A 50,737-nucleotide genomic window follows, 5' to 3' on the forward strand; every position below is an offset into this window, starting at 1 on the left:
GGGCCGCCCGCGGCAATCGAAGCGGTTCTCGTCGACGATCACGTCGGGGACGCCGTCGCCGTCGAGATCGACGCGCTCGACGGCCGTCATCGGATCGGTCGGCGTGCCCCGCGCCGCGGTGCAGGCCTCGACCATGGCCAGCGCCTGCCGACGGGCGATGTCGGGCAGATCGTTGAAGGAGGCGGCGGCCGGCGCCGGCACCGCGAGGGCGGCGAGGAGGAGGGCCCAGAGAGCGGCCGAGAGGGCGAGAGCGGGCGCGCGCATGATCGCGAGGGTGAGCGCGAAATCTCTAGGAAGCGTGAACGCGGATTGGTTCCATCCCGCGCGCGCTGCTCGTGCGACGACCCACCGCAGATCGTTGCAGCCGGAGCGTGCAGAATGACGTAAAGGTCCTCGGAGAACCACGCTTGCGTGCCGTCGCGGCTGCCAAAAGGATTTGACACGGCCAAGCCGGCACCTGTAAATTGCTATTTGGCAGCGCGCGACGTGTTAAGGTTAATCAAAGCTTTACGCGATTCCTTGCATTCGAGCGGTTTTCATCGCCCCCTCCTCTATGGTTAGTTGCCATCGACGGACGGCGAGGCACCCCTCGGGGCTATCGACGAGATGAGGCGATCGATGACGATGCACGCGGTGCTCGGCGAGACCGAGTCGACCGACCGACCGAGCGCGCGCGGATTCCACGAAGGTCCGGCGATCGCGGCGCGGCACTGGCGCCGGCCGCTCGCGGAGGACTCCCCCTCCGCCCCCCGGCGCCTGGGCTCTCCCATGGAGGCGCTCGACGCGCTCCAGAAGGCGCAGGCCGCGATGCGCGCGTCCCAGGCGCTGGCCGCGCGCGTGGCGAGCGAGCGGTTCGAGGAGATCGAGGTCCGGCTCGAGCCGGAGATCGAGACCTATTGGTGCGGCATGCGCCCGACGGGGCGCCCGTCCTACACGCCCGCGCTCCTGCGCGGCCTCCAGGACATGCAGCGCTCGCTCGTGCGCCTGTTCGAGGAGACCCCGACCGAGGCCGGCCCGCCCTTCCGCTATTTCGTCGTGCGCTCCTTGCAGGAGGGCGTGTTCAACCTCGGCGGCGATCTGAGCCTGTTCTCGCGTCACATCCGCGAGGGCGACCGGGATTCGCTCGCGCGCTACGCCACCGCCTGCATCGACGTCGTCTACGCGAACTACGTCGATTACGGCCTGCCGATCGTGACGATCGGCCTCGTCCAGGGCGACGCGCTCGGCGGCGGCTTCGAGGCGGCTCTGTCCTGCGACGTGCTGGTGGCCGAGCGCGGGGCGAAGTTCGGCTTCCCCGAGGTTCTCTTCAACCTCTTCCCCGGCATGGGCGCCTACAGCTTCCTCACCCGTCGCCTCACCGGCCTCGCCGCCCAGGAGATGATCGCGAGCGGGCGGATCTACGACGCCGAGGAGCTCGCCGGCATGGGCCTCGTCGACATCCTCGCCGAGCCGGGCGAGGGCGAGGAGGCGGTCCGCGCCTACATCGCCCGCAACCGCCGCCGCCACAACGCCCATGCGGCGATGTTCGCCGCGCGGCGCCGGGCGCAGCCGACTCCCTACGAGGAGCTCGCCGCCATCGTCGACCTGTGGGTCGACGCCGCGATGCAGCTCGAGCCGGGGGACCTGCGCAAGATGGAGCGCCTCGTCAGCGCCCAGGACAAGCGCCGCCTTCAGCTCGCGGCCGAATAGCCCGGCGCGTCGGGCTCCGTCGCAGCCTCGGCCGACAAGGCCGCGAGCGCCGCGCGCACGCGGGCGAACTCGGCCTCGATCCGAGCGAGCCGGTCGGGGCCGATCGCGCGCAGCGTGTCCGCGTCGATCTCGCGCAGCTCGAGACAGACCTCGTAGAGCGCGCTCGCCCCGATATTGGCGGCGCTCGAGCGCAGCGCGTGGCACAGGTCTCGGAACGCCTCGACGTTCACGTCGCGGGTCGCGCAAGCGAGTTCGTCGAGCACGGTGTCCGCGTCGGCGAGGAAGGCGCCGGTCACCTGATCGCGGAAGGACGTCCCGCCGAGCCGCTCGAGCCCCGCGAGCGTCGCGGCCGAGAGCGCCTCCGTCACGACGCGCTCGGCAATCGGCTCTACGTCCGGCGCCCGTTCGTCGCGGTTCTCCTCCGCCGCGCGGGCGAGGTCGTCGGGGCCGGGCACGTGCAGGAAGGCGTCGCCGCGCGTCTGCGCGATCGTCGCGATGACCGAGAACAAGGCGCTCGGCTCGATCGGCTTCGTCACGCAGCCCGCCATGCCGGCCTCTTCGCACAGGCGCCGCGTCTCGGGCGTGGCGTCGGCGGTGAGGGCGACGATCGGGACGCGCGCGTGCGCTTCCGGCATCTGCGCGCGGTAGAGCTTGGCGGCGAGGAGCCCGCTCATCACGGGCATGTTGAGGTCCATCAGGACGAGGTCGAAGCTGCCCTCCGTCATCGCCGCGAGCGCCGCCTTGCCGTCGGCGACGATGGTGGCGTGGTGGCCGCCGCGCTCGAGGATCTTGGCGATGACCTTCTGGTTCGTCGTGTTGTCCTCGGCGACGAGGATCCGCAAGTGCCGCAGGGCGGGCGCGTCGGCGCGGGTCGCGGCGGCCGGCTCCGGCGTCCGTCCGCTCGCGTGCTCGGCGATGCGCAGCGCCGAGCGCAGGCGCGCGACGTCCAGCGGTCGCGCGATCGCTGTCGCGAAGCTGCGCCGCAGGCTCGGATCGAGCGGCGTGTCGGCATTCGCACGCACGAGGATCGCGGCGAGCGGCGCTGCGGCGCAGGCGGAGATCGCCGCGCGCACGGCGTCCGGAGCGCCCGCGACCGCGTCCTCGTCGAGAAGGAGGATGCCGGGCGCCTCGCCGGAGCGGGCGACGGCGCAGGCGTCCTCGAGCCGCTGCACGCGGACCGGCTCGCAGCCGAGCGCGCCGAGCGCCGCCGCGAGTTCCCGCCCGCCCGCCTCGCTCGACAGGACGAGGGCGCGGCTCGCGAGCGCCGGCGTCTCCTCCGCGGCCGCTCGCCCCTCGTCGACGCTCAAGCGGAAACCGAAGCGGAAGACGGAGCCCGCGCCGGGCGCGCTCTCGACCTCGATCGTGCCGCCGTTGAGCTCGACGAAGCCGCGCGCGATCGCGAGGCCGAGCCCCGTGCCGCCGTAGCGGTTGATGATGCTGCCGTCGGCCTGGGTGAAGCTCTCGAAGATCCGGTCGCGGTTCTCCGGGGCGATCCCGATGCCCGTGTCCTCGACGGCGACGCGCAGGAGGAGCGAGCCGTCGTCCGCGCGCTCGCCGGACGCGAAGATGCCCACGAAGCCGGCATCGGTGAACTTCACGGCATTGCCGATGAGGTTGAGGAGCACCTCGTGCAGGTGGCGGCGATTGCCGAGCACCGCGTGCGGCAGGCTCGCATCGACGTGCAGCGAGACCACGAGCCCCTTCTCGCGCGCCTGGGCGTGGACGAGCGCCGTCGTCTCGCGCAGGAGGGCGTGCAGGTCGAAGGCCACCTGCGTCGAGGGCATCCGGCCCGCCTCGAGCCGGGAATAGTCCAGGATGGTGTTGATGTGGTCGAGAAGCACGCGCCCGGCGGTGTTGATGGTGCGCGCCATCTCGCGCTGCTCGGCATCGAGCCGCGTGTCTTCGAGGAAGGCGCTCATGCCGATGATGGCGTTGAGCGGCGTGCGCAGCTCGTGGCTGACGCTCGCGAGGAACATGCTCTTCTGCCGGCTCGCCTTCTCGGCCTCGAGCTTCGCCTGCTCGAGCTTCGAGATCAGCGAGGCGGCGTAGGCCGGCAGGATCACGAGACCGATGAGGAGCCCCGCCGAGACGAGCGGGTGTTCGTTCCAATAGCCCCCGAACAGGCAGACCGTGCCGAAACCGACGACCGCGAGCGCCATCGCCGCGAACAGGTAGCGCACGCCGAAACGGAAGCCGTTGCCGAAGACGACCCAGAGATAGATCGGGTAGAGGACCGCCGTCGTCTCCCCGCCGACATAGAGCCCGTAGGAGAGCGCGCCGAGATCGAGCACCATCGCGAGCACGCGCCGCGGCGGCGAGGCGCCGGGGGTGGCGAGGAGATGGGCGAAGAAGCCGATGCCCGCGAGGCAGTAGAGCGTCACCACGAGGAGCGGCTGCACGACGCCCGCCACGTCGAGCGCGTAGCAGGCGAGGAGATAGAGGAAGATGATGAGCCCGATGGCGAGGCGGTTGATCGCCATCTCGTGCTCGCGATCGGGCCGGGCCGCGAGGCGCTCGCGCAGCGAGCGGCGGGCGGCGCGCTCCTGAGCCGCGCTCATGCCGAGAGGGCCATGGTCGCGTTGGCGCGAACGAGCGCCACGAATTCCGCCGCCGGCAGAGCCGGGCTGAACAGGAAGCCCTGCGCCTCCTCGCAGCCCTCCGCCCGCAGGAGCGCCACCTGGTCGCGGCTGTCGACGCCCTCGGCGATCACCTCGATGCCGAGCGAATGGCCGAGATTGACGATCGCCCGCACGATCGCGGCGTCGTGCGGATTGCTCTTCATGTTGCGCACGAAGCCCTGATCGATCTTGAGCCGGTCGACGGGGAACTTCTTTACGTAGGCGAGCGAGGAATAGCCCGTGCCGAAATCGTCGATCGCGAAGGAGACCCCGAGCCGGCGCAGATCCGAGAGCTCTTCCGCCACCGATTCGGCGTTCTGCATCAGGATCGATTCGGTGATCTCGAGTTCGAGCAGCTCCGGCTCGAGCGTCGATTGCGTGAGGATGTCGATCACGAGCGCGCGCATGTTCTGCTTGCGGAACTGGACCGGCGACAGGTTGACGCCCACCCGCAGCCGCGGCAGGCCCTGCGCCTGCCAGGATTTCGCCTCGCGGCAGGCCTCGCGCATCACCCATTCGTTGATGGGGATGATGATGCCCGTCTCCTCGGCGAAGGGCAGGAAGTCGAGCGGGCGCACGAGGCCGCGCTTGGGATGGCGCCAGCGCACGAGCGCCTCGGCGCCGACGATGCGGCCGGTGCGCAGGTCGATCTGGGGCTGGTAGTGCAGCTCGAACTCGCGGTTCGCGATGGCGCGGCGCAGGTCGTTCTCGAGGGTGATGCCCTCGCGCGCGGCGGTCACCATGTCGGCGCGGAAGGCGCGATAGGCGTTGCGCTCCTCCGATTTCGCCCGATACATCGCGATGTCGGCGTTCTTGATCAGCTCGTCCGTGTCGTCCCCGTCGCCGGGATAGAGGACGAGCCCGAGGCTCGCGCCGACCACGATGTCCTGGTCGGCCACGCGGAACGGCTCGCCGATCGCCGCGATCAGGCGCTCGGCGAAGGCGGTGGCGTCGTCCGCGCCGCGGACGCCGGTCTGCAAAACGGCGTATTCGTCGCCGCCGAGGCGAGCGACGGCATCGGTCTCGCGCACGATCTCGCGCAGGCGGCCCGCGACCGCCTTCAGGAGCTCGTCGCCGCGATGGTGCCCGAGCGCGTCGTTGACGCTCTTGAAGCGGTCGAGATCGATGAGGTGGAGCGCGAAATAGCGGTCGCCGCGCCGCGCCCGCGCGATCTCGGCGCGCACGCGCTCCTGCAGGAGCGTGCGGTTGGCGAGCCCGGTGAGCGCGTCGTGATGGGCGAGGTGGACGAGATGGCTCTCCGCCTTCTTGCGCTCGGTGATGTCGAGGGCCGTGGTGAGCACGGCGATCACGCGGTCGGCGCCGTCGCGCAGCGGCGCCTTGGTGACGACGTAGGCCCGCATCTCGCCCGATTTGTCGCGCGCCTCCTCCTCGTAGCTCGGCAGCGCCCGGCCGGAGCGGAAGACGAGCTGATCGAGCGCGACGCTCCTCTGCGCCAATTCCTGGCCGACGAGCGCCGCCGCCGGGCGACCGATCGCGTCCGACTGGTCGATTCCGGCCATCGCCGCCATGTGGGCGTTGAGGAAGACGCAGGCCCCGTCGCGATCGTAGGCGCTGATCAGCGCCGGCACCGTGTCGATCACCTGGGCGAGGCGCTGGCGGCTGTCGCGCAGGAGCGCCTCCCGCGAGCGCTCGGAATCCTCGAGCTCCTGCGCGAGCGAGGTCGCGCGGCTCTTGATGATCAGCGATTGGCGGCGCAGGCGCAGGAGATTGCGCGCGCGGGTGAGGAACTCGGCGTGGTCGACGGGCGAGAGCAGGAAATCGGTCGCGCCGGCCTCGAGCGCCTCGATCCGGAAGGAGCGCTCCTCGTAGACGGTGATCGCGATCACCGGAACGTCCTCGCAGCCGGGCAGCTCGCGGAAGCGCCGGGTGAACTCCGCGCCGTTCATGCGCGGCATCTTGAAATCGGTGATGACGAGATCCGGCGGCGTCGTCGCGAGCCGCTCGAGCGCCTTGCCGGGATCCCCGAACGCCTCCACCTCGACGTCGTCGGCGATGGAGGCCGCGAGACGCGAGAAGATGTTCCTGTTGCTCACCCGGTCGTCGAGAATGATGATCAAGGGCATTGCGTGCCGTCGCCGCTCTCGTGGGGTTTTGCCGCCGGATGCGGCGCATTCCACTTCGTATGGTGGCAGCCAAACCTAAAAGAATAATCAACGCATGCACGCCGCAACCACCTGCGAGAAGTCGCACAGTCGGCGACCGCTGCGGCACCCTGGAGCAATAGTAATCAAGCTCGCGGGGACGCCATCTGAACAAACGGCAATCAGAATAAATCGGCGGCTGGCGGCGCGCTTCCGCTGAAGACAATCGATAATTTTAGCGATTTGCCGGCCAAGTCCGCGGCAGCTCGGCGAAAGCGTGGCGCGGCCACGGCCTCGGCATGCGGCTAGACTTGCCCGATGAAAACCAATGATTGTTGTCGATCGCGCGGGGTCCGCAAATCGACGATTGTCCGCGGCCCGTCGCAGAGGGTTCAGGCGCCCTGTGCGACGAGCGGCTCGTCGGGGGCGGCGGCCTCGGCGGGCGTCTCGCCGGCGATTTCCGGCTCCTCGGCCTCCTCGTCCTGGCCTTCGAGCCCGCGCTCGTCGGCGCCCGTCGCCGCGGCGAGGTTGCGCGCGACCTTGCGCAGGAGCTTGCGCAGCCGGCGGCGGTCCTTCTGGTCGAAGCCCTCGACCATCTCCGCCTCGACCTCGTCCCAGAGCACCTCGATCGCGCGCGCCGTCTCGAGACCGCTCGCGGTGAGCCGGACCCGCACGATCCGCGCGTCCTCGGGCTGCGCGCGCCGCTCGACGAGGCCGGAGGCGGCGAGGCGGGAGACCGTCTTCGAGGCCGTCGGCGGGCGCACCCGCAGCATCTCGGCGAGCGCGCCCATGGTCATCTCGCCCTCGGCGGCGAGCGCCTGGAGCACCTGCTCCTGCCCCGCGAACAAGCCCAGCTCGCCGAGCCTGTCGCCGATCCGGGCGCGGTGGAGGCGCGAGGCCTGGACGAGCGCCCAGCCGACGCTCTTCGCCCCCGGATGCCTGTTCTTGCCGTTCGGTTTCGCCGTCATCTGTAAAGCTCGCATTGGCGTCGCGGCTATCGTTCTGCCGCAACCGCATGAAGCGCGCATGACAATTCGTGCGGATCCCTCCCCGGAGGGGAGGAAGGGGCAAGACGCTTGCAGGATCGTCTCCGCCCGGGCCCCACCCGGCCCGTGTCGCTTCGCTCCCCGGTCCACCCTCCCCTCCGGGGAGGGATTTACGCGATCTGCGCGAGCCTCGCCTCGACGCGGGCGAGGAAGGCCTTGCGGCGCGTATCGTCGGCGGAATCCATCTGGTGGAGGCCGAGCCAGAAGGTGCGGCAGCCCTTGGCGCAGAGCACCGAGAGCCCCGTGAGCAGAGTGCGGCGCCCCGGCATGCCGATGATCCACCACCACCAGGGCGGCGAGCCGAGCGTCGAGATCGCGCCGACGAGGCGGATATTGGTCATCACCCGCGCGATCGGCTTGCCCTTTTCGGGCATCTTGAAGGTCGCGTGCGGCACCCAGACCCGGTCGAGCCAGCCCTTCAGCATGGCGGGCGGGCCGTACCACCAGGTCGGGTAGACGAACAGCAGCCCGTCCGCCGCGCGCAGGCGGGCGAGGTGGTCCGCGACGTCCGCCTCGTTGACGCCGGGCGTGTGATAGTCGCGCCGCGCCTGCGCGGACAGGACGGGGTCGAAGCCCTCCGCGTAGAGGTCGAGGAGATCGACCTCGTGCCCCGCCCGCGTCAGTGCCGCGATCGCGCGGTCGCGCACGGCGGCGTTGAAGCTCTCGGGGCAGGGATGGCAATAGACGAGGAGGATGCGCATCAGACGCTCGCGAGGGTCCGCTCGACCCGTTCGAGGAAGGCGCCGCGGCTGTGGGCGGTCGCGTTGTTCATGTCGTAATGGGCGAGGTAATGGGTTCGCGCGCCGGGCGCCGCCAGCACGCGCAGCATGCGCGTGACGCAACGGCGCGGCGGATCGCCCATGAGGAAGGCCCGCCAGCGCGCGGCGCCGTAGGTCGTCACGCTGACGAGAAGGCGGATGTTCGAGAGGTTGGGCGCCACCCGCCCGTTCTCGATGCGGAAGCTGACGCCGGGCAGGAACACGCGATCGAGAAAGCCCTTCAGGATCGCCGGAAAGCCGAAATTCCACACCGGATTGACGAGGACGAGCCCCTGCGCGCGCTCGAGCCGCTCGACATAAGCCTCGACCGGGGCGCGATTGGCGGGGATCGCGTGGTAGCCGCGCCGCTCCGCGAGCGACAGGACGGGGTCGAAGCCCTCTGCGTAGAGATCGCAATCGTCGACCTCGTGCCCGCGCGCGGCCAGCGTCGCGACGACCCTGCGGTGGAGCGCGGCGACGTAGCTCTCCGGGTCGGGATGGGCGTAGAGGACGAGGATGCGCATGTCAGGGCGATCTCCCCTCGAGAGAGGGCGCCGCTCTCCTTCCCCTGAGAGCCTGAAAGCCTCTCTCACGGGTGTCATCCCGGACGCCGAAGGCGATCCGGGACCCAGAAACACGACGTGCCAGTCGCAGCCTGTAGGCTGCGTTTCTCCGACGAAGGCTGCCCGACGGGAGCGGAACGAGCGCGGCATGCGCGCTCGAACGCTCGTCGAGGGTATGGGTGCCGGGTCCGCTTCGCGGCCCGGGATGACAGCGTTGGAATGGATTCCAACCCGTGGTGCGAAGGAGAGGGAGCGCGCCGTTTCGGTCGCGCGAGCCTGCGCGCGGAGCGCCCTCACCCCCGGCCCCTCTCCCGTCCGGGAGAGGGGGGAGCGTCGCGTCGCTCATCCTCAGCCCTCCGCGAGCCCGCGAAACAGGAAGGTCTTGCCCGACTTGTAATCGTAGCTCGGGTCCTCCCAGGCGATCATCTTGCCGGGGTTGAGGAGGCCCTGCGGGTCGGCCTCGCGCTTGAAGGCGAGCTGGACCTCGTCGGTCTGCTTCATGCCGCCCTCTTCCAGCGTGTAGCGGTGCGGGTTGAAGATCGGCGCGCCCATCTCCTCGTGGATCGCCATGATCTCCTCGAGCCGCTCCTCGCTCGTGAAGCGCACGAGCGGCAGGCCGAAGCAGGTGACCTTGCCGTCGAACTTCACGAATTCGAGATGCGCCGGCAATTCGTCGCCGAAGCGCTCGTGGATGCGCGCGACGAGCTCGACCTGGTTGGGGAAGGGATAGAGCACCTGCAGATAGGTGACCGTCGGGTCGTCGCGAAGCGCGCGCAATGTGGTGTGGTTCCAGGACAGCTCGAAGACCGGCGGCAGCCCCTTCGCCTCCTCCGGCGAGAGCGTATCCGAGCGCATCAGCAATTCGGCGCCCTTGTGCCGGCGAACCAGAGCGAGGAACGGATCGAGCGCGAAATCGGCCACCATCGCCATGACGAGATGCTTCTCGCGCGGCAGGAATTTCTGGTGGCGCTTGAAATGGTCGTGCGGAACGGGCGCGGCGACGACGGCGAGTTCCTTGAGAAGCAGCCCGTCCTGCTCGCCGAGCATGTTGGCGAGCTCGGCCGCGCCGCGCAGCGTCTCGCAGCCGACGATCACGTCGACCCAGGCATAAGCCGGCGCGAGCGGCATCTCGACCTTGGTGATGATGCCGTTCGTACCGTAGGCGTGCGAGACCTTGTGGAGATCGTCCCCGCCGAGCGTCAGCACGCGCGGGCTCGCCTCCATCGTCACCACCTCGAGCGAGACGATGTTGCCCGCATCCCGCAAGCCGCCCCAGCGGATCGAGCCGATGCCGCCCGAGCCGCCGGCGATGAAGCCGCCGATCGAGGCGGTGTGGTAGGTCGAGGGATGCAGCCGCATCTCCTGGCGCGAATCGGCGCGCGTGACCTTGTCGATCGCCGCGATCACGGCGCCGGGCTCGGCGACGACGCGCCCGTGGCCGATCTCGAGCACCTGCGCGAAGCCGGAGAGGTCGAGCACGATCCCGCCCGAGAGCGGCATCGCCTGCCCGTAATTGCCGGTGCCGGTGCCGCGCGGCGTGACCGGGATGCCGAGCGCGTGGGCGGCCGCGAGCGTCGCGATCACCTCGTCGCGGGTCTTGGGCGAGACCACGATGTCGCCCGTCACCGATTCGAGCTGGCGCTTGAGGGTCGGCGAGTACCAGAAGAAGTCGCGGCTCTTCTGCTTGACGAGCGCCGGGTTCTCCTCGGTCCTGATGCCGGAGAGGCGCGCCTTCAGGCCCTCGATGTCGTAGCGTCCGCTCATGCTCGCTCCTCGCGCTCGTCCTCGACGCGGCTGTTCTTCTCAGAGGCCGACGATATCGTCCAGCTCGGAATAATCGGGGGGCGTGTTGTCGATCGCGCGCCCGGCCACGACGATCGTCCGGTCGGATTGCGGGCGCGACAGGAGCTCCGTCATCGCCCGCGCCCGCACGATCACGAGATCCGCCGGGTCGCCGGCTTCGAGCCGCCCGTGGCGATCGAGCCCCATCACGTCGGCGGGCGTCGCGGCGACCGTGCGCAGCCAATTGCGGTCGGAATGGTCGAGATGGCAGATCCGCGTCGCCTCGCGGAAGACCTCGAGGAGATCGAGGTCGCCATAGGCGTAGAACGGGTCGCGCGTGTTGTCGGAGGCGACCATCACGGGGATGCCGGCCGCCTTCAATTCGTGCAGCGGCGCGACCCCGCGCAGCCGCGGCGTGCGCCCGCTCGCGCGATCCTGGAGATATTGGTTGCACATCGGCAGGGAGACGACGGCGAGCCGCGCCTCGCAGGCGAGATCGATGGTGCGGGCGAGATCGTCCTCGTCCATGGTCGCGAGCGCGCAGCAATGGCCGCACAGGATCTTGCCGCGGAAGCGGTTGCGGATCGCGGCCTGCGCGATGCGCGAAAGCGTGCGGGCGTCCGGCGCGAGGCTCTCGTCGACGTGCAGGTCGACGTCGAGCCCCTCCGCGGCGGCGGCCTGGAACAGGCGGTCGAGCGCGGCGTCGAGCTTCGCATCGGGCGCCGCTCCGAGATAGGTCACGCCGCCGAGCACGCCCTCGTAGCGCGCGACCGTCTCGACGATCGCGCGGAATTGCGGCTCGTCGTCGAGAACGAGGTCGATCGGCAGAAGCGCGGTCGCCTGCAGCGCGATCACGCCGGCCCAGTTCTCGCGCATCTCCGCGAAGACGGGCCAGGAGATCGCGGTCTGCTTGCCGATCGAATCGAGATGGGTGCGGATCGCGCCCGTGCCGTGGGCGAGCGCGCAGCGCAGGGCGAAATCCATGCGGCGGGCGACGTCCTGCGCGCTCCAATTCGCCTCGCGGTCCGCCTCCGCCGCCGCGAGCGCGCCCATGAAGCTGCCGTCCGGGTTGCGGCGGCGCGGCCAGATGTGGCCCTTGTCGAGATGGGTGTGGATGTCGACGAGCCGCGGCAGGACGATCGCCCCGCCGCAATCGACGCGCGGCACGTCCTCCCCGTCGAGGTGGAAGCCGCCGGCGGGCGCGAGGCTCGCGATCCGCCCGTTCTCGATCATGACGTCGATGCGCATGAACCCGTCGGCATCGGCGGCGACGCCGCCGGCGGAGACGAGGCAGGCCGGCGCGCGCGCGTTCTCGAGCCGGAAGGCGCGAGCGTCGGGAAGGGGGAGGAAGCCGCGGGCCATCTCAGCGCTCCCGCTTCAGAGCGCTCTCGTGCCAGCGCCGCAAGAGGAGATGCGAGAGCGCCGACATCGCGAGGAAGATCACGACGCCCGTCACCGAGAGGAGCGCGAGCGCGGCGAACAGGCGGGGGATGTTGAGCCGGAACTGGCTCTCGATGATGCGATAGGCGAGCCCCGACCCCGCCCCCGCCGACCCCGCCGCGATCTCGGCGACGACAGCGCCGATGAGCGCGAGCCCGCCGGCGATCTTGAGGCCGGCGAGGAAATAGGGCAGGGCGGCCGGCGCGCGCAGATACCAGAGCGCCTTCACCCGCGACAGGAAGCGCCCGACCCGGGGCGGCGCCCATTTCGGCCGGGTCGAGCCGTAGAGGTCGAACAGCTCGAGCAGGTTGCGGTCGACCGATTGCAGGCCGAGCGTCGTGTTCGACAGGATCGGGAAGAAGGCGACGATCCAGGCGCAGGTGAGGACGGCGGCCTCCTGCGGCATGTAGATGAGGAGGAGCGGCGAGATCGCGACGACCGGCGTCACCTGCAGGACGACGGCATAGGGATAGAGCGAATATTCGACGATCCGCGACAGCGACAGGAGCACCGCGAGCGACACGCCGCCGAGGACCGCGAGCGCGAGGCCGAGGAAGGTCGTCCGCAAGGTCTGCAGCAGCGAGCCGAACAGGAGCGGCCAATCCGCGATCAGCGTCGCCCAGATCCGGCTCGGCGCGGGCAGGATGAAATGGGGGACGTTGTAGGCGACGACGTAGCTCTCCCACCCGAGCAGGAGGAGCGCGAACAGGCCGAGCGGCAGGGCGATCTTGAGAACGCGGCCGAAATCGCGCTTCTCGGCGGGAGCGGCCGCGGCGGAGGGAGCCTCGACGGAGGTCGGCATGGAGCGGGTCGTCAGGTCGGTGGTCGCCATCGGGCCCTCCTTCACAGATGCTCGTCGGCGCCCATCGCGCCGTGGAGGGCGGCGCTCGTGCGCCGGCACAGATCCGCGTAGAGCGCCGTCGTGCGGAAGCTCTCGTCGCGGGGGGAGGGCTCGTCCACCGGGATCTCGGCGACGATGCGCCCGGGGCGAGCCGCCATCACCACGATTCGCGTCGAGAGATAGACGCTCTCGTAGACCGAATGGGTGACGAACACGATCGTGCAGCCGAATTCCTTCTGCAGCCGCAGGAGATCGTCGTTCAGCTTGAAGCGGGTGATCTCGTCGAGCGCGGCGAAGGGCTCGTCCATGAGCAGGATCTTGGGCCGCAGCGACAGCGCGCGGGCGATCGAGACGCGCATCTTCATGCCGCCGGAGAGCTCGCGCGGATAGGCGTGCGCGAATTTGTCGAGGCCCACGAGGGCGAGGCAGGAGGCGATCGCGCCCTGCGCCTCCCGCCGCGAGACGCCGCGCAGGCGAAGCGGCAGGAAGACGTTGTCGGCGACGTTCGCCCAGGGCATCAGGGTCGGCTCCTGGAAGACGAAGCCGATGTCGCCGCGATGGTCGTCCCCGTCCGCCGCGCCCGGCCAGACCACCCGCCCGCGCGAGGGATCGACGAGGCCGGCGAGGATTCGCAGCGCCGTCGACTTCCCGCAGCCGGAGGGACCGAGCAGCGACACGAATTCCTGTCCGCGTATGTCGAGGTCGAGCCCGGACAGAGCGACCGTGCCGTTGGCGAAGGTCTTGTCGACGCCCTCGAGCGAGACGAGCGTCTGCCCGGCGCGGACGGGGCGGGGCGGCGAATCGGCGCGGGCGGTCGTTACGGTCACGGGCATCGGCTGCGTCCGGCGGCGCGGGGGAAGCGACCGGGCGCGCCGCCGCACGCCCGGCCGACCTCTTCCTACGCGGTCTTCACTGCGGGCGCAGCTCGATTCCGACCTTCGCGTTGACGAAATCGAGCATGTAGGCCTGGCGGAAATCGAGGTCCGCCGGGAACAGGCCCGCAGCGACCATGCGGTTGAAGAAGCTCTCCATCCGGGCGTCGGTCATGGCGCCGATGCCGAGCTCCAGCGTGTCGCCCGAATCGACGATGCCGTATTCCTTGAGCTTCTCGATCGAATACTCGATCTTCTCGAGCGTCATCTCCGGATTGTCGGCGAGGATCAGCTCGTTGGCGGCGGCATTGTCGCCGTAGAGATAATTGTACCAGCCGAGGATCGAGCCCTCGACGAAGCAGCGCACCACTTCCGGGTCGCTCTCGACCAGTTCGCGGCGCGTCTCGATCGTGGTGGAATAGGTGTCGAAGCCGTAATCGGCGAGCAGGAACACGTTCGGCGTGAAGCCGGCCTCCTGCTCGATGGCGAAGGGCTCGGAGGTCAGGTAGCCCTGCTGGACCGCGCGCGGATTGGCGAGGAAGGGCGCCGGGTTGAAGGTGTAGGGCTGGGTGTTCGCCTCCGAGAAGCCGTGCTCGACGATCAGCCACTGATAGAAGGTCGCGAGGCCCTCGCGGCCCACCAGGATCGCCGGGCTCTCGCGCAGGCTCTCGAAGGTGTCGAACTCGCCCGGATGCGACATCAGGATCTGCGGATCCTTCTGGAACATCGCGGCGACGACGATCGTCGGAATCTCCTCCTGGATCGCGGAGAAGGCCTGGATCATGTTGCCGCCCATGTAGAAGTCGATCCGCCCGACGGGGAGCAGCATGCGGTTGTTCGCCTGCGGCCCGCCGGGGACGATCTCGACGTCGAGCCCGCACGCGGCGTAGGTGCCGTCGGCGACCGCCTGGTAGAAGCCGCCGTGCTCGGCCTGGGCGACCCAGTTGGTGCCGAAGCGGACCTGCCGGAGGTCCTGCGCCGCCAGGGGCCCGGCGAGGAGCGCGAGGCCGGAGGCGGCGCACGCGAGCGTCGCGATGGTGTGAAGCTTCATCTGCCTAACCCTGCCTGTTCAAGTGCCTAAACTCTGGGCAATCCCGCCGCGCGGGCCCCTCAGTCTTGCGAGGCGCGCACGAGCTTGGCAAGGGTCGTGCCGTTGGGAGAGGGGTGCGACGGATGGCGTCGTCCACCGCGACGGTCTCCCGCGCCCCGCCGGGCCGGGGAGCGCACGCCTCGGCGTCCTGCCTGCGTTGGCCGAAGGCGGTGCGGCCGCTCTCCTTCGCCTGGGCGTTCGTTAATCTTTCGCAGGTTGTCATCCCGGGCCGCGAAGCGGACCCGGGACCCATAAACTCGACGACAGGTTCGAGCGCGCATGCCGCGCTCGTTCCGCTACATTCGGGCAGCTTCCGCCGGAGAAACGCAGCCTACAGGCTGCGACTGAGACGTCGTGGTTCTGGGTCCCGGATCGCCTTCGGCGTCCGGGATGACACCGCAACGTTTGAAACGCCTAGGCTCGAGCGGGATGGGAGACCGTCGAACTCGTCGGCGGCCCCGATCGTAGGGAGAGGGATCGCCGGGTCCGCACGTCACGTCGGGCGAAGGGTTTGGGCCCCCCTCGCCGGGAGCATCCGCGTCAGCGTCGCGTCGCGGACGACCAGATGGTGCATGAGCGCGCCGGCGACGTGGAGCGCGAGGAGGGCGAGGAGCACGATCGCGACGCGTCCGTGCAGCGCGCGCGGCGGATAGGCGTCGAAGGCGCCGGGCAGCGGCGCGAGGCCCTCCCCGAACAGGGGCGCTCCGGCCCCCGACAAGACCATCATGCCGATGCCGGAGACGCCGAGCGCCAGGAGCGCGACGATCAGCGCGCCGTGGACGATCCGCGCGGCGCGCCTCTGCCATTCGGGCGCGGGCAGCGTCGCCGGCCGCTCCCGCTCGCCGAAGACGCGCCAGGCGACGCGGGCGAGGGTCAGAGCGAGCGCGAGGAGACCGATCGCGACATGGGCGCGGTAGAGCCCCACCCGCGCCGCGCCCTCAGTCGCCTGCATCGCAAATCCCATCGGGACGAGAGCGAGGATCGCGCCCGCGCTGCCCCAATGCAGCGCGATCGCGACGCTGCCGTACCGCTCTTGCGTGCTGCGCATCGTCATGGCTTCGTTCCTCGTCCGGCGGATATAGACAGCATGCTATGCAAATGCCGTCGGCTCGGCGAGAGCGGACGAATGCGTAGGCGAAAAGGGGAGGTCGCATGGACGAGGCCGAAAAGGAGGAGGCGGCGCACGCCTTCGAGAAGGAGCGCTCGGCGGGCTATCTCGCCAACCACCTCGCGCGCCTGTTCGCCCATCGGCTCGCCCGCGCGCTCGCGCCGCACGGTCTGGCCCCGGCGCAATTCATGGCGCTCCTCGAACTGTGGCGCGAGGAAGGGCTCACCCAGGCCGATCTCGTGACCCGGCTCGACGTCGAGCAGGCGACGCTCGCCGCCACGCTCGCCCGCATGGTCCGCGACGGCCTCGTGACGAGCGAGCCCCATGCCCACGATCGCCGCGCCCGCGCCTTGCGGCTCACCGAGCGCGCCCGCGCGCTCGAGGCCCCCGCCAAGGAGGCCGCGGCGGCGGTGAACCGCGAGGCGCTCGCCGCGCTCGCGCCGCAGGAGCGCGCGCTGCTCGTCGCGTTGATGGGCAAGCTCGTCGCCGGCATGCGCGCGTGACGCGCCGTCTCCCTTCTCGCGACGGAGGCGGGGTCGGCCGAGGGCGAGCGCGCCCACGCGCCGGCCCCGCTTCGCATCCGCCCGGGACGCGCGGTTCGCTCTCCATGCATGGCTGGGCTTCGCCTCGCGCGATTGCGCCCGCGCGCGCCGCAGCGTAACCGTTGCCGATTCGAGATCGCATGCGAGACGCGACGGGAGGCCCATGAGCGAGGCGCGAGGAGCCGACAGCCCGCCCGTGACCCGTGCCGGCCTCGTCCTCGGCGCGCGCCGGTGCCTGCCGCTCCTGCCGGGCATCGTGGTGTTCGGCACGGCCTTCGGCGCGGCCGCCGCGCAGAAGGGTCTCGACGTCTGGCTGACCCTGTCCCTCTCCGCCTTCGTGTTCGCGGGCGCCTCGCAGATGGTGGCGCTCGAGATCTGGCAGGAGACCTGGACGCCGGCGACGTTCCTCACGCTGGTCGCCGTCACGGCCACGATCAACGCGCGCATGGCGCTCATGGGCGCCGCGCTGGCGCCGCACGTGAGCGCGATGCCCAGGCCCCTGCAGCCGTTGAACTTCTTCCTCCTCACCGACGCGAGCTGGCTCGTGGCGATGCGCTACCACCAGGTCGATCGCGGCACCGATCTCGGCGTGGTGCTCGGCGCGGGCCTCACCATGTGGGTGGTCTGGATCGTCGCCACGCTGCCGGGCTTCCTCGCGGGCGCCCTGGTCGAGCGGCCGGAGGCCTTCGGGCTCGATCTCGTCATGCCGGTCTTCTTCTCGGTGATGCTCGTGCCGCTCTGGAAGGGCGCGCGCGCCGCGATCCCCTGGCTGGTCGCCGGCGCCGTTTCCCTCGCGACGAGCCTGCTCGTCGAAGGCTACCTGTTCATCATCGTCGGCGCCCTGTCGGGCGCGCTCGCGGGGGCGCTGATCGATGAGCGTCGTTGACGGGCTCCTCGCGAGCGGCGTGGGCGACTACGTCGCGATCCTCGGCATGGTCGCCGCGACCTATGCCTGCCGCGCGGGCGGCTTCCTGTTCATGGCCCGCGTGCGGGTGACGCCGCGCATCGAGCGGGCGCTGAAGGCGCTGCCGGGATCGATCGTGGTCGCCACGATCCTGCCGATCGCCGCCTCGTCCGGCGCGCCCGCTCTGATGGGGCTCGCCGCCGCCGTCGCGGTGATGGCGGCGACGCGCGTCGAGCTCGTCGGCGTGGTCACGGGCCTCGGCGTCGTCGCGATCGCCCGCGCGCTCGGCCTGTGATCAATTGCGCATCCGTTCGTTCCAGATCCGCTCGCCGACCAGGCAATCGACCCGACGGCGATCGCTCGCCCGCTGAACAAGGCTCTTCTCGGGGCGCAGGCCCGCGATCTCGAGCACGATCTTGGTGCGGATCGCCTCCACGAGCTGGTTGCGCTCGCGCACGGGGATCATGAAGGCGCCGGGCCCGCCGATCACGCAATCCTCGTAATATTCGTCGAGATTGGGGATGTCGAAGGCGCTCGGCGCCTTGAGCATCAAGGGCAGGCCGTTGATCGTCGCCCCCCGCGCCAAAGCCGCGTCGCGGGCCTGCTCGACGGGGCGTCCGTCGTTGTTGGGTCCGTCGCCGGCGATGTCGATCACCTCGCGCAAGGGCACGACGTCCGATTGGTCGAGGAGGCCGACCGCGAAGTCGATCGCCCCGGAGACCGAGGTGCGCCGCGCGCGGCGTATCGGGTGCGCGGCGAGCTCGTCGGCGAACCGTTCCGCGGCCTCGGGTCCGTCGATCAGCGTCCACGGCACCAGGAGGTACCGGTCGGTGTAGCTCGCCCACTCGAAATAGGTGACGGCGATCTTGCCGATCAGACCGCGATCGATCGCGGCATGCACCTCGGGCGAGCGCATCGCCTTGACGAAGCCCTCGCGCTGCAGCTCGAGCTCGTCCATGTCCATCGAGAAGGAGATGTCGACGCCGAGAACGAGTGCGACGTCGACCTCCACCTCCGCCCGCGCCGGGCGCAGCCAGAGAAGGCTCGCGACCACGACCGCGAGGAGAAGGACGGCCGGCCCGCTCGCAGAGCGGCCGCCGCGAAACGCACGTATCCACATAGTCGGCTCCTTCGTCGAGAAGAGGAGCCCCCCGGTGACGCGTCTGCCCTCCGCACGCCAAGCGAGGATCGTGCCACGCCATCCGATCGGGCGCAGCCGTGGTATTACGAGCTTGCCTGCCCTTTCCGCGGGCGGCCGGCGCCCTCACCCGAAGCGCGCGCGGATCTCCTCGACGATGGGCGCGACGCCGAAGCGGACGGGGTCCGTCGCGGGCAGGCCGTAGACGCGCGCGGTGCGCTCGAGCTCGGCGCGCGCCTCCTCCTCGGACAGAGCCTCCGTGTTCACCGCGATGCCGACGCAGCGGATCGCGGGGTTGGTCAGGCGCCCGAGCTGCACCGTCATCGCGATCACGTCGCCGATCGTCGGCAGCGGCGTCGCCACGCCGCGCATCGTGCGCCGCGTCGGCTCGTGGCAGACGACGAAGGCGTCCGGCTGCGCGCCGTGCAGGAGGCCGAGCGAGACGCCGGCGAAGGAGGGGTGGAAGAGCGAGCCCTGCCCCTCGATCAGGTCCCAGTGATTCGGGTCGGCCGCGGGCGAGATCCATTCGACGGCGCCCGAGATGAAGTCCGCGACGACCGCGTCGATGGCGACGCCGCGCCCGGAGATGAACACGCCCGTCTGGCCGGTCGCCTTGAAATCGGCGTCGAAGCCCGCCTCGCGCATGCCGCGCTCGAGCGCGAGCGCGGTGTATTTCTTGCCGACCGAGCAATCGGTCCCGACGGTGAGGAGCCGCAGGCCGGGCCGCTTGTCGCCCTTGCCGGTCGCGAAGCGCTCGCTCGAATGGCGCACGTCGAAGAGCTTGCGGCCGTTGCGCGCCGCCGCCTCGGCGATCGCGGGGATCGAGCCGAGGCGCGTGTGCAGGCCCGCCGCGACGTCGAGGCCGGCATCGAGCGCGGCGACGATCTCGCCGACCCAGCTCTCGGGGAGCACGCCGCCGGCATTGACGACGCCGATCACGAGCGTGCGCGCGCCCTTCTCGGCGGCCTCCGCGATGCTCATGTCGGGCAGTTTGGCGTCGGCCTTGCAGCCCGGCAGCCGCATCTGGCCGAGACACCACTCGCGCCGCCAATCGACGATGCCGAGGCCGGTCTTGGCGGCGAGCGCGTCGCGGGCGTCGCCGAGGAAGAGGAGATAGGGGTGGGCGATCTGCATGATGGTCTCTGCGTGGCGTTCGGTCGGGGCTGTCGGACGGGTGGCGGGGCCGGGGCTCAGTGCGCCATGAAGACGGGGATCTGCGCGTGGGCGAGGATGTGGCTCGTGGCGCCGCCGAAGATCATCTGCCGGATGCGGCTCTGGGTATAGGCCCCCTTGAACAGGAGGTCGCAGCCGATCTCGTCGGCATAGGCGAGAATCGCCTCGCCGGCATTGCGCTTCTCGGGGCCGATATGGACCGTCTCGACGGGCAGCCCGTGGCGGGCGAGCGCGCGGGCGAGATCGGCGCCGCTCGGGCCGGGCACCATGCCGCTCTCGGCGGTGAGCACGACGATGCGCTTCGCGCGCGCGAGGAGACCCATGCCCATGGCGATGACGTGAGCGGTCTCGGTCGAGCCGTTCCAGGCGATGACGATGGTGTCGCCGAGCGTCGGTCGCGCCGTCGGCGGCGCGATGATCACCGGGCGCCCGCCCTCGAACAAGACCGCCTCGAGCGTCGCCATGCGCGGCCCGGTCGGGCTCTGCGTCGGCCGGCCGAGCACCGTCACGTCGAAGATGCGCGCGTGCGAGCCGACGAACTCGTCCCCGGCCGGCGCGTCGGCGAGCCAGCGCCAGCGCGCGCCCTCGGCCGGGCCGGCGTCGCGGGCGACGTCGTTGGCCGCCATGAAGGTCTCGACGAGACGGCGGGCCTCCGCCTCGCTCTCGCCGTCGCCGCGTTCGTCCGCGGCCCAGGTGAGGCCCATCACCATGTCCACCGAGACGATCTCGGCGAGCGGCGGCTTCAGCGCGAACGCCTCGACATAGGAGCCGAAGCGCCGCGCGAAGGCGAGCGCCGTCTCCAGGGTCGCGCTCATGTGGTCGTGCGGCGCAACCGGCATGAGAACCGTCTTCATCCCGCGGGCCCCCTGTGCTTCGTTGCCCGCATCATTGACCGCGGCGCTGCGCACTGCAACAGCGATGCCGTGCGCGCGCGCGAAGTCCGCCGCGCGCGCGCGCCGATCAGCCCCGGTTCTTCCACTCCCGCAGCGCGCGGAACACCGCGCTCGCCGGGGCGCCGTCCTGGCCGACGCTCGCGGCGAGCGCCGGCTCGCCGGCCCGCAGGAAGGGATTGGTCGCCCGCTCCTCGCCGATCGTGGTCGAGCCGAACAGGCGGCCTTCGCTCTTGGCCGCGCGCGCCTCGGCGAGGCGGCGGGCGAGGGCCGGATTGTCCGGGTCGGCGCGGCTCGCGAATTCGGCATTGGCGAGGGTGTAATCGTGCCCGCAATGGGCGAGCGTGTCCTCCGGCAGCGCCGCGAGGCGCTCGAGCGCGCGGTGGAAGGTGTCGTAATCGCCCGAGAACACGCGCCCGCAACCCATCGGGAAGAGCACGTCGCCCGGCAGGACGAGCTTCTCGCCGGCGAAATGGTAGACGACGTGGTCGTCCGCGTGCCCCGGCGCATCCCAGACCTCCGCCTCGAGCGTGCCCACGCGCACGCGGTCGCCCTCGCCGACCCGCGTCTCGCCGCCGACGATCTCTGGCGTCTCGCGCGGCAGGACGACGCGCGCGCCGGTCTCGCGGGCGAGCTCGGCCACGCCCTGGACGTGGTCGGAATGGCCGTGCGTGACGAGGATGTCGGTGAGACGCCAGCCGCGTTCGGCGAGAGCCGTGCGCACGGCCGCGGCGTCGGGCACGTCGATCGCCGCGGTCGCGCCCCCGGCGGGATCGTGCACGAGGATGCCGACATTGTCGGACAGGCAGCGGAAGACGTGGGTTTCGACGGCTCGGGTCTCGACGGCTCGGGTCTCGACGGCCATGGCGGGGCTCTCCCTTTCGGCTCGGGTCTTGCTCGGCTCGGGTCGGGCGGCGTCGGCCTCTCCCGAGGCGGGCGTCCGCGAATCGACATCCGCATCGTCTATCACATGCGCGAGCCTATCGATTACGCGCACTGCCGCGTTATGGTTCGCGCGAGATCGGACACGAGAGAGACAGATGAGCAGGATCGAGACCGTCGCAACGACCCCCTTCGACGACCAGCGCCCCGGCACGTCGGGCTTGCGCAAGCGCACGCGCGTGTTCACGCAGCCGCATTACGTCGAGAATTTCGTCCAGGCGATCCTCGACGGCATCCCCGACAAGGCGTCGGCGACCCTGGTCGTGGGCGGCGACGGGCGCCATCTCGGGCGCGAGGTGACGCAGACCATCGTCGCCATGGCCGCGGGCAACGGGATCGGGCGCGTGCTCGTCGGCCAGGGCGGGCTCCTGTCGACGCCGGCCGCCTCCTGCGTGATCCGCAAGCACGGCGCCGCGGGCGGGATCGTGTTGTCGGCGAGCCACAATCCGGGCGGTCCCGACGGCGATTTCGGGATCAAGTTCAACGTCGCCCATGGCGGGCCGGCTCCCGAGAGCGTGACGGAGGCGATCCATGCCCGCGCGAGCGGCCTGCGCGAATACCGGATCGTCCGCGACGCCACGATCGACATCGACACGCTCGGGCCGACCCGTCTGCTCGACACGCGCGTCGAGGTGATCGACCCGGTGGCCGATTACGCCGCCCTTATGGAGACGTTCTTCGATTTCGAGGCCCTGCGCCGGCTCCTCGCGGGCGGTTTCCGGATGCGCTTCGACGCGATGAGCGCGATCACGGGGCCCTATGCCGTCGAGATCCTGGAGCGGCGCCTCGGCGCGCCGGCGGGAACGGTGGTCAACGCGACGCCGCTGCCCGATTTCGGCGGCCACCACCCCGATCCGAACCCCGTCCACGCCGCCGAGCTCGTCGCCCTGATGACGGGGCCCGACCCGCTCGACTTCGCCGCCGCCTCCGACGGCGACGGCGACCGCAACATGATCGTGGCGCCGGGCTTCTACGTCGCGCCGAGCGACAGCCTCGCGGTGCTCGCCGCGAACGCGACGGCCGCGCCGGGCCTCGCAAATGGCCTGCCGGGCGTCGCGCGCTCGATGCCGACGAGCCGGGCGGTGGACCGGGTCGCGCAGGCGCTCGGCATCCGCGTCTACGAGACGCCGACGGGGTGGAAATACTTCGCCAACCTGCTCGACGCGGGGCTGATCGGCCTGTGCGGCGAGGAGAGCGCCGGCACCGGCTCCTGGCACGTGCGCGAGAAGGACGGACTGTGGGCGGTGCTGCTCTGGCTCTCGATCCTCGCGAAGACCGGCACGCCCGCCGACGCCCTCGTGCGGGCGCATTGGGCGCGGTTCGGGCGGGACTACTACACGCGCCACGATTACGAGGCGCTCGACACGCAGGCGGCGGGCGCGCTGACGGCCGCCCTGCGCGCCCGCCTCCCCGAGCTCCCCGGCACGAGCGTGGCCGGCCTCACGATCGCGCAAGCCGACGATTTCACCTATACCGACCCCGTCGACGGCTCGGTGACGAAGGCGCAGGGCATCCGGATCGTGTTCGAGGAGGGCGCGCGCGCCGTCTTCCGGCTCTCCGGCACCGGCACCGAGGGGGCGACGCTGCGCGTCTATCTCGAGCGCTTCGAGCCGGACCCCGCCCGCCACGATCGCGACCCGCAGGAGGCCCTCGCGGCGGTGATCGCGGCCGCCCGCGAGATCGCGCAGATCGAGACGCGGACGGGCCGCAGCGCGCCGGACGTGACGTCCTGAGGCGCGAGTTCGGGCGCGATCACCCGTGGGGAGGTTTCGCGCCCGTCACCTCGTCGCGCAGAGCCCGCCGCAGCATCTTGCCGACATTGGTCTTCGGCAGGCTCTCGCGGAAGTGGATCTGGCGCGGGACCTTGTAGCCGGTGAGGTTCTCGCGGCACCAGGCGCGCACCTCTTCGGGCGTCAGCGTCGGGTCCTTGGGCACGATATAGGCCGCGGGCGCCTCGCCGGACTGCTCGTCGGGCAGCCCGATGACGGCCGCCTCCAACACCTTGGGATGGGCGGCGAGCACCTCCTCGACCTCGTTGGGATAGACGTTGAAGCCCGAGACCAGGATCATGTCCTTGATTCGGTCGACGATCCGCACGAGCCCGTCGGGCTCGATCGTGGCGATGTCGCCGGTGCGGAAATAGCCGCCCTCGGTCGTCACCTTCGCGGTCTCGTCCGGCCGGTTCCAGTAGCCGGCCATCACCTGGGGCCCCTTGACGCACAACTCGCCCGTCTCGCCCGCCGGCAGCACCGCGCCCTCGGCCGAGCGGATCTGCACGTCCGTCGAGGGCAGCGGATAGCCGATCGCGCCGGTGAATTCCTCGATGTCGAGCCGGTTCGCGGTGACGACGGGGGAGGTCTCGGACAGCCCGTAGCCCTCGACGATCGGCTTGCCGGTGAGCGCCTTCCACTTCTTGGCGACGGGCGCCTGCGTCGCCATCCCGCCCGAGATGCAGAAGGCGAGGCTCGAGAAGTCGACCGAGCCGATGTCCTTGTGGTTGGCGAGCGCGTTGTAGAGCGTGTTGACGAAGACCGTCATCGTGAAACGCTTCTTCTTGAGCGTCTTGACGAAGCCGTCGATGTCGCGCGGGTTGGCGATGAGGATCTGCTTGGCGCCCATGCGGGTCATGAACAGGCCGCAGGCGGTCAGCGCGAAGATGTGGTAGAGCGGCAGCGCCGTGATCATCACGTGGTCGGAGCGCTCGCCCGCGAAGGGCTTGAACCAGGCCTCGACCTGCAGGACGTTCGCCGCCACGTTGCGGTGGGTGAGCGTCGCGCCCTTGGCGACGCCCGTGGTGCCGCCCGTATATTGCAGGAAGGCGACGTCGTCGGCCCCGATCGGGACGCTCGCGAGCGGGCGCGCCGCGCCCTCCTTCAGGGCCTGCGTGAACCGGATCGCGCCCGGCAGCGAGAAGGGCTTGACCGCCTTCTTCACCCGGCGCGAGACGAAGTTGATCAGGTGTCCCTTCAGCCCGAGGAGGTCCCCCGGCGCCACGACGACGACGTGCTCGAGCGCCAGCCTGGGCGCCGCCTCCTCGACGGTGTGGCCGAAATTCTCCAGCACGAACAGCGTCTTCGCCCCCGAATCGTTCAATTGATGGGCGAGTTCGCGCGGCGTGTAGAGCGGGTTGACGTTGACGACGGTGTAGCCGCCGATCAGCACGCCGAACAGGATCGCCGGATAGGCCATCACGTTCGGCATCATGATCGCGACGCGGTCGCCCTTCCGCAGACCCCGCGCCTGAAGGAACGAGGCGACCGCCTCCGCCTGCCGGCCGAGCTCGGCGTAGGTCATCTCCTTGTCGAAGCTCTCGAGCGCGGGGCGCGGGCCGTAGGCCGCCACGGCATCGCGGAAGAGGTCCGCCAGCGTGCCGACGCTCATCGGGTCGATGCGCGTCGGGACGCCCTGCGGATAGCGGGCGTGCCACGGGCGTTGGGATTCGGGGGCGTGTTCCTTGGCGTCGAGAGCTGACACGACGTTCCTCCTCGTTCGAGTTTTCTTCGTGCGTCGTTCGGATTGCGGTGGGGGCGGCTGTCGGGATCTCCTCCTCGCGTGGCGGCGGCCGAGCGTGACGGCGCACGCGTCGGGGGATTGCATCGCGTCGATTGAAGCCCGCTCCGGACCGGTTTGTCGAGCCCGCACGTCGCAAACGCGCGTTTCAATGCCTATAATCCGCGAGAGAGCCGATATTTCCCACGCACCGACGGTCCGCCCCCTTGCCCAGACGATCGAAGACCTCCGACGAGACGCCCGCGACGCAACCCGGCGCGGGCCTGCCGAGCCGCGAGGAGGTCGTCGCCTTCGTGCGCGCCCAACCCGGCAAGGTCGGCAAGCGCGAGATCGCGCGCGCCTTCGGCATCAAGGGCGGCGACCGGGTCTTCCTCAAGCATCTCGTGCGCGAATTGGAGGACGAGGGGCTGATCGACCGGCGCCGCAAGAGCCTGTTCAAGGCCGGCGGCCTCGCCCCGGTCGTCCTCGCCGACATCCTGCGCCGCGACGCCGACGGCGAGCTCCTCGCCGAGCCGACCGATTGGGACGTGACCGACATGGGCCCCGCGCCCGCGATCCTCATCGAGCCTCCCCGCCGCAAGCGCCCCGGCGAGCCGGTGCCCGGCATCGACGATCGCGTGCTCGTGCGCGTCGCCGAGACCGGGGACGCGGAGGGGCCCGCTTATGTCGGTCGCGTGATCAAGATCCTCGACAAGCGGCGCTCGCAGCTGCTCGGCATCTTCAAGCCGTCGCCCTCCGGCGGCGGGCGCATCCTGCCCGTCGACAAGAAGAGCCACGGGCGCGAATTCCTCGTGCCGCGCGGCGCGGAGGGCGGTGCGCAGGAGGGCGATCTCGTCTCCGCGATCGTCGCGGGCGGGGGCGGGCGGCTCGGGCTCGCGGAGGCGAAGGTCCGCGAGCGGCTCGGCTCGATCAAGTCGGAGAAGGCGGTCTCGCTCATCGCGCTCCACGCCCACGGCATCCCCCACGTCTTCCCCGAGCGCGTGCTCGCCGAAGCACAGGCGGCGCAGCCCGTCGAGGCGCGCGGGCGCGAGGATTGGCGTGACCTGCCGCTCGTCACCATCGACCCGCCCGACGCCAAGGACCACGACGACGCCGTCCACGCCGCGCCCGATCCCGATCCGAACAATGCCGGCGGCCACGTGCTCACGGTCGCCATCGCCGACGTCGCGGCTTACGTGCGGCCGGGCTCGGCGCTCGATCGCGAGGCGCTCGCGCGCGGCAATTCGGTCTATTTCCCCGATCGCGTCGTGCCGATGCTGCCCGAGCGCATCTCGAACGACCTCTGCTCGCTGCGCCCGCACGAGGACCGCCCGGCGATCGCCGTGCGCATCGTCGTCGACGCGCAGGGCCGCAAGCGCCGCCATTCCTTCCACCGCATCCTGATGCGCTCGGCCGCGAAGCTCGCCTATGCCCAGGCGCAGGCGGCGATCGACGGCGCGCCGGACGACACGACCGGGCCGCTCCTCGAGAGCGTCCTGCGGCCGCTCTGGGCCGCCTACGAGGCGGTCGCGACCGCCCGCATCGCCCGCGCGCCGCTCGAACTCGATCTCCCCGAGCGCAAGATCGTGCTCAAGGAGGACGGCACGGTCGACCGCGTGCTCGTGCCCGAGCGGCTCGCCGCGCACAAGCTGATCGAGGAATTCATGATCCTCGCCAACGTCGCCGCGGCGGAGGTGCTCGAGGCAGCCAAGATCCCCTTCGTCTACCGCGCCCACGACGAGCCCTCCCTCGAGAAGATGCATGCGCTCGGCGAGGTGCTCGCCTCCGTCTCCCTGAAGCTGCCGAAAGCGGGCGCGCTGCGGCCGGCTCTGTTCAACCGGATCCTCGGCGCGGTCGAGGGCATGGAGCACGAGATCTTCGTCAACGAGGTGGTCCTGCGCACCCAGGCGCAGGCCGAGTACACGGCGGAGAATTACGGGCATTTCGGGCTCAATCTGCGCCGCTACGCGCATTTCACCTCGCCCATTCGCCGCTACGCCGATCTGATCGTCCACCGCGCGCTGATCTCCGCCCACGGATTCGGCAAGGACGGGCTGCCGGGCGACACGAATGCCGCGTCGCTGGCCGAGATCGCGGCGAGCATCTCGGCCTGCGAGCGGCGCGCGATGGCGGCCGAGCGCGAGACGATCGACCGGCTGATCGCCCACCACCTCGCGGGCCAGATCGGCGCGGAATTCCCCGGCCGGATCGCGGGGGTGACCAAAGCCGGGCTGTTCGTGAAGCTCGCCCAGACCGGCGCCGACGGCTTCGTGCCCGCCGCCACGATCGGCGCGGATTTTTACCGCTACGACGAGGCTGCGCACGCGCTCGTCGGCGATCGCACCGGCGAGACCTTCCGCCTCGGCGACGACGTCGTCGTGCGCCTGGTCGAGGCCGCCCCGGTCGCGGGGGCGCTGCGCTTCGAGCTCCTCTCGGAGGGCCGCGCCGGCACCCCCCACCACCGCGGCGGCCGCCGCTCGGGCCCCGCCCGCCCCACCCGCAACGGCCGCCCCCCGAGAAGCGGCGGCCCGACGAAGGTGCGGGTGAAGCGGGGGCGGTGAGGGGGGATCAGATCCCGAAGCCCGAGGTCGGGAGGTCGGGAGCGCGATTTCGAATCGTATGCTCGACGAGAAGGGGCGAGACGTCGTAATCGTCCGCGAGTGCCGTCACCATCTCCTCGTCGACGGGCCCGCCGGCACAGCGCTCGTGAACGGCAGCCACCGGAAAGAGCAGCTCCGCCGCGAAGGCTCGCTGCAGCTTCTGGCGAGCGGTGACGCTACGGGTCGTGGGGTAGAGGCGCTCGCTCAAGTCGCCGGACGCGATCAGGTCCCCGATCATCCGAGCCGTCTCGAAGCGGCGCGCTTGGGGGTGAGGCTTCGAGAGCAAGGCATGCAGGCGACCGTCGTCGCCGCGGACCGAGCCGCCGAACGGAAGGCCCTCACCGCTCGACGCACGCAGCCTGTCGACCGGCATGTCGAGCATCTCCGCGAGACGATCGGTGCCCAGCGGATCGGTGCCGAGGCCGAGTTGCGCACGGGCCTGCTCGGCGAGGCGGTAACCCCGCTCCCAGGGCTTCTCGGGTGCCTCCGAAGGCGTGACGTCGCCGAGGCGCACGCGCGCGAATTCCGCAGGGAGCGTGATCGAGACGCCGTTCCGCGAGAGCGCCTCGGCGAGCTTTCCGACGTCGGCAGCCGCGCGCGATCCAGATGCGGCGGCGACCTCCTCGACGGCTTGATGCCCCCACTCCTCGGCGAGGGAGAACAGGCCGTCGATCAACCCCTCGGGCGCCTCGTCCGGATCGTATCCCGCCATCGCCTCGAGCTTGCGGGCACGCGAGAGGTGCGGATCGCGCCGTTCCTCCAGGACCTCGCTCCAGAGGAGCACCAGGTTCGCGTCCGCATGCCCCATCGCGCGCAGGCGCTCCACGACGGGGGTGACGAGGCCGTCGACGAAACGCTCGAAATCCGCCGCTGCCACGGTCGTGTCGTAATCGACGAGGTAGCGGATCGCGCTCGATGCGCGGGTCTGACGCGCCTGGATCGTGACCCGCTCACCGTCGGTATCGAAAGTGATGTCGGGCCAGACGAAACCGCCGCCGGCGGCCGGAAGGCGATGGGCGAGCCGCCAGCCGATCGTCTCGCTCCGCGGCTCCCATCTGAGGCGCCACCAATTCTGCGCGAGCCAGCCGGCGAGCCGATGACCCGAGAGTCGTACGCGCGAGCGGACGGTCTTGGCCAGCAGGTCATCGACCTCGGTCAGGTAAAGCCCGTCCGCGACGATGGACAGCTCGGCCGCGGTGGCGCGTTCCACGGGATCGGCGTCGTCGCTCGCGAGCCATTCGAGGTCCGCAGAAAGAAATCCCCGCGCGAGAGTCACGGCCGATCCTTTCGGATACGTACCTTGCGTCCGCTCGGTATCGGAGGGGCAGCCGGCGGCGATCGCTCGTGCCACTTCTCGAAGACGAGAGCGGCGTGAGGGTTGTTCGGTTCCATAGGGTAGCCGTGATAGCTCCCTTGCACTTGGTTGTCGATCCGAGCCTCGACGACGCGACCGCTGTCGGTGACGGCCCAGATCTGCTTCGGCCAATCACCGTTGGGCGTCCGCGTCCGGCTGATCATGCTACGTCTTGCGCCCTCCCGCAGGAGGCGCGTTGCCTCCTCCCGTTTGAAGATCGAAACGTCGTCGCAGAGAGACCTGTCGAGCCGCGGCGCGGACGGTGGCTTCAAGCCGAAATTGCCGGGATTGCGCTTGTGGTGCGGGTTGCCGGCGTAGGAAACCAAGCGCGCGAGCGTCTCGGCTTGTCCATGCGGCAGCGGCTCCGCGAGATCCGGCTTCAGATAGTCGTTGGTGGATCGCCGCGGCAAGGTGTGCTCGTCCGGTCGTGGGTACCCTCCGGTTTCGTCTACCACGACCGCACCACCGCCGCAAACCATCACCCCGCCGCCGCCTCGACCGGCGCGCCCTCCTTCGGCCCCCGCCCGGCGCGGGCGGGCTTGGCGAGGCGGCGGACGTCGGAGGAGACGGCGATCTCGCCGCGCTCGGCATAGGACTCGTGATTGCGCTCGATCGCGTCGAGATCGTAGAGGTAATTCACCATCAGCCCCGCCGCCTGGGCGATGCCGCGCTCGGAGAGGTCGGCATCGGCATGGACGCGTTCGAGCCGCGCGCCGTTTCCGAGGTGGAAGCGGGCGACGGGGTCGAGCGGCTTGCCGCCGTGATCCTTCTCGTGGACGAGATAATGCGCGCACAACGCCCGCAGGGGCTCGCGCAGCGCCTCGCGGGCGGCCTCGTCCTCGGCGAGGCGGGACCGCGGGACCCGGGCGAGGATCGCGCGCGCCTGCCCGTCGATGCGGGTCTCGTCCGGATCGGCCAGCGCGCGGTCGAGGAAGCGCGCGAAGCCCGGCACCGGCGAGAGCGTGACGAAGGTCTTCAGCTGCGGCAGGTCGCGGCGCAGCTCCTCCACCACCTGCTTGATCAGGAACGAGCCGAAGGAGACGCCTGCGAGCCCGCGCTGGCAGTTCGAGATCGAGTAGAACACCGCGACCGAGGCCTCCGACGGCGCGATCGGGGTGCGGGCGCGCGCGAGCACGGGCGCGATCGCGCCGGGGATCTCGCGGGTGAGCGCCACCTCGACGAAGATCAGGGGCTCGTCGACGAGAGCGGGGTGGAAGAAGGCGTAGAGCCGCCGGTCGGGAGGCGCGAGGCGGTGCTTCAAGGCCTCGAGGCTCTCGAGATGGTGCACGGCCTCGTAGGCGACGATCTTCTCGAGCACGTTCGCGGGGCTCGTCCATTCGATCCGCCGCAAAGCGAGGAAGCCGCGGTTGAACCAGGAGGCGAAGAGGTGCCGGAAATCGGCGTCGACATCGGCGAGGCCGGCGGCGTCGAGGCTCGGATCGGCGCGTGCGTCGATCACGTCCTCGCGCATGCGCACCAGCGCGAGCGTGCCGCCAGGCGCGCGGTTGAGCTTGCGGAACAGCTCCTGGCGGCGCGGCTCGGCGGCGACGTGGAGCGCCATCGCGGCGCTCGGCGAGGGCGCGGCGCGATAGGCCTCGATCGCGGCGCCGACGGCGGCCTCGTCGGGACCGAAGCGCATCGCGAGGAGGCCGAGGAAGGCGCGGCGCGTCTCGAGCGGGGCGGCGGCGTAGGCCGCGATGAGATCGCCCGCCCGCGCCACGCCGGAGGCCTCGCCCGAGCCGCCGATCAGCTCCTCGGCGAGCGCCGCGAGCCCGCTCGCGCTCGACGGCGCGGCGCGCGACCCCGCCATCAGCGCCCGCCCGCGCTCTGCGATGCCGGCCAGCATCTCTGTGAAGAAGGAGATCGTCCCGCCTGCCATGGCCTGCCCCTCGCCGTTGGTCTCGCGCGATGATAACGCGCGAGACGCCGATCGGTGAGGGCTCGGCGCGTGCGACTTGCGGCGGGGGCGACGAAGTGTCGGGGCGGTGCACGAAAGCGGTGCCGGACGGTGCGCTCCCGGGGACGCGGGTCGCGGCAGGAGCGGTGGATGCGGGCCCCTTCCGCACGGGTGCGTCATTGAAAGGCCAGGCGGCGAGCGATATCTGTCCCCCTGGCGCGGGGCTGCCCGGCGCCGCCGAGTCGGTGGATGAGGACGAGCGCGCCGAGCGATGACACCAACGAGCCCGCCCGACGCGCCGCGACCCGGCCTCCCCGCCAAGGCGGGCAGCGAACCGACCGACGAGACGCTCCCGCGCCCCTCGCGCCGCTTCGCCTGGATCGGCACGGCGGCGAGCGTGGTCCTGTTCGCCGGCTCGATGGTCTTCCTCTATTTCGTCGTCTCCGAGCTCGAATGGGCGGAGGTGCGCGCGGCCTTCGTCGCGGCCGGCGCCGAGCAGCTCGGCTTCGCGCTCCTCTTCGTGACGATCTCCTACCTGCTCCTGACCTGCTACGACGCGCTCGCGCTCAAGCAATTGCGCATCAAGGTGCCCTACGCGACGACCGCGCTCGCCTCCTTCACGAGCTACGCGGTGAGCTTCAATCTCGGCTTCCCGCTCCTCACCGGCGGCACCGTGCGCTACTGGATCTACGCGCCCTGCGGCATGCGCGCGGCGAGCGTCGCGAGCCTCACCGTCATCGCCGGCATCACCTTCTGGCTCGGCATGGCGATCGTGCTCGTCTGGAGCCTGCTTACCGAGACCTCGGCCATCGCCGGGCTCACCCGCACCGGCGCGCGGCTCGTCGCCCTTGTCGGCGTCGGCTGCGCGGCGGCGCTCGTCGTCTACATGGTCTGGGTGTCGCTCGAGCGGCGGGCGGTGACGATCCAGGGCTTCCGGCTCGAATTGCCGGGCTTCCGGCTCTCGCTCGCGCAATCGCTCGTCGGCGCGGCGGAGGTCTGCGCGGCGGCGGCGGTGCTCTACGTCCTCTTGCCGGCCGGGCACGGCATGACTTTCGAGATCTTCCTCGCGATCTACGTCGTCGCGGTGATGCTCGGCATCGCCTCGCACGCGCCGGGCGGCCTCGGCGTGTTCGAGGCGACGATCCTGATCGCGCTCTCGCATCTGCCGGGCGAGCAGGTGGTCGGCGCGCTGCTCCTGTTCCGCATCGTCTATTACTTCCTGCCCTTCCTCGTCGCGCTCGCGCTGCTCGGCGCCTACGAGATCACGCGGCGGATCAAGGCTTTGCGCAACGTGCTCACGCCCAAGGAGCCGCTGCCGTGAGCCGGGAGGCCGCGCCGTCGGAGGCGCCGCCGGAGGCGTCGAGCGGCGGCGATCAGGCGGCCCCGCGGCGCGACACGAGGCGGGCGGTGGCGGCGGGCGCGCTCCTCGCTGCGACGATGGTGACGCTCGTCGCCGCCGCGACCGAGGGGCTCAATCTCTGGCTCGTCGCGTCGGTCCCCGTGGCGGTGATCGCCGCCGCCGCGCTCGTCGGCGAGCGCGCCCAAGCACGGCGCGTGCGCACCCTCGTCGCCGCGGGGCGCCGCCTCGCCATCGTCGAGGCGCTTCTCGCCAACATCCCCGATCCCGTGATCATGGTCGATCGCCGCGCCATCGTGCGCGAGGCGAACGCCGCCGCGCGCACGCTCCTGCCGGCCTTGAAGATCGGCCACCCGCTCTCCTTCGCCCTGCGCGTGCCCACCGTGCTCGACGGGATCGAGGCGGCCCTGAAGGGCGGCGAGCGGATCTCCGTCGAATATGCCGAGCGCGTGCCGACCGAGCGCGTCTTCGAGGTGCTGATCGGCCCGCTCGCCCCGCGCGAGGACGGCGAGCGTCCACCGGGCGGGGAGGCGGTGGTGCTGTTCTTCCGCGATCTCACCTCCGCGCGGCGGCTCGAGACCATGCGGGTCGATTTCGTGGCGAATGTCAGCCACGAGCTGCGCACCCCGCTCGCCTCGCTCCTCGGCTTCGTCGAGACGCTGCAGGGCCCCGCCCGCGACGATGCCGCCGCCCGCGAGCGCTTCCTCGGCATCATGCGCGACCAGGCGCTGCGCATGAAGCGGCTGATCGACGACCTCCTCCAGCTCTCGCGCATCGAGCTGCGCGCCCACGTCCAGCCCCAGAGCCCGGTCGATCTCGTGCTGATCGCCCGCGAGATGATCGAGACGCTCGCCGCCCGCGCGCAGGCCGCCGGGATGCGGGTCGATTTCGAGGCGCCCTCTGAGCCGGTCGTCGTGCCGGGCGACCGGGACGAGCTCCTGCGCGTCGTCGAGAACCTCGTCGAGAACGCGATCAAGTACGGCGAGGGCGGGGACCGAATCGAGGTGCGCATCGCCTGCGAGGGCGAGGGGCGCGCGCGCCTGCAGGTTCGCGATTTCGGCGCCGGCATCGCCGCCGACCACATCCCGCGCCTGACCGAGCGCTTCTACCGCGTCGATGCCGGGAAGAGCCGCGCCAAGGGCGGCACCGGTCTCGGGCTCGCCATCGTCAAGCACATCGTCGCCCGCCATCGCGGCCGCCTCGCGATCGAGAGCACGCCGGGGGAGGGGGCGCTGTTCACGGTCGAACTCCCGACGATCGCCCCGCGCGAGCGAGAACCCCTCTCCAGATAGGGAGAGGGGCAGGGGTGAGGGAATAGTGCATCCGGAAGAGCTCCACGCGTCGAGCGCCTGGGCGCGGAGCCTGGACCCCCACCCGTACGCCCTCACCCCCGACCCCTCTCCCATCCGGGAGAGGGGGGACGCGCCGTGCTTCATTCCATCTCCGCCAGGACGCGCTTGACGATCTTGATCGCGTGGTTGGCGGCGGGAACGCCGGCATAGATCGCGACGTGGAGCATCGCCTCGCGCAGGTCCTCGGGGGTCGCGCCGGTGTTGCGGGTGGCGCGCACGTGCAGCGCGAGCTCCTCGTCGCGACCGAGCGCGGCGAGAAGGGCGATCGTCACCATCGAGCGCTCGCGCAGGCTCCACTCGCCGCGCGACCAGACGTGCCCCCACGCCGCCTCGGTGATCATCGCCTGGAACGGCGCGTCGAAATCGGTCTTGGCCGCCTCGGCGCGGTCGACATGCGCGTCGCCGAGAACGCGGCGGCGGGTCGCCATGCCGGCCTCGGCCATGTCCGTCTTGCGCCCCGGGTCGCGTGCGCTCGTCATCGTCGGCTCTCCCTCGTCCGGCATGCGGATCTCGGCCTCCTCGATAGCGCCCTCGCGCGCGCTCGGGAACTGGGAACGATGGGGCGCGCGAACCCGTTCGCTTCGGGACCTCGACGCGCGAGAGAGGGAATGCATCCATGCCGCAGACCACGTCCGAGACCCTGACCCGAGACGACGTGCGCGCCCTCGTCGGCCCCGTCGACGACATCGTCGCGGCCGAGATCGTCGGCACCGGCGCCACCCGCGAGGAGCTCGCCCGCGCCTATGCCTGGGTGGAGAACAACGAGCCCATGCTCAACGAGGGCCGCCGTCTGCCGACCGGGCGCGAGGCCCGCCTCGTCGAGATCCTCGAAGAGGCCGCCGCCGAAGACGACGAGGCGGTCGCTCCGCCCGCAGCGACGCCGGGCGACGGCGAATAGGGAGGCGACGATGATCTTCCGCGACCGTCGCCAGGCCGGCGCGCGTCTCGCCGGGGCGCTCTCCGGCTTCGCCGGGCCCGATACAATCGTCCTGGCGCTGCCGCGCGGCGGGGTGCCGGTCGCGGCCGAGGTCGCCCGGGCGCTCGGCGCGCCCCTCGACCTCGTGATGGTGCGCAAGATCGGCGCCCCGGGCCACGAGGAATACGCGATCGGCGCGGTCGTCGACGGGGCCGATCCGCAGGTCGTCCTCGACGAGGACGCCGCGCGGCTCGCCGGCGCGGACACCGCCTATGTGGAGCGGGCGAAGGCGCAGGCGCTCGCCGAGATCGAGCGGCGGCGCGCGGCCTATCGCGGCGGGCGCGCGCCCGCCTCCGTCGCTGGCAAGACCGCGATCGTCGTCGACGACGGCATCGCCACCGGCGCGACCGCCAAGGCGGCCGTGCGGGCGCTGCGCAAGGCCGGTGCCGCGCGGACGATCCTCGCCGTGCCGATCGCCCCGGTCGAGACGGTGGAGGCGCTGCGCGAGGAGGCGGACGAGGTGGTGGCGCTCTCGATGCCCTACCCCTTCCACGCGGTGGGCCTCTATTACGACGACTTCTCGCAGACGAGCGACGAGGAGGTCGTCGCCGCCCTGCGCGACGCGTGAGGGCGGATCAGACCGCCAGCGCGCCGAGGATCAGCGCGAGCGCGGCGGCGGCGGCGAGCGCGAGGCGCAGACGGCCGAACCATTCCGGCGCCTCCTCGCGGCAGACGAGGCCGTAATCGAAGAGCCCGAGCACGACATGCAGACCGGCGAGCGTCCAGAGCTGCGGTCCCGGCGGCAAGGCCAGCGCCGCCCAGGCGAGGAGCACAGGCACGACCGAGATGACGTAGCCGCGCTTGGCCGGCCCCTCCTCCTCGGCGCCCAGGGCGATGCCCCAGCGCACGCCGCCGAGGAAGGACAGGATCAGCGCGCCGTAGGCCGCGAGCGCGAAGGCGAGGGCGCCCGCGCCGAAGCCGAGATCGACGCCCGTCAGAAGCGCGACGGAGAGGCCCCAATACGGGATCAGGCCGGCCGCGCCGAGCGCGAGCGGGACGGTCGGGATCTTCGAGGCATCGGTCATCGCAAGGGCTCGGAACTGGAAGAACAAGGCGGGGCGGCGGGTGCGCGGGGCGACCCGGCGGGCCAGACATAACGCGCGCGGCCGCGCTTGCAAGCGCGGCGCTCCCTGCGCGCGCCCTCAGATCTCCTCGCCGAAGCGGCCTGCCACGAGATCCGTCAACGCGTCCATCGCGGCCTGGGCCTGCGGTCCGCGGGCGGCGACCAGGATCTCGGTGCCCTGCGCCGCGGCGAGCGTCAGGAGCCCCATGATCGAGCGACCCCCCACCGTCTCCCCGCAGCGGCTGACCGTGACCTCGGCGTCGTAGCGCTCGACCGTCTGCACGAATTTCGCGGAGGCGCGGGCGTGCAGGCCCTTGCGGTTGACGATGGGCAGGCGCCGCACGAGCGCGTCCTCGGGGGCGACGTCGGGCGGGCAGTCGCCGTCGCGTTGCGGGAACTCGACCATGGCTCAGCGCCCCGCCAGCACGTGGGAGGCCACGTTGATGTATTTGCGCCCCGCCTCCTGGGCGTGGAGGACCGCGTCGGCGAGCGGCTCGACGTCGCGCACGCTCGCGAGCTTGATCAGCATCGGCAAGTTGATCCCCGCCACGACCTCGACGAGCCGCCCGTTCATGCAGGAGAGCGCGAGGTTCGAGGGCGTTCCGCCGAACATGTCGGTGAGGACGACGACGCCGCGACCGGTATCGACCCGGCGCACCGCCTCGAGGATGTCGAGCCGGCGGGCCTCCATGTCGTCTTCGGGGCCGATCGTGATCGTCTCGATCTGCTCCTGGGGGCCGACCACGTGTTCGAGCGCCGCGCGGAACTCGGTGGCGAGCTGGCCGTGGGTGACGAGCACCAATCCTATCATGTCGACCTGCTTCCGTCGCTCGTCTGAGCGGAGCCGCTATTTTGTGCAGTGCCGAGCCGAACGCAAGGGCAAACGCATCCGCTCGTTCCTTTCGCGGCGTGTCCCGCAGGCGCCGCCGCCGCGCCGCACCCCGCGTGGTCTAGTCGAAAGGCCCTCCAGATAAGCCTGCCGCGCGCTCGAGGGCAATGGGGACGATGTCGCGGTCGTGCCGGCAGGCGAGGCGGGGGAGGGCTATTCCGAGGATTTCGACGATCGTCTGCGCCTCCTCCGGCAGGCGCGGCGGCGGCTCCTCCATGCGATCGACGACGAGCCTCACGCGGGCGGCGGGCAGGTGAGGGCGGCGGAGAAGGCCGACCCCGCGCACTTCGAGGAGCCCCTCGAGCGGCGATACGGGGCGCGCCACGAGCGCCCCGCCGATGCGCGCGAGCGCGATCCGGTCGTCGCCGACGAGCCGCGCGAACAGCCCCCGCGCCTCCGCCGCCTCGATGAGCGCGAGGCAGAGGCTCGACTTGCCGGCTCCCGAGGCGCCGCGGATCAGGATGCCGGCCTCGCCGACGACGACGCAGCTCGCATGCACCGTCTCGGCGGCGCTGCCTGCGGCGGCGAGACGCGAGTCGGGCGGGCTCACGCACGCTCCATCGCGGGCAGCTCCACCACGAAACGCGCCCCGCGACGCGCCGGCTCGCCGTCCGGACCCGCCGGACCGAGCCGGTTCTCGGCGTGGATGGAGCCGCGATGGGCCGCGACGATCTGTCGGGAGATCGACAGGCCGAGCCCGGAATTCTGGCCGAAGCCCTGCTCGGGCCGATCGGTGTAGAAGCGCTCGAAGATGCGCTCGAGCGCATGGTCGGGGATGCCGGGGCCCTCGTCCTCGACGATGATGCGCACCCGCGGACCGTCGCGCTCGACCGCCACGGTGACGATGCCGTCGGCAGGGGAGAAGGAGCGGGCATTGTCGAGGAGGTTGCGCACCACCTGACCGAGCCGGCTGTCGTGGCCGAGCACCGTGAAGCCGGCGCCAGGCCCGCCCTTGGCCTCGCGGTCGCGCCCCTCGCCGCCCCTCTCGCGGGCCCCGTCCTTGCGGGCGGGCCCGCGGACATGCACCTCGATCCGCGGCTCGCCGGGCCGGCGCACGTCGTTGGCGATCGACGCAACTGCGTCGACGAGCCGGGCGAGATCGACGGGCTCCGCCTCCGAGCGGGCGAGCTCGGCATCGAGGCGGGAGGCGTCGGAGATGTCGCTGATCAGCCGATCGAGGCGCTTGACGTCGTGCTGGACGATGTCGAGGAGGCGCCGACGCGACTCTTCGGTCTTGGCGAGCGGCAGCGTCTCGACCGCCGAGCGCAGCGAGGTGAGCGGGTTCTTCAATTCGTGCGCGACGTCCGCCGCGAAGCTCTCGATCGCGTCGATGCGGTCGTAGAGCGCACGCGTCATGTCGCGCAGCGCGCCGGAGAGATGGCCGATCTCGTCCGAGCGGGTGGTGAAATCGGGGATTTCCTGGCGCGACTTGATGCCCCGCCGCACCCGCTCCGCCGCTTCCGCGAGCCGCGAGACGGGCCCCGCGATGGCGTTCGCGAGCAGCACCGAGAGCACGATCATCACGCCCGCCGCCACGAGGAAGACCTGCAGGAGGGCGAAGCGCTCGGAGGCGATGATCCCGTCGATGTCGCCGCCCTGCGTCGAGAGGAGCAGCACGCCGCGCACGCCGCGCTGGCGCTGGATCGGCACGGCGACGGAGACGATCGTGTCTCCCTGCGGGTTGACGCGCACGACGCTCGCCCGCTCGCCGCCGAGCGCCTGGCGCACCTCGGGGAAGACGCGGCCGTCGCTCGGGCCGATCGGCTCGAGGGTCGGCGCGCCGCGCGGGAAGACCAGATCGCGCGCCCCCGACCACAGCCGCTCGAGCAGGCTCGGCGGGGTCGTCTCGATCGGCGGCAGGTCGAGCCGCAGGATGTCGCCGCGCGAATAGAGCGCGCGCGTGTCGAGAAGGAGCGTCGCCTCGCGGTCGTAGACGCGCGCGCGGGTGCGCGTGGGCGTCACGAGGCGGCGCAGGAGCGGCGCCACGCGCTCGGGATTGATCGAGAATTCGAGCGGGGAGAACCAGTCGTCGGCGAGCACCGAGCTCTCGCCGGTCTGCAGCTGGAGGAGCCGGTCGGGGTCGATCAGGATCGTGTCGCTGTCCACCGTCGCCGAGGCGGCGATGGCGCCGGCGATGATCTCGCCCTGCGTCAGGAGGCTCTGCACGCGGGCCTCGATCAGGCCCTCGCGGAACTGGTTGAGATACAGGAAGCCGAGGAGGAGCGCGACGAGGCCCGCGAGGTTGAGCACCACGATGCGGCGCACGAGGCTCGAGGCCGCCCTCTGGCCGATCGCGCGGCCGAAGGCGCGCGCCCGCGCGGCGAGGACCGAGCGACGCCGGCGCCTGCGCGCGCCGTCCGGCGCGGCGGGAGCCCGGCCGGAGGCCGCCGCCTCCTCGCCTCCGGGATCCTCGTGGGATAGTCGACCGCGCCGTGCGTCCAAAGCGTCCTCGTCAGGTTTCCTTGAAGCGGTAACCCACCCCGTAGAGCGTCTCGATCATGTCGAAATTGTTGTCGACCACCTTGAACTTCTTGCGCAGCCGCTTGATGTGGCTGTCGATGGTGCGATCGTCGACATAGACCTGATCGTCGTAGGCCGCGTCCATGAGGGCGTTGCGGCTCTTCACCACGCCGGGCCGCTGCGCGAGCGATTGCAGGATCAGGAACTCGGTGACGGTGAGCGTCACCGGCTCGCCCTTCCAGGTGCAGGTGTGGCGCTCGGGATCCATCACGAGCTGCCCGCGCTCGAGCGCCTTGGCGTCCGGTTCGCGCGGCGCGGTCACGTCCTTGGGCGCGAAGCGGCGCAGCACCGCCTTGACCCGCTCGACGAGGAGCCGCTGCGAGAACGGCTTCCGGATGAAGTCGTCCGCGCCCATCTTCAGGCCGAAGAGCTCGTCGATCTCCTCGTCCTTCGAGGTGAGGAAGATCACCGGCAGATCCGATTTCTGCCGCAGGCGCCGCAAGAGCTCCATGCCGTCCATGCGCGGCATCTTGATGTCGAAGATCGCGAGATCGGGCGGCGTCTGGCGCAGGCCGTCGAGGGCGGTGGCGCCGTCGGTATAGGTCTGGATGCGGTAGCCTTCGGCCTCCAGGGCGATGGAGACCGAGGTGAGGATGTTGCGATCGTCGTCGACGAGGGCAATGGTTGGCATCGGGACTCCCCGGTTCGTGTCAGCCGCCGGCGCCGGACCGGCTCTCGACCCGGCCGCGGCATCGGCGATCACCGCAGCCAACGCCTCGCCTTCCAAATCGGCCGAATTCATGGCCATTTAGCACGTATGGGCCCGTCGGGGCAAAGAATGCCGCAGGGAGCGCCGAGCGCGGGAGAGCCGATGTCGACAAAAAACGAGCCGGGCGGCGCGGGCGCGGACCTGCGCGGCGCTCCCGCGAAGGAGTACGACGGCCTCGCGGTGGCCAAGCACCTCCTGCGGGTGATTCGCGCCGGCGCCCTCGCCACGCTCGACCGCGAGGGCGGCCATCCCTTCGCCTCCCTCGTCACCGTCGCGACCGACCACGACGGCGCGCCCCTCTTCCTGCTCTCGACCCTGTCGGGCCACACGGCCAATCTGGAGGCCGATCCGCGCGCCTCCGTGCTCCTCGCCGAGCGCGGCAAGGGCGACCCGCTCGCCCATCCGCGGCTGACCGTGATCGGCCGTCTCGCGCGCACGAGCGCGCCCTCCGCGCGCGCCCGCTTTCTCGCCCGCCATCCCAAGGCGCGGCTCTATGCGGGTTTCGCCGATTTCTCGCTGTGGCGGATGGAGGTCGAGCGCGCCCATCTCAACGGCGGCTTCGCCCGCGCGATGGGAATCGCGGCCGAGGACCTGCTGACGCCGCTCGACGGCGCCGACGCGCTGATCGCGGCCGAGGCCGGCGCGCTCGCCCATCTCGACGAGGACCACCGCGACGCGCTCGCCCTCTACGCGACGCGGATCGCCAAGGCGCCGAGCGCGGACTGGCGTGCGAGCGGGATCGATCCGGAGGGGCTCGACCTGATCGCGGGAGATCTCGCCGCCCGCATTGCATTCCCGGAGCGCGTGCGCGATGGCGACGCGTTGCGGCGGGTGCTGGTGGAGATGGCGCGGCGGGCGCGGGACGCAGGCTGATCGGGCCGCCGCGATCGGGTGCGACGCACAAATCGGAGGGAGCGAGGATGTTCGACGCAGACGCCGAATCGGCTTGGCTCGAGGCGATCCAGGAGATCGTCGACGGAGATTTCGGACGGCACGATGTGCGCACGGAAGCGATGCGCCTCCTCGAGCATCCGGCGGGCGCCGTCGCGGCGATCTCGCTGATCGTGGACGCGAGCGCGGCCGCAAGCGAGGGGATGCGGACGCTCGCGGAGCTCATCGACGACGAGAAGGAGCTCGAGGACCCGAGAGTCGAGGCGGCGGCGCAGCTGCTCGAGGAGTTCCTGAAGCAGACGCGCCACGTGTCGCGCATGGGCCATTCGGGCGGCGCGGCCGTGCGCAAGGCGATCGAACGGACGATCGACGACTTCCAGCCGCTCGACGTCGCAGCGCGCATGCGGCTCGCCGGGATCTACGTGGGCGCTGGTCTGCCCGTGCCCGAGAGCCTCATCCTGCCTCCCGAGATGATCGGCACGCTCGTCCCCGGCAGCCCAGGCGAGGAGGGGCCGCCCGCCGACGCGCTCGCGGCGGTACTCGCCGAGCTCGACGAGGCCGCTGAGATCGAGCCGTTCGACGCCTATGTGGAGCTGCGCCGGAACATGGCGGCGGCCCCCGACGCGATCATCGCACTCCTCGCGCAGGCCGCGGGCACGGCCGCATCCCCGGCGGTGGCGCGCTTCGCCGCCTATTTCCTGCTCGAGCGCAATCCGGAGATCCGTCGCGCCGCCGCCGGCGGCCTTCGCGCCCGGGCCGATGGGCCGGGGCTCGAGCCCGCGCTCGCGGCCGCGCTGACGCGGATGCGCCCGTGGATCAACGACGAGGCGGTGCTCGCGGATCTCGCCTCCGCTCTGCGCGTCGGGCGCATCCGCGCCGACGGGCCGCAGGCGGCACCGCCCGCGCGAATCACCCGCGCGCTGGCCTGCCTCCCCGAGCCGAGCGGAGCGCGCCAATTGATCTACGCGGTGAGGCAGGACGGCGAGCGGCTTCTCCTCTTCGTCGTCGTCGACGACGAGGAGGGCGTGATCGGGACGATGGTCATGTCGGTCGCGGACGCGGTCGAGGAACGCGCGATCCGCGAGGATCTGAAAGAGACGCTCGGAGCCGTGGAGGTCCCGGCCGCCTTTCTGGAGACGGAGATCGGCATGGCGATCGCGAAAGCCATGCCCGAGCGTCCCGATCTCCTCGACATCGCCGAGCTCGTGGGCGCGCGGTTCGAGCCGGTGTCGACCTCGACCGAGGAGATCCTCGCCCCGATCCTCGCCAGCAAGGCCGCCCGCGGGCGCCCCATCCCCCCGCGTGCCTGGGAGCGCGCCGCCGCGCGCGCGCCGGTCCCTGAATGGACCGACGGCGGCGATGCGATACCCGAGGCCGCGTTGCTCGACGATCCGGTGGAGGTGCTGGCGCGCGAAGTGGAACACCGGCTCGAGAGCCGCCGCGCGATCTGGGCGCGGCGTCTCGCCGCGACCGCGGCGACCCTCGCCGCTTCGGAGGCCCATGCGCGCGACGCCGCCGCATGGATGCCCTTCGCGCTCGATGCCCGCGCGCTCCTCGAGGGCAAGCCGCTCGACGAGATCCCGCTCATGCGGCACGTCACGGCAGTGACCCTGGCGGGGCAGCTCGTGCTCATGACGAGCACGGGTCTCGAGGATTTCGACCCCGACGGCTTGGACCTCGACGACCTCGACGACCTCGACGACGATTGACCGCGCAAGGCGCGTGCGTCGCGGGCGGATCGGGCGCATGTCGCGACGGCGGCGGCTATCCTGCCGGCGGGGCGATGCTGTAGATCGGTGGGGCAACCGCTCGCTGTGATTCGCGTGCGCGCGCCGCTATCGACAACCTCGAGGGAACCCCAGACGATGACGACGAACCCGAACCGCTCCGCCTGCCGGAGCGCCCTCATCCCCTGCGCGCTCGCCGCGCTCGTCCTCGCCCCGGCCGCGTTCGGCCCGGCGCCCGCCTCCGCCCAGGACGCGCCGCGCGCGGTGACGACGATCAACGGGCAGCCGGTGCCGGGCCGGATGCTGCCCCTGCAGGACGTCACCACCATGCTCGACACGATCGACGCGGACGGCAATCGGCTCGTCATCACCCGCGGCATCCGCAAGGCGGGCACCCGGGTCGCCATCCACGTGCACGAACATGGCGGCCATACCTGCGTGCTGAGCGGTTCGATCACCGATTTCGTCGAAGGGCATGCGCCGTCGCTCTGGCCGGCAGGCACCTGCTATTACATGCCGCCGAACGTCCCGATGTCGGCCGCCAATCTCGGCACCGAGGACGCCGTCCTCGTCGACACCTTCGTCCTCCCGCCCGGCGCGCCGACGATCACGATCATCGAGCTGGGCTGGCCGGGGAACTGAACCTCGGGAGCCGAACGCGGGGATCCGCATGAGCGGCGGGACCGGAGCCGAAGGCCGGTCTCGCCGCCTCTATTCTGGGAAACGAACGTGCGTGGAATCGCGCTGTGCCGAGTCCCAAAACGAAGAAGCCCCGGCTCGCGCCGGGGCTTCTCGCATTCGGATCGGGTTGAGCCGATCAGAAGTCGCGCTGGACGCGGATGGTGGCGCCCCAGCGGTTGTCGTTGCGGCGGAAGTCCACCGGATCGGTCACGAGGCGCGAACGACGGCCCTCGGTGTAGGTGACCTCACCCGAGAAGGTCAGGCCGGCGACCGGACGCCAGTTGAGGCGCTTGCCGATCTGCCAGAGGGTGGTGTCGCGAGCGACGCCGGCGGCCACGCCGGTCGGGACGTCGATCTGACCCCACGAGCCCTGGAGGTCCGACCAGATCGCCGGGGTCCAGAAGTGGCGGATGGCCGCCGACAGGAGCCACGACTTCGTGGTGCGGAGCGTGCCGCCGACGACGTAGGCGTCCGAGAAGGCCGGGATCGTCACGCGACGGAAGTCGCGAGCGCCACCGACGTAGGTGTAGCCCAGCGCGCCGTCCGCGTACACGCCCTGCAGCCAGATGGCGCTGCCGGGAGCGAGCATCGGCAGGTTGACGGTCACGCCCGCACCGACGGCCCAGCCGGTCTTGTCGCCGATGCCGGCGGCGTTGACGAGCGGGGAGACGCGGACCTGGTGCAGCGCACCCATGATCTGAGCGGAGCCCCACGCCTGAGCGACGTTGAGGTTGGCGACGAGATCGGGGAGGTTACGACCGCCGTAGAGGCCGACGGGCGTCGAGCGGCGCGGGTTTTCCACCGAGACCGTCGCCGAGAAGCCGCCACCGAACGTCGCGGTGTAGGCGAACAGCTCGGTCGTCTCGTCGGTCTGGAGACCGCCGCGCATCAGGTTGCCGCCCCAGAAGTCGAAGAACGACGTGATGCGACCGGCCGTCAGACCAGCGAACTGGATGAAGCCCTGATCGAGGACCGTCGTGCCGGCCGGGCGGTCGGCGTTCAGGCGAACGAAGGAGCGCAGCGTGCCGAACTCGGTCGCGGTGCGGGCGTCGAAGAACACCTGGCCGCGAGCGAAGAACGTGAAGTCGTCCTGAGCGCGGACCGGAACGACGGTCGACGCGCGACGCTCGTCGAAGCGAGCCTCGACGCGGACGTAGCCGCCGACGCGCAGGCACGTCTCGGTGCCGGGGATGAAGAAGAACCCGGTGCCCTGAGCCGGGCAGACGCGGACGTAGTCGACCGGAGCCGCAGCGCGGACCGGAAGATCGGCAGCCTGAGCCCCGGCGACCGCGACGAGACCGGCGGCAGACCCGAGGAGAAGGCTCTTGGCGAGCTTCATTGATGACCTCCAAAGTTTCGAGACCCTGGGGGGTCGGGTCGTTGCCCGCGATTCCCGACGGAACCTGCGCGCTGCCCCTTTTCCCCTGGTTGTCGCCTCCGCACCGCTCGGGTGTCGAAAACGAACCGCGACCGAGGACCCCCCGTCGCGAGGACAGGTTTGCCGTGGGTATTCCGCCCAATCAAGCAAGATTCCGCCACAAAGCCCCCCGGCGGGGCTGTTCGGAGATCGGTGTTGCACAAGGGCAACGTCCGATGCCGCCTCCGGGCCGATTCGAAGGCCTCCGTGGGGAAAAGTGTCAACGCTTCCTTAACCGTGACCGCAAATCGCGGCGACCTTCTGCAGACTGTGTCGACCGTGCCGTGGCGGTTCTCGACACGAATCGCGAAGTCTCCGCGCTCGCCTCGAGCGGGCGAAACCAGGCGGCGGCAAAGGCGGAGCCGTTGCCGGATGGCGCGCGGCCCTTTCCCGGCCATGATTCGCTCGGCTGCGCGCCAGAGAGCCGACCGAAATCCTTGCTCTGACCGGTTCTCTGGTTGGTCGAATTCGTCGCAAGTGGCTCGGCTCCTGCGCTCCAGCGTGCGACGTTGCGGTTTTGCGTGAAAAAGTCCGTAATCAAATCTTCGAGGACTTGCGGGCGGACGCGTTTTCACGTAGCTAAGGCATCAGTCGTCAGAAACGACGCCGCGAATGAGCCAGCGAACGTCTCCAGCCGTAGACGGCGTGCGCGAGGTCGTGTGCGGCAAACCATCCCTGTTCACGAAAGCCAGGAACGGCTCTATGAGCGACAACACTCAAGCCAACAACTACATCGAGCTCGCGGCGGAGATCGTCTCGGCTTACGTCAGCAACAATTCGCTGCCGACGTCCGAACTGCCCGGCCTGATCGACGCCGTTCACGCCTCGCTCGTGAAGGTCGCCACGGGCGCCACCGAGCAGCCCGTCGAGGCGCCGGTCCCGGCGGTGCCGATCAAGAAGTCGATCACGCCGGACTACATCATCTGCTTGGAGGACGGGAAGAAGTTCAAGTCCCTCAAGCGTCACCTGCGCACGAAGTACGACATGACGCCGGACCAGTACCGCGCGAAGTGGGGCCTGCCGCCGGATTACCCGATGGTCGCGCCGAACTACGCGAGCGCCCGCTCCGAGCTCGCCAAGGCGATGGGCCTGGGCGCCCAGCGTCGCAAGGCCGAGCCGGAGGCCGCCGCCGCCGCGCCCCGCGGGCGTCGCGGCAAGAAGGTCGCCTGATCGCCGCGAGCGATCGGGCGCGGCGGGTCGAGACCGCCCTGCGAATCGAAACGGGCCGTCGACATCGCGTCGACGGCCCGTTTCGCATGTCCGCCCGCCGCGTCTCGCGCGGGGGCGGGCGATCAATCCCGCACGATCACGCGCGCACCGACGCGCACCCGCTCGTAGAGGTCCATCACGTCGTCGTTCGTCATCCGGATGCAGCCCGAGGAGACCGCGTCGCCGATCGTGTGCGGCTCGTTCGAGCCGTGGATCCGATAGAGCGTGTTCCCGATATAGAGCGCGCGCGCGCCGAGCGGATTGTCGGGGCCGCCCGCCATGAAGACCGGCAGCTCCGGCTGACGCCGCCGCATCGCCGCCGGCGGACGCCAATCCGGCCATTCCGCCTTGCGGGTGATCGTGTGGCTGCCGCGCCAGCCGAAGCCGGGGCGCCCCACGCCCACGCCGTAGCGCATCGCCCGGCCGTCGCCGAGCACGAGATAGAGCCGCCGCTCGGTATGGCTCACCACGATCGTGCCGGGCGCGTAATTCCCGGGAAAGTCGACGATCTGCCGCGGGATCGGCGAGCCTTGGAACACGCCGCCGGACCGGAAGCCCTGATCGAGGATCGCGGGGTTGATCCAATCCGCCCTGGCACCCGGCAGGGAGCCGACGAGAAGCGCGAGCCCGAACGCGAGCACGCCTGTGATGGTCCTGAACATGGGAACTCCCGTCATCCGGCGCATCGTGTCGCGCTAGGCGACCGCGCCATTCTCACCCAATGCCACGATGCGACCATAATCAGAATTCCGTGAACAGGCTTTTACGCGCGGGCGCTCGCGGCCGAGCGGCCGAGCGGACGAGCGGACGAATGCTCGCGAACGCCGGCGGGCGTGCGGGCTCCGCGAATCGCGCTGCGGGCACCGCCCGTATGGCGCGCACGAAAAAGCCCCGGCCTGAGCCGGGGCTTTCCATTGCGTGTCGTCCGCGTTCCCGATCGCGGAATTGCCCGCGATCGGCGTCACGCGATCACTGACGCGGCAGCGTCTGCTGGCCGCCGGGCTGCACCTCGTCCTCTTCGAGGATGAGGCGGCGGCGCTCGATGACCTCTTCGGCCGTCTGCGGCTCGGCGGCGACGCCGGGCTGGGTCCCGCCGATCGCGCCGGTGGCCGGCACGTCGATCGGATCGCCCTCGCGGCCGATCAGCTCGCCTTCGGTCAGCGGGAACTCGTCGTCCTCGGCCGTGATGCGCTGACGCTCGACGGCGCCGATCGCGCTGTCGGGCTCGGCCGGCGCGCCGCCGGGAACGAGCGTGGTGCCGGGCGCGGTCGTCGAACCGGTGACCTCGCCGCCCTGGCGGCGGCGCAGCAGGGTGTCGTCCACCTCGCCGCGCTCGGCCTCGAGCGCACGACGCTCCTGCACGCCGATGGCGCTCTCAGGGGCGACGGGCACCTGCGACTGCGGGGTGAGCTGCGCATAGGCCGGGGCGCCCATGATCAGGAGGGCGGCGGTGGCGGTAACGATGCGATTCATCATGTATTCTCCAGTACTTGCATTGGGGGCGACGGGCCTGGGCCCGCCGCGTCGCTCGGGGGGTGGAACGAGGTGCGCCCATCGCGGTTCCCGCCCGATCGCCACTGGAGGCCGTACCGAACGCCGCACTCCAGGGGCGTGGCCGCCCATCCTCGCGCGATCGTGAGCGGCCCGTGATCGCCCTTCGGCGCGCGAAAATCGCCGATCCGGGATGGCGGCGCCGGGCATCGCCCTGTACAAGGGCGGCAGAGGGAGGGCCGCGCCCGTCCTCGAGGGCGGATGCAGGGGCGAGGACACGATTCAGTTGAGCGACAAGAGCCGTCTCGTCTCACCGGTGAAGCGCGAGGACGATCTCGACGTCTCGCTGCGCCCCCTCTCGCTCGCCGATTTCACCGGCCAACGGGCCGCGCGCGCCAATCTGACGGTGTTCATCGAGGCGGCGAAGGCGCGCGCGGACGCGCTCGACCACGTGCTCTTCGTCGGCCCCCCGGGGCTGGGCAAGACGACGCTCGCCCAGATCATCGCCCGCGAGCTCGGCGTCAATTTCCGCTCGACGTCGGGCCCCGTGATCGCCAAGGCGGGCGATCTCGCCGCGCAGCTGACCAATCTCGAAGAGCGCGACGTGCTCTTCATCGACGAGATCCACCGCCTCAACCCCGCGGTCGAGGAGATCCTCTATCCGGCGATGGAGGATTTCCAGCTCGATCTCATCATCGGCGAGGGGCCGGCCGCGCGCTCGGTCAAGATCGAGCTGCCGAAGTTCACGCTGGTCGGCGCCACCACCCGCGCGGGCCTCCTCACGACGCCGCTGCGCGACCGATTCGGCATCCCCGTGCGGCTCGAATTCTACGAGGTCGACGAGCTCGAGGCGATCGTGCGCCGCGGCGCGCGCGTGCTCGGGCTCGGCATGTCGGAGGAGGGCGCCAACGAGATCGCCAAGCGCGCCCGCGGCACGCCGCGCATCGCCGGGCGCCTCCTGCGCCGCGTGCGCGATTTCGCCGTCGTCGAGGGCGCGCAGACGGTGTCGCGCGCCCTCGCCGACCGCGCGCTCTCCCTCCTCGACGTCGACCCGATCGGCCTCGACGTGATGGACCGGCGTTACCTCACCATGGTCGCGACCAATTTCGGCGGCGGCCCCATCGGCATCGAGACCATCGCCGCCGCCCTCTCCGAGCCGCGCGACGCGATCGAAGAGATCATCGAGCCCTATCTCATCCAGAAGGGCTTCGTGCAGCGCACCCCGCGCGGCCGCCTCCTCACCCCCCACGCCTTCCGCCATCTCGGCATGCCCGAGCCGACGCGGGATGCGGGCACGACGCAATTCGGGTTGTTCTCGGGGGAGGCATGAGCGAGACGAGCTCCCCGCCGCTCGCCGGCAGCCTCGACGCGGACGGCGTCCACCGCCTGACCTTGCGCGTCTATTACGAGGACACGGATTTTTCCGGCGTCGTCTACCACGCCGGATACTTGCGCTTCTTCGAGCGCGGGCGCACCGACAAGCTGCGCTGCGCGGGCGTCGACCAGTCCGTCCTGCATGCGGGCGGCGCGGGCACGGCTTTCGCGGTGCGGCGGATGACGGTCGATTGGCTGCGCGCGGCGCGGATGGACGACATCCTCACGGTCGAGACGCGGACGCTGGACGTGCGCGGCGCGACCATCACGATGGCGCAGCGCATCCTGCGCGGCGAGGAGGTGCTGACGACCGCCGACGTCCTCGTCGCCGCGCTCCGGGAGGGGCGCCCGGCGCGCATCCCGGCCGAGCTGCGGGAGGTTCTGGAGGGCCGCGGCACCGCGTCGCGTTGAGGCCGCCCGCAAGCCTTCCTTAACCATGATCGTTGCTGAATCGCAACGGTCCTCCGACGCCGCTCGGGGGCCGGCGAAAACTCATATTTTCGACATGTTGCGGCGCGAACCACGCTCGTGACGCAGGCTCGGGCTCGTCGTGATCCCCCGGCCTGCGACCCGCCGACGAGCGCGATCGCGGCGCGAGCCCACACCGAGGACGACAGCGACGATGAATCCGGCAGACGCCATACAGACCGTGCCGCTCGCGGCAGCGCACGACATCTCGCTCTGGGGCCTGTTCTGGCAGGCCCACATCGTCGTCAAGCTCGTGATGGTCGGGCTCGTCTTCGCCTCGATCTATTCGTGGGCGATCATCATCGACAAGATCCTGCTGTTCCGCCGTCTGCAGCGGGCGATGGACCGGTTCGAGGAAGTGTTCTGGTCGGGGCGCTCGCTCGAGGAGCTCTATCGCTCCTTGTCCGAGCGGCCGACGACCGGCCTCGCCTCGGTCTTCGTCGCCGCCATGCGGGAGTGGAAGCGCTCCTTCGAGGGCTCGGGCCGCTCGGTCGCGAGCCTGCCCGCGCGCATCGACAAGGTGCTCGACGTGACGATCCAGCGCGAGGTCGAGCGGCTCGAATCGCGCCTCATCTTCCTCGCCTCGGTCGGCTCGGCGGGCCCCTATCTCGGCCTGTTCGGCACGGTCTGGGGCGTGATGACCTCGTTCATGGCGATCGCGCAATCGCAGAACACCTCGCTCGCGGTGGTGGCGCCGGGCATCGCGGAGGCGCTGTTCGCCACCGCGATCGGCCTCGTCGCCGCGATCCCCGCGGTCATCGCCTACAACAAGCTCCAGTCCGAGGTCGTGAAGGCGCAAGGGCGTCTCGAGGGCTTCGCCGACGAGTTCTCGGCGATCCTCGCGCGTCAGGTCGACGAACGCCTCGCGGCTGCGGCCTGAGGGAGCGCGCGCCACCATGCTCAATCACGGCGGACCCGGTTCGGGCTCGGGGCGGCGGCGGCGACGCGGCCGGCGCGGCGCCATCAACGAGATCAACATGACGCCGTTCATCGACGTCATGCTGGTGCTCCTCATCGTCTTCATGGTCTCGGCGCCGCTGCTGACGGCGGGCGTGCCGCTCGAATTGCCGCAGGCGCGCGCCGGGCAGCTCGCGACCGACAACCGCCCGATCATGCTCTCGATCGACGCGAGCGGGCGCCTCTTCCTCGACGAGAGCGAGATTTTCGAGGCCGAGCTGATCGCCGCTTTGGACGCCGCCTCCGCCGACGAGGGCAAGGAGGCGCGGATCTTCGTGCGCGGCGACCGGGCCGTCGATTACGGGCGCGTCGCGCAGGTGATGGCGCTCGTCGCCGAGGGCGGCTTCCGTCGGGTCGGCCTCGTCACCCTCTCCGACGCGCGATAGGGGCGGAACGATGCGCTCGCTCCTCGACAGGAACGAACCCGGCCTCCTTCTCTCGGGCGTGGCGCATGCCGCGATCCTGATCGGCGGGCTCGTGGCTTTCGTGGGGGTGGCGCCGCTGCCGCCGGTCGAGGAGGGCATCCCGATCGAGATCGTGTCGGAGAGCGACATCTCGCAGGTCACCCGCGGCGAGCGCGACGCGCAGGCGGTCACCGAGACGCCGACGCGCGTCGACCGCGTGGCCGAGGTGCGCGAGGAGGCGCCCGCCGGCGAGGATCGTCGGCAGGTCGACGTCGCCGCGACGCGCACCGCGCAGACGCCCGTCGCCGATCGCGCCCAGGCCGGCAGCCCGCCGCCGCCTCCCCCGCCGCCTCCACCCCCTCCGCCGCCCCCTCCCGCGGCGGCCGCGCCGCCCGCGCCGGCCCCGGTCGCTCC

At 71.0% G+C, this 50,737-nt stretch carries 48 protein-coding genes and 1 pseudogene (1 of these 49 running past the window's edge); 19 read left to right on the top strand and 30 right to left on the bottom strand.

Translation table 11 applies throughout. The features are described 5' to 3' along the window. Positions 1-264 carry the 5' portion of a hypothetical protein gene (locus ACK4UM_RS03815; protein ID WP_409795862.1) on the bottom strand. Its footprint begins 234 nt before the window's first position, so the window shows 264 of its 498 coding nt (coding positions 1-264); the start codon lies at positions 262-264; its stop codon lies off the left edge, out of view. Positions 265-618: 354 nt separating this feature from the next. Here ACK4UM_RS03815 and ACK4UM_RS03820 point away from each other — a divergent pair, with 354 nt between their 5' ends. After that, positions 619-1,689: a crotonase/enoyl-CoA hydratase family protein gene (locus ACK4UM_RS03820; RefSeq protein ID WP_409795865.1), complete on the top strand. Its 1,071-nt coding sequence runs from the start codon at positions 619-621 to the stop codon at positions 1,687-1,689. Here the strand turns inward: ACK4UM_RS03820 and ACK4UM_RS03825 are convergent. The 11 genes from ACK4UM_RS03825 to ACK4UM_RS03875 all read right to left on the bottom strand — a co-directional run bounded on the left by ACK4UM_RS03825 (position 1,671) and on the right by ACK4UM_RS03875 (position 15,855). Further along, positions 1,671-4,247, bottom strand: a complete 2,577-nt coding sequence (locus ACK4UM_RS03825) for an ATP-binding protein (protein ID WP_409795868.1) — start codon at positions 4,245-4,247, stop codon at positions 1,671-1,673. The two genes, ACK4UM_RS03820 and ACK4UM_RS03825, sit on opposite strands and share 19 nt — an antisense overlap. Next, the gene (locus ACK4UM_RS03830) at positions 4,244-6,391 is read right to left on the bottom strand and encodes an EAL domain-containing protein (RefSeq protein WP_409795870.1); all 2,148 of its coding nucleotides are present in this window, start codon (positions 6,389-6,391) and stop codon (positions 4,244-4,246) included. Before ACK4UM_RS03830 ends, ACK4UM_RS03825 begins: the two co-directional genes overlap by 4 nt. A gap of 410 nt (positions 6,392-6,801) precedes the next feature. Continuing rightward, positions 6,802-7,377, bottom strand: coding sequence for a MarR family winged helix-turn-helix transcriptional regulator (locus ACK4UM_RS03835; RefSeq protein ID WP_409795871.1), 576 nt, complete (start codon positions 7,375-7,377; stop codon positions 6,802-6,804). A gap of 188 nt (positions 7,378-7,565) precedes the next feature. After that, positions 7,566-8,156 carry an NAD(P)H-dependent oxidoreductase gene (locus ACK4UM_RS03840; RefSeq protein WP_409795874.1) on the bottom strand — a complete coding sequence of 197 codons (591 nt, stop codon included), beginning with the start codon at positions 8,154-8,156 and terminating at the stop codon, positions 7,566-7,568. Further along, entirely contained in the window at positions 8,156-8,737 is a 582-nt protein-coding gene (locus ACK4UM_RS03845) for an NAD(P)H-dependent oxidoreductase (RefSeq protein ID WP_409795877.1), read from the bottom strand. Before ACK4UM_RS03845 ends, ACK4UM_RS03840 begins: the two co-directional genes overlap by 1 nt. 387 nt (positions 8,738-9,124) lie before the next feature. Continuing rightward, positions 9,125-10,540 (bottom strand): FAD-binding oxidoreductase, encoded by a 1,416-nt coding sequence (locus tag ACK4UM_RS03850; RefSeq protein WP_409795879.1) that lies wholly within the window; start codon positions 10,538-10,540, stop codon positions 9,125-9,127. A gap of 39 nt (positions 10,541-10,579) precedes the next feature. After that, positions 10,580-11,920, bottom strand: coding sequence for a cytosine deaminase (locus tag ACK4UM_RS03855; RefSeq protein WP_409795882.1), 1,341 nt, complete (start codon positions 11,918-11,920; stop codon positions 10,580-10,582). A 1-nt stretch (position 11,921) separates the two neighbouring features. Then, positions 11,922-12,830: an ABC transporter permease gene (locus ACK4UM_RS03860; RefSeq protein ID WP_409795885.1), complete on the bottom strand. Its 909-nt coding sequence runs from the start codon at positions 12,828-12,830 to the stop codon at positions 11,922-11,924. A gap of 11 nt (positions 12,831-12,841) precedes the next feature. After that, on the bottom strand, positions 12,842-13,672 hold the full coding sequence (locus ACK4UM_RS03865) for an ABC transporter ATP-binding protein (RefSeq protein ID WP_409795888.1): 831 nt from the start codon (positions 13,670-13,672) through the stop codon (positions 12,842-12,844). A gap of 76 nt (positions 13,673-13,748) precedes the next feature. Further along, positions 13,749-14,762: an ABC transporter substrate-binding protein gene (locus tag ACK4UM_RS03870; RefSeq protein ID WP_409795891.1), complete on the bottom strand. Its 1,014-nt coding sequence runs from the start codon at positions 14,760-14,762 to the stop codon at positions 13,749-13,751. A gap of 532 nt (positions 14,763-15,294) precedes the next feature. Next, on the bottom strand, positions 15,295-15,855 hold the full coding sequence (locus ACK4UM_RS03875) for a cytochrome b (RefSeq protein WP_409795892.1): 561 nt from the start codon (positions 15,853-15,855) through the stop codon (positions 15,295-15,297). Between the two features lie 98 nt (positions 15,856-15,953). Here ACK4UM_RS03875 and ACK4UM_RS03880 point away from each other — a divergent pair, with 98 nt between their 5' ends. The 3 genes from ACK4UM_RS03880 to ACK4UM_RS03890 all read left to right on the top strand — a co-directional run bounded on the left by ACK4UM_RS03880 (position 15,954) and on the right by ACK4UM_RS03890 (position 17,650). Continuing rightward, positions 15,954-16,412, top strand: coding sequence for a MarR family winged helix-turn-helix transcriptional regulator (locus ACK4UM_RS03880; protein ID WP_409795895.1), 459 nt, complete (start codon positions 15,954-15,956; stop codon positions 16,410-16,412). A 202-nt stretch (positions 16,413-16,614) separates the two neighbouring features. Beyond that, positions 16,615-17,337 (top strand): AzlC family ABC transporter permease, encoded by a 723-nt coding sequence (locus tag ACK4UM_RS03885; RefSeq protein WP_409795898.1) that lies wholly within the window; start codon positions 16,615-16,617, stop codon positions 17,335-17,337. Next, positions 17,324-17,650 carry an AzlD family protein gene (locus ACK4UM_RS03890; RefSeq protein WP_409795900.1) on the top strand — a complete coding sequence of 109 codons (327 nt, stop codon included), beginning with the start codon at positions 17,324-17,326 and terminating at the stop codon, positions 17,648-17,650. Before ACK4UM_RS03885 ends, ACK4UM_RS03890 begins: the two co-directional genes overlap by 14 nt. Here ACK4UM_RS03890 and ACK4UM_RS03895 read toward each other — a convergent pair whose 3' ends face one another. From ACK4UM_RS03895 to gloB, 4 genes are all read right to left on the bottom strand, one after another. Continuing rightward, on the bottom strand, positions 17,651-18,475 hold the full coding sequence (locus ACK4UM_RS03895; RefSeq protein ID WP_409795903.1) for a DUF1194 domain-containing protein: 825 nt from the start codon (positions 18,473-18,475) through the stop codon (positions 17,651-17,653). Positions 18,476-18,619: 144 nt separating this feature from the next. Beyond that, complete coding sequence (gene dgcN, locus ACK4UM_RS03900) at positions 18,620-19,627, bottom strand: N-acetyltransferase DgcN (RefSeq protein ID WP_409795906.1); 1,008 nt, start codon at positions 19,625-19,627, stop codon at positions 18,620-18,622. A gap of 56 nt (positions 19,628-19,683) precedes the next feature. Beyond that, positions 19,684-20,520: a universal stress protein gene (locus ACK4UM_RS03905; RefSeq protein ID WP_409795909.1), complete on the bottom strand. Its 837-nt coding sequence runs from the start codon at positions 20,518-20,520 to the stop codon at positions 19,684-19,686. A 106-nt stretch (positions 20,521-20,626) separates the two neighbouring features. Then, positions 20,627-21,421, bottom strand: coding sequence for a hydroxyacylglutathione hydrolase (gene gloB, locus ACK4UM_RS03910; protein ID WP_409795911.1), 795 nt, complete (start codon positions 21,419-21,421; stop codon positions 20,627-20,629). Positions 21,422-21,596: 175 nt separating this feature from the next. On the opposite strand from gloB, the gene ACK4UM_RS03915 reads away from it, so the two are divergent. Next, positions 21,597-23,231, top strand: coding sequence for an alpha-D-glucose phosphate-specific phosphoglucomutase (locus ACK4UM_RS03915; RefSeq protein ID WP_409795914.1), 1,635 nt, complete (start codon positions 21,597-21,599; stop codon positions 23,229-23,231). Between the two features lie 19 nt (positions 23,232-23,250). On the opposite strand, the gene ACK4UM_RS03920 is transcribed toward ACK4UM_RS03915, so the two are convergent. After that, positions 23,251-24,972 carry an AMP-binding protein gene (locus ACK4UM_RS03920; RefSeq protein WP_409795917.1) on the bottom strand — a complete coding sequence of 574 codons (1,722 nt, stop codon included), beginning with the start codon at positions 24,970-24,972 and terminating at the stop codon, positions 23,251-23,253. Positions 24,973-25,214: 242 nt separating this feature from the next. On the opposite strand from ACK4UM_RS03920, the gene rnr reads away from it, so the two are divergent. After that, a complete protein-coding gene (gene rnr / locus ACK4UM_RS03925) occupies positions 25,215-27,548 on the top strand; it encodes a ribonuclease R (RefSeq protein WP_409795919.1) in 2,334 nt (777 codons plus the stop codon). 7 nt (positions 27,549-27,555) lie between these two features. Here the strand turns inward: rnr and ACK4UM_RS03930 are convergent, their stop codons facing one another. The 3 genes from ACK4UM_RS03930 to ACK4UM_RS03940 all read right to left on the bottom strand — a co-directional run bounded on the left by ACK4UM_RS03930 (position 27,556) and on the right by ACK4UM_RS03940 (position 30,820). Further along, entirely contained in the window at positions 27,556-28,797 is a 1,242-nt protein-coding gene (locus ACK4UM_RS03930) for a hypothetical protein (RefSeq protein WP_409795922.1), read from the bottom strand. 62 nt (positions 28,798-28,859) lie between these two features. Continuing rightward, positions 28,860-29,351 (bottom strand): hypothetical protein, encoded by a 492-nt coding sequence (locus ACK4UM_RS03935; protein ID WP_409795925.1) that lies wholly within the window; start codon positions 29,349-29,351, stop codon positions 28,860-28,862. A 68-nt stretch (positions 29,352-29,419) separates the two neighbouring features. After that, positions 29,420-30,820, bottom strand: coding sequence for a malonyl-CoA decarboxylase (locus ACK4UM_RS03940; protein ID WP_409795927.1), 1,401 nt, complete (start codon positions 30,818-30,820; stop codon positions 29,420-29,422). Positions 30,821-31,109: 289 nt separating this feature from the next. Here ACK4UM_RS03940 and ACK4UM_RS03945 point away from each other — a divergent pair, with 289 nt between their 5' ends. Next, positions 31,110-32,159: a lysylphosphatidylglycerol synthase domain-containing protein gene (locus ACK4UM_RS03945; protein ID WP_409795929.1), complete on the top strand. Its 1,050-nt coding sequence runs from the start codon at positions 31,110-31,112 to the stop codon at positions 32,157-32,159. Positions 32,160-32,275: 116 nt separating this feature from the next. After that, positions 32,276-33,487 (top strand): ATP-binding protein, encoded by a 1,212-nt coding sequence (locus ACK4UM_RS03950; protein ID WP_409795996.1) that lies wholly within the window; start codon positions 32,276-32,278, stop codon positions 33,485-33,487. Between the two features lie 140 nt (positions 33,488-33,627). On the opposite strand, the gene pcaC is transcribed toward ACK4UM_RS03950, so the two are convergent. Beyond that, complete coding sequence (gene pcaC / locus ACK4UM_RS03955; protein ID WP_409795932.1) at positions 33,628-34,026, bottom strand: 4-carboxymuconolactone decarboxylase; 399 nt, start codon at positions 34,024-34,026, stop codon at positions 33,628-33,630. Between the two features lie 137 nt (positions 34,027-34,163). Here pcaC and ACK4UM_RS03960 point away from each other — a divergent pair, with 137 nt between their 5' ends. Continuing rightward, positions 34,164-34,445 carry a hypothetical protein gene (locus tag ACK4UM_RS03960; protein WP_409795935.1) on the top strand — a complete coding sequence of 94 codons (282 nt, stop codon included), beginning with the start codon at positions 34,164-34,166 and terminating at the stop codon, positions 34,443-34,445. 10 nt (positions 34,446-34,455) lie between these two features. Further along, a complete protein-coding gene (locus ACK4UM_RS03965) occupies positions 34,456-35,091 on the top strand; it encodes a phosphoribosyltransferase (RefSeq protein WP_409795938.1) in 636 nt (211 codons plus the stop codon). Between the two features lie 7 nt (positions 35,092-35,098). Here ACK4UM_RS03965 and ACK4UM_RS03970 read toward each other — a convergent pair whose 3' ends face one another. From ACK4UM_RS03970 to ACK4UM_RS03995, 6 genes are all read right to left on the bottom strand, one after another. Beyond that, positions 35,099-35,548: a DUF3429 domain-containing protein gene (locus ACK4UM_RS03970; protein WP_409795940.1), complete on the bottom strand. Its 450-nt coding sequence runs from the start codon at positions 35,546-35,548 to the stop codon at positions 35,099-35,101. Between the two features lie 117 nt (positions 35,549-35,665). Continuing rightward, positions 35,666-35,992, bottom strand: coding sequence for an HPr family phosphocarrier protein (locus tag ACK4UM_RS03975; protein ID WP_409795943.1), 327 nt, complete (start codon positions 35,990-35,992; stop codon positions 35,666-35,668). A 3-nt stretch (positions 35,993-35,995) separates the two neighbouring features. After that, positions 35,996-36,397 (bottom strand): PTS sugar transporter subunit IIA, encoded by a 402-nt coding sequence (locus tag ACK4UM_RS03980; protein ID WP_409795946.1) that lies wholly within the window; start codon positions 36,395-36,397, stop codon positions 35,996-35,998. A 139-nt stretch (positions 36,398-36,536) separates the two neighbouring features. Beyond that, positions 36,537-37,025, bottom strand: coding sequence for an HPr kinase/phosphorylase (locus ACK4UM_RS03985; RefSeq protein ID WP_409795948.1), 489 nt, complete (start codon positions 37,023-37,025; stop codon positions 36,537-36,539). Further along, positions 37,022-38,917, bottom strand: a complete 1,896-nt coding sequence (locus ACK4UM_RS03990; RefSeq protein ID WP_409795951.1) for a stimulus-sensing domain-containing protein — start codon at positions 38,915-38,917, stop codon at positions 37,022-37,024. Before ACK4UM_RS03990 ends, ACK4UM_RS03985 begins: the two co-directional genes overlap by 4 nt. Before the next feature lie 10 nt (positions 38,918-38,927). Then, positions 38,928-39,626 (bottom strand): response regulator, encoded by a 699-nt coding sequence (locus ACK4UM_RS03995; RefSeq protein ID WP_409795953.1) that lies wholly within the window; start codon positions 39,624-39,626, stop codon positions 38,928-38,930. 180 nt (positions 39,627-39,806) lie between these two features. Here ACK4UM_RS03995 and ACK4UM_RS04000 point away from each other — a divergent pair, with 180 nt between their 5' ends. The 3 genes from ACK4UM_RS04000 to ACK4UM_RS04010 all read left to right on the top strand — a co-directional run bounded on the left by ACK4UM_RS04000 (position 39,807) and on the right by ACK4UM_RS04010 (position 42,964). Continuing rightward, on the top strand, positions 39,807-40,577 hold the full coding sequence (locus ACK4UM_RS04000; protein ID WP_409795956.1) for a HugZ family protein: 771 nt from the start codon (positions 39,807-39,809) through the stop codon (positions 40,575-40,577). 47 nt (positions 40,578-40,624) lie between these two features. Then, positions 40,625-42,304 carry a hypothetical protein gene (locus ACK4UM_RS04005; protein ID WP_409795959.1) on the top strand — a complete coding sequence of 560 codons (1,680 nt, stop codon included), beginning with the start codon at positions 40,625-40,627 and terminating at the stop codon, positions 42,302-42,304. A gap of 156 nt (positions 42,305-42,460) precedes the next feature. Continuing rightward, positions 42,461-42,964, top strand: coding sequence for a cupin domain-containing protein (locus ACK4UM_RS04010; protein ID WP_409795962.1), 504 nt, complete (start codon positions 42,461-42,463; stop codon positions 42,962-42,964). Between the two features lie 175 nt (positions 42,965-43,139). On the opposite strand, the gene ACK4UM_RS04015 is transcribed toward ACK4UM_RS04010, so the two are convergent. Beyond that, positions 43,140-44,342 carry a porin gene (locus ACK4UM_RS04015; RefSeq protein ID WP_409795965.1) on the bottom strand — a complete coding sequence of 401 codons (1,203 nt, stop codon included), beginning with the start codon at positions 44,340-44,342 and terminating at the stop codon, positions 43,140-43,142. A gap of 780 nt (positions 44,343-45,122) precedes the next feature. Between ACK4UM_RS04015 and ACK4UM_RS04020 the strand changes: the two genes are divergently transcribed. Further along, the gene (locus ACK4UM_RS04020; RefSeq protein WP_409795967.1) at positions 45,123-45,590 is read left to right on the top strand and encodes a MucR family transcriptional regulator; all 468 of its coding nucleotides are present in this window, start codon (positions 45,123-45,125) and stop codon (positions 45,588-45,590) included. A 122-nt stretch (positions 45,591-45,712) separates the two neighbouring features. Here ACK4UM_RS04020 and ACK4UM_RS04025 read toward each other — a convergent pair whose 3' ends face one another. Together ACK4UM_RS04025 and ACK4UM_RS04030 are read right to left on the bottom strand one after the other, a co-directional pair. Next, the gene (locus tag ACK4UM_RS04025) at positions 45,713-46,291 is read right to left on the bottom strand and encodes a L,D-transpeptidase (RefSeq protein WP_409795969.1); all 579 of its coding nucleotides are present in this window, start codon (positions 46,289-46,291) and stop codon (positions 45,713-45,715) included. A gap of 307 nt (positions 46,292-46,598) precedes the next feature. After that, entirely contained in the window at positions 46,599-47,102 is a 504-nt protein-coding gene (locus ACK4UM_RS04030; RefSeq protein ID WP_409795972.1) for a hypothetical protein, read from the bottom strand. Positions 47,103-47,406: 304 nt separating this feature from the next. Between ACK4UM_RS04030 and ruvB the strand changes: the two genes are divergently transcribed. The 5 genes and pseudogenes from ruvB to ACK4UM_RS04055 all read left to right on the top strand — a co-directional run. Next, positions 47,407-48,450: a Holliday junction branch migration DNA helicase RuvB gene (gene ruvB, locus ACK4UM_RS04035; RefSeq protein ID WP_409795975.1), complete on the top strand. Its 1,044-nt coding sequence runs from the start codon at positions 47,407-47,409 to the stop codon at positions 48,448-48,450. Continuing rightward, positions 48,447-48,905 carry a tol-pal system-associated acyl-CoA thioesterase gene (gene ybgC, locus ACK4UM_RS04040; RefSeq protein ID WP_409795978.1) on the top strand — a complete coding sequence of 153 codons (459 nt, stop codon included), beginning with the start codon at positions 48,447-48,449 and terminating at the stop codon, positions 48,903-48,905. Before ruvB ends, ybgC begins: the two co-directional genes overlap by 4 nt. A gap of 211 nt (positions 48,906-49,116) precedes the next feature. Continuing rightward, positions 49,117-49,842, top strand: coding sequence for a protein TolQ (tolQ, locus tag ACK4UM_RS04045; protein WP_409795981.1), 726 nt, complete (start codon positions 49,117-49,119; stop codon positions 49,840-49,842). A gap of 16 nt (positions 49,843-49,858) precedes the next feature. Continuing rightward, on the top strand, positions 49,859-50,305 hold the full coding sequence (locus ACK4UM_RS04050) for an ExbD/TolR family protein (protein ID WP_409795984.1): 447 nt from the start codon (positions 49,859-49,861) through the stop codon (positions 50,303-50,305). A gap of 10 nt (positions 50,306-50,315) precedes the next feature. Next, positions 50,316-50,737 (top strand): annotated as a pseudogene (locus ACK4UM_RS04055) (hypothetical protein); the annotation flags it as partial.

Origin of the sequence: Salinarimonas sp. (assembly GCF_046292825.1) — a bacterium.
GTDB lineage: Bacteria > Pseudomonadota > Alphaproteobacteria > Rhizobiales > Beijerinckiaceae > Salinarimonas.

Coding starts and splice junctions, on each gene's coding strand:
- ACK4UM_RS03820 (WP_409795865.1), top strand. CDS start 619: ATGACGATGCACGCGGTGCTCGGCGAGACCGAGTCGACCGACCGACCG.
- ACK4UM_RS03825 (WP_409795868.1), bottom strand. CDS start 4,247: ATGAGCGCGGCTCAGGAGCGCGCCGCCCGCCGCTCGCTGCGCGAGCGC.
- ACK4UM_RS03830 (WP_409795870.1), bottom strand. CDS start 6,391: ATGCCCTTGATCATCATTCTCGACGACCGGGTGAGCAACAGGAACATC.
- ACK4UM_RS03835 (WP_409795871.1), bottom strand. CDS start 7,377: ATGACGGCGAAACCGAACGGCAAGAACAGGCATCCGGGGGCGAAGAGC.
- ACK4UM_RS03840 (WP_409795874.1), bottom strand. CDS start 8,156: ATGCGCATCCTCCTCGTCTATTGCCATCCCTGCCCCGAGAGCTTCAAC.
- ACK4UM_RS03845 (WP_409795877.1), bottom strand. CDS start 8,737: ATGCGCATCCTCGTCCTCTACGCCCATCCCGACCCGGAGAGCTACGTC.
- ACK4UM_RS03850 (WP_409795879.1), bottom strand. CDS start 10,540: ATGAGCGGACGCTACGACATCGAGGGCCTGAAGGCGCGCCTCTCCGGC.
- ACK4UM_RS03855 (WP_409795882.1), bottom strand. CDS start 11,920: ATGGCCCGCGGCTTCCTCCCCCTTCCCGACGCTCGCGCCTTCCGGCTC.
- ACK4UM_RS03860 (WP_409795885.1), bottom strand. CDS start 12,830: ATGGCGACCACCGACCTGACGACCCGCTCCATGCCGACCTCCGTCGAG.
- ACK4UM_RS03865 (WP_409795888.1), bottom strand. CDS start 13,672: ATGCCCGTGACCGTAACGACCGCCCGCGCCGATTCGCCGCCCCGCCCC.
- ACK4UM_RS03870 (WP_409795891.1), bottom strand. CDS start 14,762: ATGAAGCTTCACACCATCGCGACGCTCGCGTGCGCCGCCTCCGGCCTC.
- ACK4UM_RS03875 (WP_409795892.1), bottom strand. CDS start 15,855: ATGACGATGCGCAGCACGCAAGAGCGGTACGGCAGCGTCGCGATCGCG.
- ACK4UM_RS03880 (WP_409795895.1), top strand. CDS start 15,954: ATGGACGAGGCCGAAAAGGAGGAGGCGGCGCACGCCTTCGAGAAGGAG.
- ACK4UM_RS03885 (WP_409795898.1), top strand. CDS start 16,615: ATGAGCGAGGCGCGAGGAGCCGACAGCCCGCCCGTGACCCGTGCCGGC.
- ACK4UM_RS03890 (WP_409795900.1), top strand. CDS start 17,324: ATGAGCGTCGTTGACGGGCTCCTCGCGAGCGGCGTGGGCGACTACGTC.
- ACK4UM_RS03895 (WP_409795903.1), bottom strand. CDS start 18,475: ATGTGGATACGTGCGTTTCGCGGCGGCCGCTCTGCGAGCGGGCCGGCC.
- dgcN (WP_409795906.1), bottom strand. CDS start 19,627: ATGCAGATCGCCCACCCCTATCTCCTCTTCCTCGGCGACGCCCGCGAC.
- ACK4UM_RS03905 (WP_409795909.1), bottom strand. CDS start 20,520: ATGAAGACGGTTCTCATGCCGGTTGCGCCGCACGACCACATGAGCGCG.
- gloB (WP_409795911.1), bottom strand. CDS start 21,421: ATGGCCGTCGAGACCCGAGCCGTCGAGACCCGAGCCGTCGAAACCCAC.
- ACK4UM_RS03915 (WP_409795914.1), top strand. CDS start 21,597: ATGAGCAGGATCGAGACCGTCGCAACGACCCCCTTCGACGACCAGCGC.
- ACK4UM_RS03940 (WP_409795927.1), bottom strand. CDS start 30,820: ATGGCAGGCGGGACGATCTCCTTCTTCACAGAGATGCTGGCCGGCATC.
- ACK4UM_RS03945 (WP_409795929.1), top strand. CDS start 31,110: ATGACACCAACGAGCCCGCCCGACGCGCCGCGACCCGGCCTCCCCGCC.
- ACK4UM_RS03950 (WP_409795996.1), top strand. CDS start 32,276: ATGGTGACGCTCGTCGCCGCCGCGACCGAGGGGCTCAATCTCTGGCTC.
- pcaC (WP_409795932.1), bottom strand. CDS start 34,026: ATGACGAGCGCACGCGACCCGGGGCGCAAGACGGACATGGCCGAGGCC.
- ACK4UM_RS03960 (WP_409795935.1), top strand. CDS start 34,164: ATGCCGCAGACCACGTCCGAGACCCTGACCCGAGACGACGTGCGCGCC.
- ACK4UM_RS03965 (WP_409795938.1), top strand. CDS start 34,456: ATGATCTTCCGCGACCGTCGCCAGGCCGGCGCGCGTCTCGCCGGGGCG.
- ACK4UM_RS03970 (WP_409795940.1), bottom strand. CDS start 35,548: ATGACCGATGCCTCGAAGATCCCGACCGTCCCGCTCGCGCTCGGCGCG.
- ACK4UM_RS03975 (WP_409795943.1), bottom strand. CDS start 35,992: ATGGTCGAGTTCCCGCAACGCGACGGCGACTGCCCGCCCGACGTCGCC.
- ACK4UM_RS03980 (WP_409795946.1), bottom strand. CDS start 36,397: ATGATAGGATTGGTGCTCGTCACCCACGGCCAGCTCGCCACCGAGTTC.
- ACK4UM_RS03995 (WP_409795953.1), bottom strand. CDS start 39,626: ATGCCAACCATTGCCCTCGTCGACGACGATCGCAACATCCTCACCTCG.
- ACK4UM_RS04000 (WP_409795956.1), top strand. CDS start 39,807: ATGTCGACAAAAAACGAGCCGGGCGGCGCGGGCGCGGACCTGCGCGGC.
- ACK4UM_RS04005 (WP_409795959.1), top strand. CDS start 40,625: ATGTTCGACGCAGACGCCGAATCGGCTTGGCTCGAGGCGATCCAGGAG.
- ACK4UM_RS04010 (WP_409795962.1), top strand. CDS start 42,461: ATGACGACGAACCCGAACCGCTCCGCCTGCCGGAGCGCCCTCATCCCC.
- ACK4UM_RS04015 (WP_409795965.1), bottom strand. CDS start 44,342: ATGAAGCTCGCCAAGAGCCTTCTCCTCGGGTCTGCCGCCGGTCTCGTC.
- ACK4UM_RS04020 (WP_409795967.1), top strand. CDS start 45,123: ATGAGCGACAACACTCAAGCCAACAACTACATCGAGCTCGCGGCGGAG.
- ACK4UM_RS04025 (WP_409795969.1), bottom strand. CDS start 46,291: ATGTTCAGGACCATCACAGGCGTGCTCGCGTTCGGGCTCGCGCTTCTC.
- ACK4UM_RS04030 (WP_409795972.1), bottom strand. CDS start 47,102: ATGAATCGCATCGTTACCGCCACCGCCGCCCTCCTGATCATGGGCGCC.
- ybgC (WP_409795978.1), top strand. CDS start 48,447: ATGAGCGAGACGAGCTCCCCGCCGCTCGCCGGCAGCCTCGACGCGGAC.
- tolQ (WP_409795981.1), top strand. CDS start 49,117: ATGAATCCGGCAGACGCCATACAGACCGTGCCGCTCGCGGCAGCGCAC.
- ACK4UM_RS04050 (WP_409795984.1), top strand. CDS start 49,859: ATGCTCAATCACGGCGGACCCGGTTCGGGCTCGGGGCGGCGGCGGCGA.